This window comes from Pseudoalteromonas sp. KAN5, from assembly GCF_022846535.1.
In the GTDB taxonomy this organism is placed as follows: Bacteria; Pseudomonadota; Gammaproteobacteria; order Enterobacterales; family Alteromonadaceae; genus Pseudoalteromonas; species Pseudoalteromonas haloplanktis.
On record NZ_AP025589.1, the window covers coordinates 2,893,187 to 2,950,857 of the forward strand.

53 protein-coding genes, 1 pseudogene and 1 riboswitch (2 of these 55 running past the window's edge) are annotated in these 57,671 nt (G+C 40.5%); of the genes and pseudogenes, 22 read left to right on the plus strand and 32 right to left on the minus strand.

All coding sequences use genetic code 11. From position 1 onward, the window contains the following. The 8 genes from speD to KAN5_RS12885 all read right to left on the minus strand — a co-directional run. A protein-coding gene (gene speD / locus KAN5_RS12850; RefSeq protein WP_016709112.1) for an adenosylmethionine decarboxylase crosses the window boundary here: on the minus strand, positions 1-28 show its beginning. It extends 785 nt beyond the left edge of the window; the window shows 28 of its 813 coding nt (coding positions 1-28); the start codon lies at positions 26-28; its stop codon lies off the left edge, out of view. Positions 29-116: 88 nt separating this feature from the next. After that, positions 117-530, minus strand: coding sequence for an OsmC family protein (locus KAN5_RS12855; RefSeq protein WP_138555419.1), 414 nt, complete (start codon positions 528-530; stop codon positions 117-119). Positions 531-604: 74 nt separating this feature from the next. Then, positions 605-952: a DUF3802 family protein gene (locus KAN5_RS12860; protein ID WP_016709110.1), complete on the minus strand. Its 348-nt coding sequence runs from the start codon at positions 950-952 to the stop codon at positions 605-607. 146 nt (positions 953-1,098) lie between these two features. Further along, positions 1,099-2,568 (minus strand): succinylglutamate-semialdehyde dehydrogenase, encoded by a 1,470-nt coding sequence (gene astD, locus KAN5_RS12865; protein ID WP_244389857.1) that lies wholly within the window; start codon positions 2,566-2,568, stop codon positions 1,099-1,101. Positions 2,569-2,583: 15 nt separating this feature from the next. Beyond that, positions 2,584-3,600, minus strand: a complete 1,017-nt coding sequence (astA, locus tag KAN5_RS12870) for an arginine N-succinyltransferase (RefSeq protein ID WP_016709108.1) — start codon at positions 3,598-3,600, stop codon at positions 2,584-2,586. Positions 3,601-3,685: 85 nt separating this feature from the next. Beyond that, positions 3,686-4,891 (minus strand): aspartate aminotransferase family protein, encoded by a 1,206-nt coding sequence (locus KAN5_RS12875; protein WP_244389859.1) that lies wholly within the window; start codon positions 4,889-4,891, stop codon positions 3,686-3,688. Positions 4,892-5,274: 383 nt separating this feature from the next. Next, the gene (locus KAN5_RS12880; RefSeq protein ID WP_138555416.1) at positions 5,275-6,435 is read right to left on the minus strand and encodes an HDOD domain-containing protein; all 1,161 of its coding nucleotides are present in this window, start codon (positions 6,433-6,435) and stop codon (positions 5,275-5,277) included. Between the two features lie 56 nt (positions 6,436-6,491). Next, the gene (locus KAN5_RS12885; RefSeq protein ID WP_138555415.1) at positions 6,492-7,073 is read right to left on the minus strand and encodes an aminodeoxychorismate/anthranilate synthase component II; all 582 of its coding nucleotides are present in this window, start codon (positions 7,071-7,073) and stop codon (positions 6,492-6,494) included. A 411-nt stretch (positions 7,074-7,484) separates the two neighbouring features. Between KAN5_RS12885 and KAN5_RS12890 the strand changes: the two genes are divergently transcribed. The 3 genes from KAN5_RS12890 to KAN5_RS12900 are packed head-to-tail and all read left to right on the plus strand — an operon-like array spanning position 7,485 to position 8,933. After that, positions 7,485-7,781 (plus strand): hypothetical protein, encoded by a 297-nt coding sequence (locus tag KAN5_RS12890; RefSeq protein WP_244389860.1) that lies wholly within the window; start codon positions 7,485-7,487, stop codon positions 7,779-7,781. 34 nt (positions 7,782-7,815) lie between these two features. Continuing rightward, positions 7,816-8,712 (plus strand): TraB/GumN family protein, encoded by an 897-nt coding sequence (locus KAN5_RS12895; RefSeq protein ID WP_016709103.1) that lies wholly within the window; start codon positions 7,816-7,818, stop codon positions 8,710-8,712. After that, positions 8,712-8,933 carry a hypothetical protein gene (locus KAN5_RS12900; RefSeq protein ID WP_016709102.1) on the plus strand — a complete coding sequence of 74 codons (222 nt, stop codon included), beginning with the start codon at positions 8,712-8,714 and terminating at the stop codon, positions 8,931-8,933. The genes KAN5_RS12895 and KAN5_RS12900 overlap by 1 nt, the downstream gene beginning before the upstream one ends. A gap of 83 nt (positions 8,934-9,016) precedes the next feature. Here KAN5_RS12900 and KAN5_RS12905 read toward each other — a convergent pair whose 3' ends face one another. Further along, positions 9,017-9,421 carry a thioesterase family protein gene (locus KAN5_RS12905; protein ID WP_016709101.1) on the minus strand — a complete coding sequence of 135 codons (405 nt, stop codon included), beginning with the start codon at positions 9,419-9,421 and terminating at the stop codon, positions 9,017-9,019. 22 nt (positions 9,422-9,443) lie between these two features. Here KAN5_RS12905 and KAN5_RS12910 point away from each other — a divergent pair, with 22 nt between their 5' ends. Further along, the gene (locus tag KAN5_RS12910) at positions 9,444-10,148 is read left to right on the plus strand and encodes a 2OG-Fe(II) oxygenase (RefSeq protein WP_016709100.1); all 705 of its coding nucleotides are present in this window, start codon (positions 9,444-9,446) and stop codon (positions 10,146-10,148) included. A 177-nt stretch (positions 10,149-10,325) separates the two neighbouring features. On the opposite strand, the gene KAN5_RS12915 is transcribed toward KAN5_RS12910, so the two are convergent. From KAN5_RS12915 to KAN5_RS12960, 10 genes are all read right to left on the minus strand, one after another. Next, positions 10,326-11,558, minus strand: coding sequence for a cysteine desulfurase-like protein (locus KAN5_RS12915; protein ID WP_244389862.1), 1,233 nt, complete (start codon positions 11,556-11,558; stop codon positions 10,326-10,328). A gap of 9 nt (positions 11,559-11,567) precedes the next feature. Continuing rightward, complete coding sequence (locus tag KAN5_RS12920; RefSeq protein ID WP_138555018.1) at positions 11,568-12,200, minus strand: 2OG-Fe dioxygenase family protein; 633 nt, start codon at positions 12,198-12,200, stop codon at positions 11,568-11,570. A 212-nt stretch (positions 12,201-12,412) separates the two neighbouring features. Beyond that, entirely contained in the window at positions 12,413-18,160 is a 5,748-nt protein-coding gene (locus KAN5_RS12925) for a hypothetical protein (RefSeq protein ID WP_244389864.1), read from the minus strand. Positions 18,161-18,263: 103 nt separating this feature from the next. After that, on the minus strand, positions 18,264-19,262 hold the full coding sequence (locus tag KAN5_RS12930) for a hypothetical protein (RefSeq protein WP_016709095.1): 999 nt from the start codon (positions 19,260-19,262) through the stop codon (positions 18,264-18,266). After that, a complete protein-coding gene (locus tag KAN5_RS12935) occupies positions 19,262-20,209 on the minus strand; it encodes a hypothetical protein (RefSeq protein WP_016709094.1) in 948 nt (315 codons plus the stop codon). The genes KAN5_RS12930 and KAN5_RS12935 overlap by 1 nt, the downstream gene beginning before the upstream one ends. Before the next feature lie 209 nt (positions 20,210-20,418). Beyond that, complete coding sequence (gene acnB, locus KAN5_RS12940; RefSeq protein ID WP_244389865.1) at positions 20,419-23,016, minus strand: bifunctional aconitate hydratase 2/2-methylisocitrate dehydratase; 2,598 nt, start codon at positions 23,014-23,016, stop codon at positions 20,419-20,421. A 222-nt stretch (positions 23,017-23,238) separates the two neighbouring features. Beyond that, positions 23,239-24,297, minus strand: coding sequence for an OmpA family protein (locus KAN5_RS12945; protein ID WP_016709092.1), 1,059 nt, complete (start codon positions 24,295-24,297; stop codon positions 23,239-23,241). Positions 24,298-24,788: 491 nt separating this feature from the next. Next, positions 24,789-25,838, minus strand: coding sequence for an OmpA family protein (locus tag KAN5_RS12950; protein ID WP_016709091.1), 1,050 nt, complete (start codon positions 25,836-25,838; stop codon positions 24,789-24,791). A gap of 473 nt (positions 25,839-26,311) precedes the next feature. Further along, entirely contained in the window at positions 26,312-27,721 is a 1,410-nt protein-coding gene (locus KAN5_RS12955) for a protein adenylyltransferase SelO family protein (protein ID WP_016709090.1), read from the minus strand. An 8-nt stretch (positions 27,722-27,729) separates the two neighbouring features. Further along, a complete protein-coding gene (locus KAN5_RS12960) occupies positions 27,730-28,431 on the minus strand; it encodes a DNA-3-methyladenine glycosylase I (protein WP_016709089.1) in 702 nt (233 codons plus the stop codon). Between the two features lie 185 nt (positions 28,432-28,616). Next, a riboswitch (Lysine riboswitch) is annotated at positions 28,617-28,811 on the plus strand. A 133-nt stretch (positions 28,812-28,944) separates the two neighbouring features. On the opposite strand from KAN5_RS12960, the gene dapA reads away from it, so the two are divergent. From dapA to KAN5_RS12985, 5 genes are all read left to right on the plus strand, one after another. Further along, the gene (gene dapA / locus KAN5_RS12965) at positions 28,945-29,829 is read left to right on the plus strand and encodes a 4-hydroxy-tetrahydrodipicolinate synthase (RefSeq protein WP_016709087.1); all 885 of its coding nucleotides are present in this window, start codon (positions 28,945-28,947) and stop codon (positions 29,827-29,829) included. 15 nt (positions 29,830-29,844) lie between these two features. After that, complete coding sequence (locus KAN5_RS12970; protein ID WP_138555023.1) at positions 29,845-30,585, plus strand: 2,3,4,5-tetrahydropyridine-2,6-dicarboxylate N-succinyltransferase; 741 nt, start codon at positions 29,845-29,847, stop codon at positions 30,583-30,585. Further along, positions 30,585-31,790 (plus strand): PLP-dependent decarboxylase, encoded by a 1,206-nt coding sequence (locus tag KAN5_RS12975; RefSeq protein WP_244389867.1) that lies wholly within the window; start codon positions 30,585-30,587, stop codon positions 31,788-31,790. The genes KAN5_RS12970 and KAN5_RS12975 overlap by 1 nt, the downstream gene beginning before the upstream one ends. 5 nt (positions 31,791-31,795) lie before the next feature. Then, positions 31,796-32,917, plus strand: a complete 1,122-nt coding sequence (locus tag KAN5_RS12980) for a succinylglutamate desuccinylase/aspartoacylase family protein (protein ID WP_244389869.1) — start codon at positions 31,796-31,798, stop codon at positions 32,915-32,917. Between the two features lie 292 nt (positions 32,918-33,209). Further along, positions 33,210-34,250 (plus strand): phospholipase A, encoded by a 1,041-nt coding sequence (locus tag KAN5_RS12985; protein ID WP_138555026.1) that lies wholly within the window; start codon positions 33,210-33,212, stop codon positions 34,248-34,250. Between the two features lie 51 nt (positions 34,251-34,301). On the opposite strand, the gene KAN5_RS12990 is transcribed toward KAN5_RS12985, so the two are convergent. Beyond that, positions 34,302-35,195, minus strand: a complete 894-nt coding sequence (locus tag KAN5_RS12990) for a bifunctional GNAT family N-acetyltransferase/hotdog fold thioesterase (protein ID WP_016709082.1) — start codon at positions 35,193-35,195, stop codon at positions 34,302-34,304. A gap of 218 nt (positions 35,196-35,413) precedes the next feature. On the opposite strand from KAN5_RS12990, the gene KAN5_RS12995 reads away from it, so the two are divergent. Beyond that, the gene (locus KAN5_RS12995) at positions 35,414-36,103 is read left to right on the plus strand and encodes a fused MFS/spermidine synthase (RefSeq protein WP_244389871.1); all 690 of its coding nucleotides are present in this window, start codon (positions 35,414-35,416) and stop codon (positions 36,101-36,103) included. A gap of 21 nt (positions 36,104-36,124) precedes the next feature. Here the strand turns inward: KAN5_RS12995 and dtd are convergent, their stop codons facing one another. Genes dtd through KAN5_RS13010 form a run of 3 tightly spaced genes read right to left on the minus strand, consistent with a single transcriptional unit; the run spans position 36,125 to position 38,428 of the window. Beyond that, positions 36,125-36,562, minus strand: coding sequence for a D-aminoacyl-tRNA deacylase (gene dtd, locus KAN5_RS13000; protein WP_016709081.1), 438 nt, complete (start codon positions 36,560-36,562; stop codon positions 36,125-36,127). Further along, a complete protein-coding gene (locus KAN5_RS13005; RefSeq protein WP_244389872.1) occupies positions 36,550-37,503 on the minus strand; it encodes an alpha/beta fold hydrolase in 954 nt (317 codons plus the stop codon). Before KAN5_RS13005 ends, dtd begins: the two co-directional genes overlap by 13 nt. A 31-nt stretch (positions 37,504-37,534) precedes the next feature. Beyond that, the gene (locus KAN5_RS13010; RefSeq protein WP_138555028.1) at positions 37,535-38,428 is read right to left on the minus strand and encodes a virulence factor BrkB family protein; all 894 of its coding nucleotides are present in this window, start codon (positions 38,426-38,428) and stop codon (positions 37,535-37,537) included. 88 nt (positions 38,429-38,516) lie between these two features. Between KAN5_RS13010 and KAN5_RS13015 the strand changes: the two genes are divergently transcribed. Further along, the gene (locus tag KAN5_RS13015; RefSeq protein WP_016709078.1) at positions 38,517-39,173 is read left to right on the plus strand and encodes a DUF2959 domain-containing protein; all 657 of its coding nucleotides are present in this window, start codon (positions 38,517-38,519) and stop codon (positions 39,171-39,173) included. A gap of 145 nt (positions 39,174-39,318) precedes the next feature. Further along, positions 39,319-40,410 carry an MBL fold metallo-hydrolase gene (locus KAN5_RS13020; RefSeq protein WP_244389874.1) on the plus strand — a complete coding sequence of 364 codons (1,092 nt, stop codon included), beginning with the start codon at positions 39,319-39,321 and terminating at the stop codon, positions 40,408-40,410. Here the strand turns inward: KAN5_RS13020 and KAN5_RS13025 are convergent. Continuing rightward, a complete protein-coding gene (locus KAN5_RS13025) occupies positions 40,405-40,680 on the minus strand; it encodes a hypothetical protein (RefSeq protein ID WP_244389875.1) in 276 nt (91 codons plus the stop codon). The genes KAN5_RS13020 and KAN5_RS13025 overlap by 6 nt on opposite strands. Before the next feature lie 194 nt (positions 40,681-40,874). On the opposite strand from KAN5_RS13025, the gene KAN5_RS13030 reads away from it, so the two are divergent. After that, the gene (locus tag KAN5_RS13030) at positions 40,875-41,603 is read left to right on the plus strand and encodes a CBM9 family sugar-binding protein (protein WP_244389876.1); all 729 of its coding nucleotides are present in this window, start codon (positions 40,875-40,877) and stop codon (positions 41,601-41,603) included. Positions 41,604-42,011: 408 nt separating this feature from the next. Here the strand turns inward: KAN5_RS13030 and typA are convergent, their stop codons facing one another. Further along, positions 42,012-43,832 carry a translational GTPase TypA gene (typA, locus tag KAN5_RS13035; RefSeq protein WP_016709072.1) on the minus strand — a complete coding sequence of 607 codons (1,821 nt, stop codon included), beginning with the start codon at positions 43,830-43,832 and terminating at the stop codon, positions 42,012-42,014. A gap of 519 nt (positions 43,833-44,351) precedes the next feature. Here typA and glnA point away from each other — a divergent pair. The 5 genes and pseudogenes from glnA (at position 44,352) to KAN5_RS13060 (ending at position 49,454) form a co-directional block, all read left to right on the plus strand. Further along, positions 44,352-45,759, plus strand: a pseudogene (gene glnA, locus KAN5_RS13040) (glutamate--ammonia ligase). Positions 45,760-45,894: 135 nt separating this feature from the next. Further along, entirely contained in the window at positions 45,895-46,407 is a 513-nt protein-coding gene (locus tag KAN5_RS13045; RefSeq protein WP_029216170.1) for a DUF4124 domain-containing protein, read from the plus strand. A 90-nt stretch (positions 46,408-46,497) separates the two neighbouring features. Further along, on the plus strand, positions 46,498-47,568 hold the full coding sequence (gene glnL, locus KAN5_RS13050) for a nitrogen regulation protein NR(II) (protein WP_244389877.1): 1,071 nt from the start codon (positions 46,498-46,500) through the stop codon (positions 47,566-47,568). 18 nt (positions 47,569-47,586) lie between these two features. Further along, positions 47,587-48,972, plus strand: a complete 1,386-nt coding sequence (gene ntrC, locus KAN5_RS13055; protein WP_016709068.1) for a nitrogen regulation protein NR(I) — start codon at positions 47,587-47,589, stop codon at positions 48,970-48,972. 23 nt (positions 48,973-48,995) lie between these two features. Further along, the gene (locus KAN5_RS13060; RefSeq protein WP_016709067.1) at positions 48,996-49,454 is read left to right on the plus strand and encodes a cyclic nucleotide-binding domain-containing protein; all 459 of its coding nucleotides are present in this window, start codon (positions 48,996-48,998) and stop codon (positions 49,452-49,454) included. Between the two features lie 7 nt (positions 49,455-49,461). On the opposite strand, the gene KAN5_RS13065 is transcribed toward KAN5_RS13060, so the two are convergent. The 4 genes from KAN5_RS13065 to KAN5_RS13080 all read right to left on the minus strand — a co-directional run bounded on the left by KAN5_RS13065 (position 49,462) and on the right by KAN5_RS13080 (position 51,289). Then, positions 49,462-49,860, minus strand: coding sequence for a hypothetical protein (locus KAN5_RS13065; RefSeq protein ID WP_244389878.1), 399 nt, complete (start codon positions 49,858-49,860; stop codon positions 49,462-49,464). 1 nt (position 49,861) lies between these two features. Continuing rightward, the gene (locus tag KAN5_RS13070) at positions 49,862-50,179 is read right to left on the minus strand and encodes a hypothetical protein (protein ID WP_244389879.1); all 318 of its coding nucleotides are present in this window, start codon (positions 50,177-50,179) and stop codon (positions 49,862-49,864) included. A gap of 104 nt (positions 50,180-50,283) precedes the next feature. Further along, positions 50,284-50,946, minus strand: a complete 663-nt coding sequence (locus KAN5_RS13075; RefSeq protein WP_244389880.1) for a hypothetical protein — start codon at positions 50,944-50,946, stop codon at positions 50,284-50,286. A 55-nt stretch (positions 50,947-51,001) separates the two neighbouring features. Next, positions 51,002-51,289, minus strand: a complete 288-nt coding sequence (locus KAN5_RS13080) for a hypothetical protein (protein WP_016709065.1) — start codon at positions 51,287-51,289, stop codon at positions 51,002-51,004. Positions 51,290-51,552: 263 nt separating this feature from the next. Here KAN5_RS13080 and KAN5_RS13085 point away from each other — a divergent pair, with 263 nt between their 5' ends. The 4 genes from KAN5_RS13085 to KAN5_RS13100 all read left to right on the plus strand — a co-directional run bounded on the left by KAN5_RS13085 (position 51,553) and on the right by KAN5_RS13100 (position 55,778). Continuing rightward, on the plus strand, positions 51,553-51,936 hold the full coding sequence (locus tag KAN5_RS13085; RefSeq protein WP_016709064.1) for an RNA-binding S4 domain-containing protein: 384 nt from the start codon (positions 51,553-51,555) through the stop codon (positions 51,934-51,936). A 75-nt stretch (positions 51,937-52,011) separates the two neighbouring features. Next, positions 52,012-52,440: a hypothetical protein gene (locus KAN5_RS13090; protein WP_244389881.1), complete on the plus strand. Its 429-nt coding sequence runs from the start codon at positions 52,012-52,014 to the stop codon at positions 52,438-52,440. 196 nt (positions 52,441-52,636) lie between these two features. After that, positions 52,637-55,384, plus strand: a complete 2,748-nt coding sequence (gene acnA, locus KAN5_RS13095; RefSeq protein WP_244389882.1) for an aconitate hydratase AcnA — start codon at positions 52,637-52,639, stop codon at positions 55,382-55,384. A gap of 139 nt (positions 55,385-55,523) precedes the next feature. Continuing rightward, positions 55,524-55,778 carry a TMEM134 family protein gene (locus KAN5_RS13100; RefSeq protein ID WP_244389883.1) on the plus strand — a complete coding sequence of 85 codons (255 nt, stop codon included), beginning with the start codon at positions 55,524-55,526 and terminating at the stop codon, positions 55,776-55,778. Positions 55,779-55,806: 28 nt separating this feature from the next. Here KAN5_RS13100 and KAN5_RS13105 read toward each other — a convergent pair whose 3' ends face one another. From KAN5_RS13105 to KAN5_RS13115, 3 genes are all read right to left on the minus strand, one after another. Further along, positions 55,807-56,334 (minus strand): DUF4124 domain-containing protein, encoded by a 528-nt coding sequence (locus tag KAN5_RS13105; protein ID WP_244389884.1) that lies wholly within the window; start codon positions 56,332-56,334, stop codon positions 55,807-55,809. A 34-nt stretch (positions 56,335-56,368) separates the two neighbouring features. Further along, positions 56,369-57,106 carry a transporter substrate-binding domain-containing protein gene (locus KAN5_RS13110; protein WP_016709059.1) on the minus strand — a complete coding sequence of 246 codons (738 nt, stop codon included), beginning with the start codon at positions 57,104-57,106 and terminating at the stop codon, positions 56,369-56,371. Between the two features lie 99 nt (positions 57,107-57,205). Beyond that, a protein-coding gene (locus KAN5_RS13115; RefSeq protein WP_016709058.1) for a phosphoadenylyl-sulfate reductase crosses the window boundary here: on the minus strand, positions 57,206-57,671 show its 3' portion. It continues 275 nt past the right edge of the window; 466 of the gene's 741 nt are visible here — the last part of the coding sequence; its start codon lies off the right edge, out of view — the gene reads right to left on this strand; the stop codon is at positions 57,206-57,208.

A 57,671-nucleotide genomic window follows, 5' to 3' on the forward strand; every position in this document is an offset into this window, starting at 1 on the left:
GTTTAATTTTATCGAAGGGTTTGTTCATGATAAACCAACCTATAAACAAGTGAAATCTGCCAGAGCAGAATGAAAAGTTCGCGGATTTTATACGAATTTCACCGCAGGAAAAAGCGTTATTTTCCCTGTTCTTGTATAACTTCGTGTGTGTGAGTAATTTCTACTGTTTTATCAAGCATTAATGCTACTGAACAATACTTCTCAGCTGACAGTTGCACGGCGCGCGCAAGGTGTTTTTCAGAAACATTATCACCTGTCACAACAAAGTGTAAATTAATTTTAGTAAACACTCGAGGAGCAGATTCAGCACGTTCAGCGCTTAGTTGTACTTGTACGTCAGAAAAATTTTGTTTGGCTTTTTTTAAAATGCTTACTACATCAACCGATGAGCAACAACCAACAGACATTAACACCATTTCCATTGGGCTTGGTGCGGCGCTATCGCTACCAGCATCAAACACCACATTGTGCCCAGAATTAGAAAGACCAAGGAAGGTATCGCCTTCGACCCATTTTACATTCGCTTGCATTTTATGACTCTCAAAAAAATTAGTTACTTGATTGTAAGGAAGTCACACACAGTTGCAAATTAAAAACGATGTATTCAAGCGCTTTCTGCGACAGCGCTATCAAAGAGGTTTTTTACCAGGGCGGCAAATTCATCAATAAAGGCGTGCTGTTCAATGGTCACTTGATTACTGGTAACACTACTTAACACTTCTTGTAAATCGTATACGATACCATCCACCTCACGCACAATTTGACTACGTTGTTCGGTGGTCAGTTCTGTATGCTGCTGACATAACAACATGACATTTTCAGCAATGTCATCCTCTATCAGTTCCATAATAGTGGGGGAGCCTGGTTTAATTTCGCCGGGTTTCTCAAATAATGCTAAATTTTGAGTAAGATACATGATCAGATCATCATACCCTTGCCTATCTAAAACCATAATTAAAACACCCACTGTAAAATTATCACGACTGTAATGATTTAAGCAGAAAGCGCTTTTAATTGCTACCTTTGACCCTTAACCAATACAAAAAAAGCAGCCTAGGCTGCTTTTTTAGTTATTTATTACTATTTAACAAAACTCGATTAATCAATTTTTAAACCTGGGCTTAATGTTGCTGGCATGGCTACTTTATCAAGCTCTACAGAAGCAACTGGGTATGCACAGTAATCGGCAGCATAGTACGCGCTTGCACGATGATTACCCGAGGCACCAATACCACCAAATGGCGCAGCGCTTGATGCTCCTGTGATTGGACGATTCCAGTTAACTATACCGGCACGAATACGACGTAAAAAGTGATCGTAATCGGCGGCGTTATCACTCAATAAACCTGCTGATAAACCAAAGCTGGTGTCGTTGGCTTTATCAATTGCGCTGTCAAAATCACTAAAGCGGAATACTTTTAATAGTGGCCCAAAGTGCTCTTCATCTGGGAAGTTAGCAACATCAGTACATTCAATAATGCCCGGTGTAACAAAACCGGTATTCTCTGTGTGTTTAAGCTCAACTAACACCTGCGCGCCAAGCTCAACAAGTTGCTGCTGAGCTTTTACCATGCCCGCAGCGGCTGCTGATGAAATCATCGACCCCATAAATGGTTGCTCTGCATCATCGTAGTTGCCCACTTTAATCGCTTTAGTGGCAGTAACTAAACCGGCTAAAATTGCATCGCCCTGCTCACCTGCTGGTAAAAACAATTTACGTGCACACGTACAACGCTGGCCACTAGAGATAAACGCTGATTGAATAATATCGTGAATAGCTGCTTTAGTATCTGCCACATCAGTAATGATTAACGGGTTATTACCGCCCATTTCTAGTGCTAATATTTTACCCGGTTGACCGGCAAACTGTTCATGTAAAATATGCCCTGTGCGTGATGAACCAGTAAAGAATAAACCATCGATACCTTTATGAGCTGCAAGTGCTTTACCTGTTACCACTTCACCTTGCACTAGGTTAATGACACCAGCTGGTAAACCCGCTTTCTCCCATAGTTTAAGGGTTAATTCAGCAACCGCAGGCGTCAGCTCTGATGGTTTAAATACCACGGTATTACCCGCTAATAGCGCAGGCACGATATGACCGTTAGGTAAGTGACCAGGGAAGTTATATGGACCAAATACAGCCACTACCCCATGTGGCTTGTGGCGGATCATAGCGCGCCCTTGTGGCATTGGGTTTTCAACATCACCAGTGCGCTCTAAAAAAGCCTTTTCTGAAATGGCAATTTTGCCAACCATAGCACCGGCTTCAGTGCGAGTTTCCCATAATGGCTTACCCGTTTCTTGGGCAATCGCTACAGCGAGCTCCTCGCTGTGCTCTTTTAGGGTCTCAGCAAAGGTTTTTACTATCGCTAGGCGCTCTGCAAAGGATTTGTCTGCCCAGCTATAAAATGCTGTACGTGCAGAACTTACAGCCGTATCAACTTGTTCGCTGGTCGCTGAGTTTGCTTGCCAAATGATCTGATTATTAGCAGGGTTTACTGAATTAAATGCATCGCCTTGGCCCTGAACCCATTGACCATTAATAAATTGTGCAGGATGAGTCATGTACTTTCTCCTAAATTAAATGCGTGTTGCTGTAACGATATCGCCAGCTTGTAAATGAAGTGCTTCAGCCATTGCTTGAGGTAGAGTTAACTCTGCGCTTGATTCATCAAAATTTAGTTGTGCAACGGTTGCTCTAAAGTCATTGAGCTTTTCATTTGCAAGCATCACCGCGGTTTCACCGCTGTTGTTACCGATCTTAACGGTAAAGTTTTTCGCATTACGAATAGTGGCAATATTATCGACTTTTGCTTCAACCGTTGGACCTGCGTCAAAAATGTCTACATAGCCATTAAACGTAAAACCTTCGCTTTTTAGCAGCTCAATCGCAGGGCGGGTATTATCGTGTACTTTGCCGATCACCGCTTGCGCCTCTTTACTTAGTAAGTTGACGTAAATTGGGTACTTTGGCATTAGTTCAGCAATAAATACTTTTTGGCCAATACCTGTTAAGTAATCAGCGGTTGGAAAGTCCATCGAGAAGAAGTGCTCTTCTAACCACTGCCAAAATGGGCTGTTGCCTTGCTCGTTCGAAACGCCGCGCATTTCAGCAATAACGGTGTCGGCAAAACGTTCTTGATGCTGTTTAATAAACATAAAACGTGCTTTTGAAAGCAGCTTACCGTTATTATTTTTACGGTAACCATCTTTTAAAAACAGCGTACAAAGCTCTGTGGCACCGGTGTAGTCATTACACAAGGTGAGAATATCAACGGCTTTATAAACATTCAGTGTACGAGATGAATGAATGGCTTTACTAAGGTGGTAATGATAAAACGCGTCATCAAGGCCAACAGCAGCTTCAATGGCTGAGGTACCCACTACTTCACCTGTTTCGCTATCTTCAAGAACAAACAAGTAACCTTCATCACCCGGGTGAGATGCACTTTTTGCGAATGAGCTTATTGAATGATCTATTTTCTTTTGCAATAACGCTTCGTTATTCGGTAAAGATGTAAAACCATGCCCTGATTCATGGGCAATTTTCAATAAAGCTGGGTAATCACATTGCTGGATTGGGCGAAGGATCATCATGAGTCCGCTTGCTCCCTTATAAATAACGGTAAATTAAGAATAGTCGGGCAAGCTTGCTGCTTGCCCTTAGTATGAGAGGTGTTGATTAACCGTTCACAACCTTGGCGACAGCTTTCTCAAAGCGTGCCATGCCTTCGCGAATATCCGCTTCTGGTATTACAAGTGAAGGAGTGAAACGAACAACATCTGCACCTGCGACTAAAGACATTACACCTTCAGCGATACCAGCCACTAAAAACTCTTTAGCTCGGCCTTTAAATTGCTCAGTTACTACCGCACCAATTAATAAACCTTGACCACGAATCTCTGAGAATACCTGATGCTTATCATTAATCTCACACAGTAACTCATTGAATAATTGTGCTTTAGCTTTAACGCCAGCTAATACTTCTGGTGTATTTACGGTATCAAATGCTGCTTCACCAACAGCACATGCCAGTGGGTTACCGCCATAAGTAGAACCATGTGTACCGACTTTAAGATGCTTAGCAATTTCCGTAGTTGTGATCATCGCACCAATTGGGAAACCGCCACCAAGTGCTTTAGCTGTGGTTAAAATATCAGGAGTTACTCCTAAACCTTGGTATGCGTAAAGCTCACCAGTACGACCCACACCCGTTTGTACTTCATCAAAAATAAGTAATGCATTATGCTTTGTACATAATTCACGTACACCTTTTGCAAATTCGTCAGTCGCAGAGATAATACCGCCCTCACCTTGCAATGGCTCCATCATAACGGCACAAGTATTATCAGAAATAAGTGCTTCAAAAGCAGCCAAATCGTTATAATCACAATGCACAATATCACCAGGTTTTGGGCCAAAACCATCAGAATAAGCCGCTTGGCCACCGACCGTTACAGTAAAGAATGTACGACCATGGAAACCTTTGTTGAAAGCAATGATTTGCGATTTCTGCTCACCAAAATTCTCCAGTGCTACGCGACGCGCTAATTTTAGTGCACCTTCATTTGCTTCTGCGCCAGAGTTGGCAAAATAAACTTTTTCCGCAAATGTCGCATCTACTAGCTTTTTAGCTAAACGCAGTGCAGGTTCATTAGTCATAACATTAGACACATGCCAAATTTTCTCGCCTTGCTCTTTTAACGCTTTAACCAAGGCTGGATGACAGTGACCTAGACAGTTAACAGCGATACCACCTGCAAAATCGATATATTCTCGATCTTGCTGATCCCATACACGAGACCCTTCACCACGAACAGGAATTACACTTGAAGGTGCGTAGTTAGGAACCATTACTTGATCAAATAATTCGCGATTGACTGTCATTTTATATCCTCTTAATTGTTATCTCACAGAGAGTGTGAAAAGTTGGCTTGGTGATGGCCTGTATTACCATCTCCTTTGGTGCAAATCAGCATAGCTTAAATTGCCAAAAAATACTCTCTGGTTCAATTTTCAGACGGCCATTATTTCAGAGTTTTTAGTTGTTGTCTCTTAGAAAACTTTCATGCAGCCCTTGTTATTAAAGGGATTGAGATATTATTTCAGAGATAGTGAATAACTATCTGAATAATAAATTATAGGGTTGTTTATTTGATAAGGCTGCCCCACTACCGACTCAGCAGCGCTTTGACAAATAAAATATGATTAAGGGCCTGTATTAATGATGAATGAATAGTCGTAAAAAAATTAACAAAAAATTTATGAAACTAGTCAATTTTGATATGAAAGTGCCGTAAATTGGTTTTTTCGAGCTGCATTTGTTCCTGTTTTGATAAGCCTACATAATCAAACCAGAGTGATTTTTCATCACTTTCTACTAATTGATGAGCAGTTAAACTGACCACTTGGCTATAACATCGAGCTTTGCGTATTAGCGTAGTTAACGGTAATGCTGAATCCCCTTTTGCTACACCATTAACCAATTGCGAGAGCACCGCATTAAATGGCAAATACCGAAACGCCATTTTATCTATCACCTTTGCTGTGACTTTCAATGCGTGCTGGTTAAGCAAGGTACTTAAAAAAAGAGGGTCTGGTTTTAATTCTAATAATGCCGTATGTAAATCTTTATGCTGTTCTTCTCGAGCAAGGGTTACTTTTCGTTGCCAAACACGCTCAAAGGTACGTAAATAAAGCCTTGTCAAAGCTATTTTACCCACATCGAGTAACATCCCTAAAGTAAACGCATGCACTTCATTATTACCACTGTTCTTAGCCAACTCCTGCGCTGCAATTGCACAGGCCATTGAGTTATCGCGTAAGCGACGCTTCAATAATGGAAATGGCTCGGTACTATGTGGCATCCAATGACGCACTGCAAAAGTTGGCACCACAAATTGCAAGTTATCTAAACCAATATAGCGTAGCGCTAAAGAGGGGTTGTCAACCTTAACGGAAGTGTGTTTATTACGCTGCGCACGGTAATAAGGCAAGTTTACAAAAGTAACCAACTCCCGACCTAGCCAGGTTAAATCTTTAACTAGCGGCTCAAGGCGTCCTACCGATGCAGACTTTACCGCCAATATATCCAAAATTGCCGGAACATTATCTTCAATGCCAATTGTTTCATGTAATACAGTGTCTATATCCGCTAATTGCTTGTTCATCGCGGTATCAATCACTTGATGAAGTTGTTGGCTGGCTTGAGCGCGGTATTTATGATGGGCAGTACTCGATTGTTGACGTATTTTCTGCGCTGCGACTTCAACTTCCAGTAAAGTACGTTGTTCCATTGCTTCGCCGTAGTCAATTTCTAAGGTGTGAATATAACCAATTTGACGCTGCGCAAAACTATGCCCAAGTAACAAGTCATGGGCTCGTTGTTCTAATGCTTTTACAATCCTTTGTTGGCGTACTTCATCTGTCATTCATTATTATCTTTATGTAAAAGTTAAAGGAGCTATTACAGCTATTAACGTTAAGCCTAGAACCGAGTTAAAAAGTTAGCAAGTAATTCAAGCCCACGCTCAGTTAAAATTGCCTCTGGATGAAACTGTACCCCTTCTAATGCTAAGCCATTATGAACTAAGCCCATTATTTCATCCAACTGACCACTTTCTGTTTCAGTCCATGCAGTAAGCTGCAATTCGTCAGGCAAACTATTTTTATCAACAACTAATGAGTGATACCGGCAGACCGTTAGTGGGTTTGGTAAACCTGTAAATACCCCTTGATTCGTATGATAAACTGGCGAGGTTTTACCGTGCATCACTTGCTTAGCTTTAACAATATTTGCACCTAAGGCTTGTGCAATCGTTTGATGACCTAAGCAAATACCTAAGATTGGAAACCTGCCTTTTAGTTGCGCTACAACATCTAAAGAGATGCCAGCCTCGTTGGGCGTACATGGCCCGGGGGATATGACAATATGTTGAGGATTTAACTGCGCTATTTGACTAACCGTGATCTCATTATTGCGTTTTACTAACACCTCTTGGTCTAAGCGCTGAAAGTATTGCACTAAGTTATAGGTAAACGAATCGTAATTGTCGATCATTAACAACATCTGGTTAGTAGCTCATTGATAGTTAAAGGTTGCAAGGCAAGATAGTTCTGGGCGCATTCTAACTTAATAGCGCACAACTTGCAGTTAAATGTCGACTGAAAACGCTGCAGCCAATGTCTAACGTTTTTTACAGCAGCTCAAATCGACCCTCAAACATACTCCGACAGGGCAAAACCTTAAAAATAAAACCTTATAATAGAAATAAGGTTTTAAACTAAGTAATTGATTTTAAATTAATTATAAAAATTAAACCTTATAATTAAATTGCTCATACCTAGATAAGCGACTTTCTTACTACTGCCCTCTAATATTGACTCATCGCTACAGCCTAGCGAACAAAACGGTAAATATTACATTACACATCCGCATAAGTATGGATGACAAACAAGACTAAATATGAAGGAATAAATCATGAAACCATTAACTAAAGCTGTAACAAAAACTCTATTAGTAAGCACGGTGATAGCCACTTTATTTAGCGCAAATGCCATGGCTGAAGAGGTAGATAATACGAAGGTGCCAGCCGCTCCCAGTGTGTCGCAAGTACAGGACGTGGCCGCGGTCGATTACAGTTTTAGTCAAGACTTTAACACTTCATTTGAAAAACAATTAAATAAGATTGACGCTGCAATCAACTCTCAAATAGACGAATCGATCAAAATAGTGAACGAACAAGTTTCAGCACAATTAGCAAAATTATTTAACTAATTTGATATTCAAAATAATAAAAAAGGAATGAGGCATGATCAATTTTAGTAAAAACTTAATCAGTAAAAGTTTACTTATCGGCTGCTCATTATTGAGCTTATCTGTCGCAGCACAAACTTCGGTATGGCAAGTCAGTAAAGGGGACGACAAAGTGTATATTGGCGGCACCCTGCATATTTTACCTAGCAATCAAATGCCGCTGCCTGCTGAGTTTGAATTTGCCTATAAACAAAGCGACACGGTCATTCTAGAAGCTAAAATGCCCGACCCAGCTGATAGCCAAGCGCAAATGACGATGCTGCAAACTCTTTCTTATAAAAATGGTGAAACCTTAAGTGAAAAACTTTCGCCAGAAGTTAAAGCACAACTAGAAACAAAATTGGCACAATTTGGCGTTAGCTTAAACGAGCTAAACAGCTTTAGGCCCTTTATGGTGAGTGTTATCCTGATGTCAATGGAGCTGCAAAAACAACAACTCATTGGTGATGGTGTTGATGCTTATTTTGCCAACCGAGCAAGCAGTGACCAGAAAACACAACAATACCTTGAAACTCTGGAATTTCAGTTACAGCTTTTTAAAGAAATGGGAGAAAATAGCGAAGACAAATTTATTCAATCTAATTTAACTCAACTTGATGATTATGCTGAGCTATTTGATGGGATGATGAAAGCATGGCGCAGTGGTGATACTGAAAGCCTGAATGAGTTAGTAATATTACCTATGCGTAAAGAAGACCCAGCAACTTTTGATAAACTATTAAAAGCGCGCAATCACAATTGGTTACCTCAAGTTAAAGCCATGTTTGGTAATAATCAACAAGAATTAGTGTTAGTTGGCGCCGCTCATTTAGCTGGTGAACACAACCTACTCGCCTTATTAGCAGAAGAAGGCTATAGCATTACTCAACTTGACATTGCAGGTGAACAATAATGGAAAAAACAGACAAGCAAGCAATTAGTTTATTAATTATATTTGCGCTATTGATGTTAGCCAGTGTGACGATGCCAAGTAAAGCTGCAAATAACCCAATAAGCAATGAACAAGGCGTTTTTAAACTTGCGGTTAAACCAGCAAGAGAAGCCACCCACATATTTCCCATTGCACAGCAATGTTTGATTGGCAGTGATATTCACATGCATTTATCACAATAATAGCTATTAACGTAATGTATGCGCTGTAGCCCTAGTCTTACAGCGCAAACATTTCAAATAGGAATGAACTCTTTTTAACTCTTTCAAGTTGGGCTTTGACTATCTAAATGCGTTTGTAAGGCCTCCTTCTCTTGTGTTGATAAAGGAGTAGCACTTTTAGCCGAAAAATCATACCGAACCATGACCGTTTTGCCTATCGCACAACATCGCTCTTGCTGAAAAGCTTCTTGGCGTATTACAAAAGAGCTTGAGCCAATATGCTCAATGCTCGACTTTACTTGCACATCATGACCATAAAATAACTCAGCTAAAAAGCTTACTTCTACCTTGGCAATGATCAACTTCCAGTCATAAGGATTCAAATCCGGGGTAAAAAATCTAAAAATAGGCGCTCGTGCAGCTTCAAACCATACTGGGAGTACGGTATTGTTAATATGACCTAGTACATCGGTTTCGCTAAAGCGCGGTGTAATTTTTTCTATAAACATAATAATTCCAAAAAGGCAGCTCATGACGGACTTTATTCGCGTTTACGATAACGCCCTAAGCAAAGAATTTTGCGATAATTTTATCACTGAGTTTGAACAAAGCCCGCATCTAAAACAAGGCATTACCTCTGGCGGTGTCGATCTAGCAAAAAAAGATAGTCACGACCTCTACTTAAGCTCTTACCCTGAGTATGCAGAGCAATTAAAACATATTCAACAAACCACCGCGGGCTATATTTTTAAATACTTAGAAGAACATATTTTTATGATGATAGGTGCATTTGGTTTAAAGGTATATCACCCAAAAACAGGTGTTCCAACAGATTTAACCCAAGCAAACTTTGATGAGATAGGTAAGCCGCAACTCCCCTTATTAGTGCAACAAATTTTTAGACTTGGTAATATTCAAGCACAAAAATACCAAGTAAATAAAGGTGGCTATCCGTATTGGCATAGTGAGGTGTACCCGCAAGCAGGTCACAATGATGCACTACATCGCGTGCTGCTGTTTATGTTTTATTTAAATGACGTTGAAGAAGGTGGAGAAACCGAGTTTTACTACCAGCAGCGTAAAATTGCTCCAAAGCAAGGCACTATGGTTGTCGCTCCAGGTTACTTCACTCATACCCACCGTGGAAATAAACCCGTTTCAAACGATAAATATATTTTAACTTCGTGGGTGCTATTTAACCGCGCAGAGCAAATATATGGTCAACCACAAAGCTAAGCGGTAAGCGGTAAGCGGTAAGCGGTAAGCGGTAAGCGGTAAGCGGTAAGCGGTAAGCGGTAAGCGGTAAGCGGTAAGCGGTAAGCGGTAAGCCAAAATTTGAGCGTTGCAAATTATTATGTCAACACTTAAAAAGCACTCGATCCGCTTAAAACTTACAGCTTATGACTTATAGCTCTAAAATAATTGATCAAACAAATCAAACAGCTTATCGAGCTCTTCAATGGTGTTGTAATGCATACAACCGATACGCACAACGCCGCCTTTATCTAACACTCCTAATTGCTCACATAAGCCTTGGGCGTAAAAATTACCATCCCACACACAAATGTGTTGTTTACCTAAAAACTCAGAAACCTGACGCGGCTCCAGTCCTTCAAAGGTCAAAGCAAAGGTTGGGGTACGCTGTGATAGACGTTCTAAATCATCAATTCCAAATAACCTGATCTTAGGGTAGTTAACTAAGCGAGTTAGGAAGTGCTCACTTAAGGCCATTTCATGTTGCTTTGTTTTCGTAAATGCTGCGGCTAACTTATCACGTCGTGAATGGCTATCATCAAGTTCACTTATATCTGCGATATAGTCCACAGCCGCAATCAGACCTGCTAGTGCTTCAAAACTTTGCGTGCCCGTTTCCCAACGACCTGGGATTGCATCTTTTGCAGGTTCCACTTTATAAGGTGTAAATCCTTCAAGATGTTCACGCTTACCGTAAACCATGCCTAAGTGAGGGCCGAAGAACTTATAGGCAGAACATGCTAAGAAGTCACAATCTAACGCTTGTACATCCACCAGCTCATGAGGTGCGTAATGGACTGCGTCAACATAAACCAATGCACCCACTTCATGGGCCATGGCAACAATACGCTGAATATCGTTAATAGATCCTGTGGTGTTTGACGCATAAGTCACAGCAACAAGCTTGGTATTTTGATTAAGTAAGCTTGCAAAATGCGCTAAATCTAAGCTGCAATCAGCTTCGTTAATCAATACAGTATTAACCTTCACGCCTTTATCTTCAGCTGCTTGCTGCCAAGAGGATACATTTGAGTAGTGATCAGCATTAGTCACAATGATCTCATCACCCGCCTGCCAATTACGAGAAATCGCACGACTAAAGCTAAACGTAAGGCTGGTCATATTCGCGCCAAATACAATTTGATCGCGCGATGGAGCATTTAACAAGTCAGCTGCTGCTTGACGCGCATTTGCCATTAGCTCAACGGTTTTATCGCTTGAGAAAAACGCGCCACCTAAATTCGAATTGTAATAGCCTAAATAAGCCGACATTGCACTGAGTACTTGCTGCGGTACTTGCGAGCCACCCGGGCCATCTAAAAATATTGGCGATTTACCCGCAACTTGTTGCATTAATGCCGGAAATTGACGGCGAAGTTTAGTTAAATTCATTGCCATTCCTTAAGCCGTTAATACAAAGCAGTCTAGGTAACCGTCTTTACTTGCATCAATTTTATTCATCGGTGTGGCGTTATGCCATACTTCGCGGTCATTAATAAGTGCAAACATACCGTCTTTAATTTCCATTTTAAAACATGGCTCAGCTTGTTTGTTTTCATAAACCAACAGTTCACCGCCTTCTAAGTTTTCGTGAGATACACCACAAATACACACGTGATCAAAACCATCTTGGTGAATACCCTCTGGTGCAGGTGGTGTATCGCTGTCGATTGCGAGCATTCTAAATTGGTGAATTTCAATATCACGGTCTTCATCTATCCCTGTAATTGCACGAAATTCATTAACGATACTTTTCATCCCTTCACTTTGTAGTAAGCCTTGCTCTAAGTTTTCATACGTACGCTCAACATTACCTTGAAAGGTATTGATTGAATCATCTTGTACAAAGGCTTTAGTGGCTTGTAATTTTAGCTCGCCACCTTGTGCTTTGATCACTGAATAGCGGCGTTTACGAAATGCACCATCAGCGTACGGATTAGCCGGAAGATTGGCAAATGATGGCTTTACCGCCTCGATATGAGCTTGGTTTACAAAACGAAGTTGTAATAGGTTCTGGTTGTTTAATGCTGTCATAAAATATCACCTAAAAAATAAGAGACTAACTCATAAATATTGGTGGGATTTTAATGCAAATAGATAGAATTTTTTGCGTCTTTATTTGGTTAAAGGCAGCTAAATGTATAAAAATAAGATCTAAAAGTGAGTTTTATTGAATTTTTAATTTAAAAATGAAAACGACCACATAAGGTGGTCGTTTTCTCATCTATAAAAGGTATTCAATAAACTTAAGGTGTTGTCTCTACAAACTCAACATTTACTTCACACGACTCTGTGATTGGACCTACTTCATAATAGTCAGCTGAGTGCCAAGTACCATTACAACCTGAGGCAGAACCAACTTCATAACCTTCATCTGGATATAGACTCAGACCACGAGTTTCATTATCTCCTAGTGTAAAACTATTCTCACTTACCACACCATTACCCGAAACAACAACATTTACAGCATAAACTTGACTATAATAAATGTTGTAATAATCTTGGTTATTACGCAAATCTTCCAAATAGTTAACGGTTTCATTACTTAATGGATTATTATGAAACTCTAATATAGCTGATTTTTCAGCAATAAAATCAACCCCTGTAATCGTCGATAAATTCGAGTTACTGAGCCTTACCTCAGTTAAAGCTGTATTATTTGAAAAATCGATATTTGCTATATTCGTACTGTCCAAATATGCGGACTCTAAGTTTATAAACAAACTAGTGTCAAATGAACTTAATTGTTGGTTGTTGCCTAAACCCACTGATATCAGTTGTGATGGAGAGGCAATATTTATTTGCTCACTTAAAGTAAACTGATTACCTTGCAAGAATAACTCTCTTAAATTAATTAGACCACTTGTATCAAATGAAGTTAAATCCGCGTTGTTAAATTCTAACCTCCTAATATGTGGGAACTGTTCATTACTAATTAAGCTTGAGTCTAATCCGTCGATACGTAGAGTATATAGATCTTCAAGATGACTTAGATTTAGTCCAGCTAAGCCATAACTGTAACTAATGTCTAAAAATTCCAATTCAAGATTATTTGATAAATTTAACTCATGTAACTCTAAAGAGTTCGCATAAAGTCTCTGCAACTTGGTATTTTGAGTTAAATCTAATGAACTTAGCGGGTTGTTGTTAACCCAAAGAATTTCTAAATTAGCTTTATCACTAACATCTAAGATTGCTAAAGCATTACGCTCTACATCAAGATGAATCAAGTTATCGGTGCTGGCGAGAGATAATGTACTTATGTTATTAGCCCAAGCGCCAAGTTGAACCAATAAAGGCTGATTGCTAAGATCCAGCTCTATAAGTTCATTACTACTTACCCATAAATGAGCAATTAATGGGTTCGCGCTAACATCTAGCTGGGTAAGCTTGTTATTACTTAAATCAAGCTCTAGTAAATTAACATAACGACTAAGATCGAATGTTGTTAACCCAATTGCATTTAATTTCAACACTTCAATTAAAGCAGGATCTGCAACCTCAATTGTACTTACTTGGCTATCATTAATTGAAAGCTGACGTAGTAAAGGCAGATTGGTTAAATTGAGGTTTTCGCCTACATTTACATTACTAAGACCTATACTTTCTATGTTTGTAAATGCTTCCAGTCCAGCCAGCGCTGTAATTTCACCATAACCTTCATATTGGCAATTTAACTCTGTAACACTCTCTAAATTAGTTTTCCCAGAATTATCAACACACATAGCAAGCGCAGGATCGGTAACATTTGCCTGAATAGATAATGGGACAAACTCTTTAAACGTGACATCAATTTGACAACTTTCCGTAACGGATGAAACTCGATAGCCATCGCCTTCTATAAAACCATCACACCCAGAAATAGTATTAAGTACATAACCTGGGTTAGGGTCAATTGACGTCCACCACGATGAACCATGCCTTACAAAGCTCTCATCACCGACACCAAGCGAACCATTGCTATCACTATTAACTGTAATAGTATGTTGCGGAGCATCAAACGATAAGTAAACTTTATCTTCCTCAAGGCAACTATTGCCTTTTAAGTATTTACAGAAAGTAATATCACGACGGTTGTTATCAATTAATTCAATAACAGTATCTTGGCCATCAAGTATTAGCTCTAATTTACCGTCAATCAGCTCAACATTTACAGGCTCAGCATCATCAATTTGGAAAGTATAGTATTGTTTATCTAGGGCTTCATCGTAATCACCATAACTCACTGCCCAGCGAGCAATACCATTATTGTCATTTTGATATAAGGTAAAACCAAGATTATATTCATAAAACCGATCAACTTTGGATGAACCTGTAAAATCATGGATATATAAATGTGCCGTGGTGTCTCCTAAATTGGTTCCACCAACAGTACGCTCTATATAATATCGCTGACCATCTACAGCTACTAAAGTATATATAAACTCCCCTTCAAGAGTACACGTATCTAAAGCAACATCACACCAATCTACTCTTTGTGGGTAACCATCAACATACTCGGTATATAGGTCACGCTTTAAATGACCATCTTCAAACCCTCTTTGGTAAGAGCTTGTTCCAAAGGTAAAGAAAATCTCACCATCATCGTAAACTTGAATTTCAGACCAATGAGTATCAATATCATGGCCATCTCTAAATTGGTGACGGCCTGCAAAATTATCTGCTGTTATAGCTTGTTCACTTCGGCGCACCATGATGCCTGAATCGGTATAATGCTCACCTTCATACTCTCCTTGGGTTACAACCTGGTAACCGATGTTTAAATCTTTAGTAATATAAAATGATTCAGTTCCGTCATCTAGAGGGAAAGATAAAGCGATAGAATTATCAACAATCTGCCAAGTAAGTTCTTCTTCAAATAAATCGCTAATATTATGAGATATACCAGTACCATCATCATTAAACGTAACTTTGTATACCGTATCTTCACCTACAAGGTCGATTGACCACTCACCAACGATGTCATCTGCTGTAATAGCTAAACGCTGGTCTAGCGTTGTTTTGTCCACTTCATATGAACTTGTGTATTCGTCAACAAGCACATCATCTTGGTATTGCTCAATGTCTCGCGTTAATTCGAACCAATGACTACCTTTTTCAGGAAGTGGAGTTAATGTAAGTTTTGTTGCGATATCTTTAGTAACAACAAGCGTCCCTGTACTATTAGAGTAGCTTTCGTATTCTTGTAAAACAAAATCACTTAAAGGAGTAATTTCTATTACACCCTCAGTAGTTTCTGTCCACGTTACATCAACTTTACCGTTGTAGGTTAAAGAGCCAGTGTTATCTTCACGCAACTCAACTGTATAAGCACTTGCGTAATACAGATCTTGATTACCAATTATGAAGTTACCCGCTACTTGCTGTTGCTCTTTAAAGGTCGCTGTAATTTCACAATCAGTGTTACTTGCAAATGCAATGTAATGGTTACCTTCTATATAGCCTTCACACCCCGTAATGCTATCTACTACGTAGCCTTCTGCTGGCAGTATTTCAAAACCAACATTTTGATAAGTGAATGAGTCTTGAACTATCGGTGATAACTCACCGTTACCTGTGGAGTTTGCAGTAAGTGTTACTTTAGGGCGCTTAGGTAAATAGCTGATCTGTGTTGCTGCTGAACACTCACTACCTTGTTGGTAATGACAAACAACAATCGCATTCTCATCAGCTGAAACAAGTTCGAAATACCAGGTTGTGCCGTCCACCTCATAGCTTAATACACCATCATCGAATACAAGCCCAGTATATTGCTCACCATTAATTTCAAGTGTGTAATCAATACCTTGATCTGTATAGTTTGAGTATAACTGATCTGTATTACCATTTTGGCTATAAAACTGAGTGTAGTTTTCCAATAATTCTTCGGTGAACTCTGAATACGACAAGTCTTCACTGTATTCATAGATTAAAATAGCACGAACTTGCTCAGTAATATTACCTTGCTGATCATAAGAGGATTGCGTTCTTAATATATAAAACTGATTATCAACAATATTTATAAACTCATGAACCATATCATCCGCTAGGTAACAGCTACTATCAAAGCCTTCACAGCTAGTTACCAGCTGGTTGTTGTAAACAAAACGCTTACGTATAAACACGCCATCTTCTAGGTAACCTTGATAGCCTGTGTAACCCAGACCTATCATTACTGTGCCATCACTATGCAGATTAAGATCATAGTTTTGTGCTGTACCAACAAAGCCATGCCAACGACCTATAAGATCTTCATTGGTAGTCGTTACATCAGCCTGCTTAACAATTAAACCTGTTAGTGAGTTACCTGACTCATCAGAGCTGGTGTCTAAAGCAACCAGCTGGTAGCCTGCCGATAACGTCTTGGTAAACCAAAAATCAATTACACCAACTTCGCCATCTTCATCATAGCTAACAGATAATTTGGTGCCATCTAATACCCAGTTAAAACTTTCACTACTGTCATTGTTTACATCGCCTGTACCATCAGTATAAAAGCGTAACTCCTCTGGTTCTTCACGCTCGGTAGTACCATCAAAACTGCTGTCATCTGCTTGAAAGAGCCAAGTATTTGCTGTTAATTCTGTGGCAGTTAAAGCAATAGTTTTAAATTTGTTAATTAAATTAGTGGTATAAGTATACTCTTCTGCAGGGCTCGTTGTGACAATACCGGTCTGTTGATCAAGAGTCTCGATTTGTGTTGTACGTGTCACTTCTATGGTCTTAAACACATCATTTTCAGCTAAGATTTGGAAACTTATTGCTTTTAATTTCATCGTTTCTTCAGGATCAGAGCTGCTCATTCCTGCATGAGCTTTATAAATAATCACGTCATTAGCTAGTGCAAGATTGTAAATCCCCCCCTCTTGAGTCATCGTTACATTAGAGCTCGTATTGGAATGAAGTTGACCATTACCATCTGCTGATAGTGTTAAGTGAAATGCGCGATTATTATAATAACGGGGTGAGTTAATAATAAATTCACCCACTAATGCTTCCTTACTACCTGTTACAAGATCGTCGTCTTCTTTAATTTGTTTTTTAGTTTCTTCAATTAACTGTGGATCTTGTTCATTAACTTGCTCTTCAAACGTTTTAGCAACATTTTCATCAGCAACCAGTTCCAGGGTACTATTTACACCTTCAGGTAATTGATAAGCAGGGTTATCAACAACGATTTTAATTAAGGTCGCAAGTTGAATTTTTTCATCCGCATCAACATTTAAAAGAGCTGCGTCAAGCTCTTCAGTAGTGGTTGGTTCAGCACCGTTACGTGTTAAAAGTGCAAATTCAGCCGTTGTAACATTAGTGATGTTTACACCAAAGTTATCATTACTATCAAGTACGTTATCATCACCTGCTTGCTCAAGTAGCTTTTCTACCGAGCTTAATTGCGACACAAACTCAACACCTGGGTTTAATGAGTCTAAGCCTTTAGCTTTTACACGTACCAGTTTTTTGCCTGAACCTTCGTCGATAATTAACTCTTGGGTATAACGACCATTCGCATTTGCCTGTGTTGCAAAAGATTCATTCCCTACAACAATCTCAAGTTCAGCATTAGCGATTGGCTCATCTGTAACTACCCCTGTAATGGTAACGTTCGACACTTTACGCTTAATTACAACTTCTTGTGTTTTTGAAGCTGTAGCGCCATCATCATCTGTTACTGTAACTGTAAAATTAACTGTTATATCTTCTGTTATATCTGCAGAAGTGAACGTCGCATTTGCTGCTGACAGGCCATCGCTAGTCAACTCGATACTTGCATCATGACTCCAGCTATATGAAGCTATACTCCCATCGCTATCACTTGCAGCTGCATTGAGGGTAAATGCCTCTTGCTCTATCGTCTCTGCAGGCGCGGTTATGCTAACTGTTGGGCTCTGATTGACTGGATCAATTGGGGGAGGCGGTGTTGAGCCCCCGCTGTCATCACCGCCGCCTCCGCAGCCAGTTAAAAGTAGTGCACTCGTAAATAAACCAATGCGTAGTTTGCTGTTGCAAAAATCCATTTTCTTTCCCCTTTTAAATGGATAAAGTTCAGTAAATTAGTTCGCTCACCCGATAACTAAAAAAAACCATAGAGGTTCTATGGCTTGTATTCAAATCAAAACTTTATAATTTATTTTTAACTTCTTTTAATTGTTCTGAAAAGGTAAGGTTTCTTAAGTCTCCTAAACCTACCGCTTCGGTAAGTTCGGCTAGCTCGGCTTCAAATTTAAGCAGCTCACTCTCAATCTCTTTATTACCTAACGCTGTTTTTAACTCTGTATACTCACTAAACAGACTGTTTATACGATCGATTTGATGGGCAACAAGATCTGCGGCTACTTTTATATTGTCATAGTCTCGGTAATTTTTCTGAGCGTAAGCTTGCCCTTCCGCTAGCTGGCTCTTTACGTCACCATACACCACAGGAAACACACTGACTTTATCTGAATTAGCTAAGCTATAGATTTTATTAATATGTTCTGAAAAATAAAACTGCACCACTGCGTCTTTTTCTAATGCTGTTAACTGCTCTAAAAGCTGTGGGACATACTTTTCTACCTGCGCTTCTTTACCATCTATGAGGAGCTCTTTTAACTCTTGGTGCTGCTCATCTAATAAAGCGTAGCGCTTCTCAAAATGAATTTTGGCATCGATCTGAGTAAGTACAGCAAATTCATCTCTAACCGGTTTCAATACAGCCGTAATTCGCTCTTTAGATAAACTCGCAGCAGTAACTAAATTAATAACCTCTAAACTTTGCTCCATGACTTCATCTGCAACCGTATCCGATGAAAATAATGAAGCACTATCAAGTGCATGCTCTGGTGACAACCTTAATTCATCAAACTCACGATCAAGCACTTGCCAAATCTTTTTAGCTTCAGCGACTTTCTCTGCATCAAAATCAGCCAAAGATTCTGAATCTATTAAGTTATAAGCTGTTAACGCTTCTTGAAAAGCTTGCTCAGCCTTTTCATAAGCCAGTTGTAATTGCTCAGGTGTTGCTTGTTCACCAGTCAGTCCAGAGGTAATGCTGCCTAAATCTTTTTGTACTGACTCGATGGTTTTGCAACCCGTTAAGCCCACAGTTACGATAATTGTTGCTAGTAATATTTTCTTCATTAGTAGCTCCATTGCACACCGAATGTATACGCAATATTTGTGTACTCAACCTCAGGGACTCTTAAACGCTGACCATTCGCTAAGTTTTCGGTTACCACGTCTCTGGTTTTATAGTTTGCGTCTATACCTGCGATGATCGCAACATGCTGTAACACCTGATAACGCATTCCAGCTCTTGCAAAGACTCCCCAACCATTAAAGTTATCGGTCAAAGTTGTGGTTTCAAATTGGGTATTTTGAATTTGTGAATACATAGGTGAACTTACCTCACCTTCAACGTACCAACTATATTTGTTGAAGCTATCTTGTAAACGACTGTCAAAGCGAGCTCCTAAACTTAATAAGATGCCCATTTGATCTTCTGATACCGAAATAACGGGGCTTAAATTTGAAGTGTAATCTTGCTGAGCCCCAGTGTGCCCACCATCCATACCTGGCAAGGTATAACGAGCAGGATTATTTGGATCATCAGAGATTGCCATTAGAGCTTGATCAAACGCATCGGCGCCAGGTTGTACAAAAGAAAAGTTTGAACGAGTAAAGCTAGAAGTGAAAAATTTAATTCCAGCTGTTATCTGAACAGCTTGACTAAAGTTATACGCAGCTTTGGCACCGACTTCACTAGAACGAATTTTGAACGCATTTTCTTGTACCGCGCCAAACTCCCCCATACTCCAGGTTTCTGTTTCTATTTCGGGAATAAACGTGGTTGCGGAGTCAATATAATAGCCCCAATCATCATTAAGACCGCTATAAGAAACTTGGCGAATCGTTGTATTAGTTACATCTATTGACTGACTTAACTGACCAAAACCAGCAACATCCCCTAACGTTTCACTATAGCCAACACTTTCAAAGCCAACGCGTATTTCACTAAATGAGGGGTTTGGAGTTGCATAAATTGATGCGCTAAATAAAATTATTGATGGCAACAAGAAGGGTTTCATTTTCTCACCTTACACTACATTGATATTTATAAACATGCAGCAAGCAAGGAAGATAATCTGAAATCATGTACCATCCTTGGTTACAACAAATAACATTTGTTAATATTTATAGGCAAAGTTTAGCTTAAGTGAATAATCAGTCAAGTGAAAATGAATATAGACTTAACAAAAAACCCGTATAAAACGGGCTTTTTAACAAAGACAAGCGTTTAAACTGCCTGTTGAATAATCACTTTGTCTGCTTTTTTAGTGTAAACAGGCATGCGGTGGAAGTTTAAGTAACGGTATGTGTCAGCTGCTGTTGCATTAATTTTCGCAGCATATTCTTGATATTCAGCAGGTGTTGGTAACTTACCTAAAATAGCCGCGACAGCAGCAAGCTCAGCGGAGGCTAAAAATACATTCGCGCCATTACCTAAGCGATTTGGAAAGTTGCGGGTAGAAGTAGAAACCACCGTCGCCTTATCTGCAACACGCGCTTGGTTACCCATACACAATGAACACCCTGGCGTTTCAATGCGAGCGCCTACGCGACCAAATATACCGTAATAACCTTCATCGGTAAGCTGGTCTTTATCCATCTTAGTTGGTGGAGCAACCCACAATTGAGTTGGAATACGCCCAGTAAAACCATCAAGCAATTTACCTGCCGCGCGGAAGTGACCAATATTAGTCATACATGAACCAATAAATACTTCGTCGATTTTCTCGCCCGTAACATCAGATAGTAAACGTGCATCGTCAGGGTCATTTGGCGCACATAGAATGGGTTCATTGATATCGGCCAGGTCGATTTCTAGGACGTGTTTATATTCTGCATCTGCGTCAGCTTCCATCAACTCTGGATTTGCTAACCATTGTTGCATTGCTGTAATGCGACGCTCAATGGTACGTACATCACCGTAGCCTTCAGAGATCATCCACTTAAGCATCACAATATTTGATTCTAAATACTCAGCAATCGACTCTTTAGAGAGCTTCACAGTACAACCAGCAGCTGAACGCTCTGCAGATGCATCTGATAACTCAAAAGCTTGCTCAACCGTTAAATGCTCCACCCCTTCAATTTCTAGAATACGACCAGAGAACTCGTTGATCTTACCTTTCTTTTCAACCGTCAATAAACCTTCTTTTATAGCAAAGTAAGGGATTGCATGAACAAGGTCACGTAACGTAATACCCGCTTGCATTTTACCTTTAAATCGAACCAGAATTGATTCAGGCATATCAAGAGGCATAACGCCTGTTGCGGCTGCAAATGCAACAGCACCGGAACCTGCAGGAAATGAAATACCTAGAGGGAATCGGGTATGTGAATCACCACCAGTACCTACGGTATCTGGTAATAACATACGGTTTAGCCAGGAGTGAATTACACCATCTCCTGGACGCAGTGATACGCCACCACGGTTCATGATAAAATCGGGTAGTGTATGATGCGTGTTAACATCAATCGGTTTAGGGTAAGCTGATGTATGACAAAAAGACTGCATAGTTAAATCGGCTGAGAAGCCTAAACAGGCAAGATCTTTAAGCTCATCCCGTGTCATCGGGCCGGTAGTATCTTGCGAACCGACCGTGGTCATTTTTGGTTCGCAGTATTGGCCAGGACGAATGCCCGTTACGTTACATGCTTTACCCACCATTTTTTGTGCAAGTGTAAAGCCTTTATCAGACAGCTCAGTGATAGCGGGTACTTTAAATACATCCGTTGCACCTAAGCCAAGGGAGGTACGGGCTTTATCAGTTAAGCCACGACCAATGATCAGTGGGATCCGACCACCAGCACGAACCTCATCAAGAATGACATCTGATTTAAGTTCGAATGTGGAGATCACTTCATCTGTACCGTAGCGCTTCACAACACCTTCATATGGATAGATATCAATTTGTTCACCCATATTAAGTTCATCAACATTCAACTCAATTGGTAACGCACCAGAATCCTCCATCGTATTAAAGAAGATTGGCGCTATTTTATTGCCTAAACATACACCACCAACACGCTTGTTTGGTACAAACGGAATATCATCACCCATAAACCAAAGCACCGAGTTAGTGGCAGACTTACGGGAGGAGCCCGTCCCAACAACATCACCAACATACGCCAAGGGCAGGCCTTTTGCTTTTAATTCTTCTAGCTGCGTAATTGGCCCGACTTCACCGTCTTTATCTGGTTTGATACCATCGCGTTCAATTTTTAACATTGCTAAAGCATGTAGAGGGATATCTGGACGAGACCAAGCATCCGGTGCGGGTGATAAATCATCAGTGTTTGTCTCGCCGGTTACTTTAAAAACAGTCACAGAAATTTTTTCAGCAACAGCTGGCTTGCTAGTAAACCACTGTGCATCTGCCCATGATTCAATCACTTGCTTAGCAAAGCTATTACCTGCTTTGGCCTTCTCTTCAACATCATAAAATGCATCAAACATTAATAGGGTATTAGCAAGGCCTTTAGCGGCGATTGGCGCAAGCGACTCATCATCAAGTAAATCAATCAGAGGGGCGATATTGTAACCACCAAGCATTGTACCCAGTAGTTCTACGGCTTTTGCTTTTGAGATAAGCGGCGACGATGCACCCCCTTTAGCAATTGCGGCTAAAAAGCCAGCTTTAATATACGCTGCATCATCCACACCAGGTGGTACACGGTTCACCAGTAAATTTAGAATAAACTCTTCTTCACCAGCCGGGGGAGTTTTAACTAGCTCAATAAGATCAGCTGTTTGCTGAGCATCTAATGGCGCTGGTACGATACCTAATTCGGCACGTTCTTCTACGTGTTTACGATAATCCTGTAGCACAATATAGCCCTCTTTGGTGACGTGAAAGTATTTTGACGATTTATAATAAAGCTTTTAAGTATAGATTAAAATCCATCCTGTAAAGCAAAACATAATACTCACTATAAATTATGTGAATGTTAATTAAGGAAAATACCAATCACATGAATATTAATTACAACCCAGTTATTATCAGGCATAAAAAAACCCAGCATTGCTGGGTTTTTTTAATTTAAGATAGTATTAACGCTCTACTTTTACGCGTTCAATAACAGTTACATGCGCTTCAACACGACGGTTCTCAGCATGCGCTTCAGCCGTGTTTGCAGGGTTTTTAAGACGCTCTTCGCCTAAACCAACAGTAATGATACGTTTTTTATCAATACCATCTTCAATAAGACGAGCTGCAACAGCGTCAGCACGTTTTTTAGATAACCATTTGTTATAGTCAGCTTTACCCACTGAAGAAGTGTGACCTTCTAAAAGAACTTCAGTTCCTGGGTACTCTTTTAAGAATGCAACCGCTGCATCAATATCATCTAAGTATTTTTGCGATACTTTAGAAGTATTATTAGGGAAAGTAATTAATAAGCTCTTAGTTACTTCACGATCTTCATATAATGTACAACCAGTGCCATCTACAGCGTCAGTCATTGGTGTGTTTGCACATTGGTCGTCTGCATCTGGGATGTTATCGCCATCACTGTCAACTGGAGCAACAGCTACTGGAACAACAGCTGCTGTAGGAGCTGCTTCAACTGGAGCTGATGAACCTTGCTCACCAAAAATATAGCTAAGACCAAGCTTACCAGCAACATCAGTGTAACCACGGTCAAGTCCTTGGTACATTGTAGCTTCAGCGTTGAATGCAAAGTTATCTGTGAAATAGTGTTGATAACCAGCACCTAAGTTAGCAAACATTAAATTTTCAGTAATGTCTAATTGCTTAAGACCAAAAATACCATAGAAAGGGCCGCCGTTAATGTGGTAAAGACCATCAATACCTAAACGATCGCCGTCCATGCTCGTTGCAGTCATAGCTGGGTTTGAACTTGAGATATCAAAATCCATATCTGCATATTCTAAACGTGCGCTCCAGTAATCGTTAAAACGATAACCTAGCTCAGCACCCCAACCCGTTGAATCATCAACATTAGTACCAGCACTACCACGAACATTTTCCCATGATGCATCATAGTAATCGCCAAAAGCACCGATAAAGAAGCCTTCTTTTTCAGCCGCGAAGCTTGAAGCGCTAGTTGCAGCTAGTGCTAAAGCAATAGTAAGAGATTTAAGTTTCATGTTTCATTCCTTTCCATTAAAAATACCTAAAGGCCATTTGGCCAAACTCGCTCTAAGATAGATGATGACCAATTAATCCAAACTTAATAAGCCTATAGAAACTGAAATTTATAGTGAAGTCCAATAGGTTGGAACAACACAAAATACGACAATACCTATATCAATTCTTAACTCGCTAGATATTTCGCGAGCTCTCAAAATTATTTAACTCATTTCAAACTTCGACAAATTAATTGATTAACAATAAGAATACTACAATTATTTACGGCTTTATTACTTTAAATCAAGTTTAAATTCACTTTAATTAAAAGCGAAAAATGATTAAGTAGTCAAGAGTAACATCATACAGTGTTAGCCCGTTTACTCAAAAAGTAAATATTGGTAGGTATTTTAAAAGCAAAAAAAGTCGACTTGAGTTAATCAAGTCAACTTTCTAAAAGCTAAAGTTGCTGAGTTAAAATGTTAAAGCAACTTTAGCTCAGTAAATAAAATTATTTGCGAAGAACTTTAACTCGTTCAACACTCTTAACCTGAGCTTCTACTCGGCGATTTTGTGCGTGAGCTTTAAGTGTGTTTGCTGTATTCAACAAACGCTCCTCACCATAACCAATAGTAGATACTCTTTCAGATGAGATGCCATCTTTAATTAGCACATCTGCTACATCTTGTGCACGTTTTTTAGATAATTGCATATTGTAATCAGCATCACCTACAGCTGAAGCATGACCTTCTAATAAAACTGATGTTCCATCGTTTTCTTTCATAAACGCGGCTAAATCAGCAATATCATCAAAATAGCCATTTGGTACTTCGGCAACATCGTGCGGGAATGTAACTAACAATGCCATTGTTACTTCTTTATCTTCATACAATGTGCAACCGTTATCATCAACGGCATCAGTCGTCGGTGTATTAGCACATTGGTCATCAGCATCGATAACACCATCATTATCACTGTCCATAGGACCCGCCACTACTGGCGCTGGCTCTACTGGCGCAGGTGCTGGACTTTGGTCACCAAAGATATAACTAAGACCTAATTTAGCACCAACATCTGTGTAGCCACGGTCAAGACCTTGATATAGAGAAGTTTCAGCATTAAAAGCAAAATTATCTGTAAAATAATGTTGGTAACCTGCACCCAGATTAGCAAACATTAAATCTTCATCTACAACATCAAGATTTTTCAAACCAAAGATCCCGTAGAAAGGGCCGCCATTGATATGGTATAGGCCATCAATACCGTAACGTTTTCCGTCCATACTTGTTGCAGTCATCGCAGGGTTTGAGCTTGAGATATCAAAATCCATATCAGCGTATTCTAAACGTGCGCTCCAGTAGTCGTTAAAACGATAACCGATTTCCGCCCCCCAACCTGTTGAATCATCAACGTTAGTGCCTGCACTGCCTCGGACATTTTCCCATGATGCATCATAATAGTCGCCGAATGCACCTATATAAAAGCCTTCTTTATCGGCTGCGAAACTTGAAGCGCTAGTTGCAGCTAGTGCTACAGCAATAGTAAGTGATTTTAATTTCATTGTTTCCTTCCCATTTTCACAATTAAAATTGTAGCTAAGTGACCCTAGCTCTTAACATTTAACCTGAGTACAAAGAGATTTGTTAATCATTACTTAACGAAAACGCTTGAATTGTGTTTTTGTCAACTAAAGTGGTTTTAATACAAACAGTAATAAGTATAGACGAGATAAAAGACTTTACCTAACCTACAGCTAAATCACCCAAACATAACACTAAAAAAACCTCCCATAGTCAGTATTTACAGTGATAAGCGCACTTTAGTACGCGTGTAAATTTTAAAACTCTCACGTGTATTATATTGGTTAATTTTAAATCAACAAGTAGGAAGCGTATTTATTTCTTATGAAAGATTAATGAATAACAGTTAATAATCAGCCTAAAGTAAGCAAAGTAAATATCTCCTCACAATAATGACTTACTTTCAGTGAGGAGCGATATAAATAGGAATATACTAACTCAGCGTGGTGCGTCATCAGGTACCACAAAATGTCTGATAATTTAGTTCATTTTTAGGGGCTAAAGTCCATGACTCTTTTACTTGGGATTGATATGGCTGTTGCAATGCATGCAAATATTCGTTCAATATGGGACTGTGCTGCTGCCGCGTAAAATCTTGTAAGATATCTTCAATAATATGATTGCGCGGGATCAATTTTGGATTCACTTTACTCATTATAAAGTAGCTGTCGGCAGATGTTCTTTGTAACCAACTCTGTGACCACGTAGTTAACTCTTGAGGTATATCACTATTACCTTGCAATGATTGCGTCAACGCATTAAAAGTATTGGTGTAATCAAGTTGGTGCGTTTTCAACAACGTTAGTAGCTCGGAAACTAATTCTTTATCCCCTACTTGCTCACCATCAAGTCCCAGCTTCTGCGCCCACATTTGGCTAAATGCATGATTAAACTGCTCAGCAAAGCCATTAATAATTGGGCTTAATAAGGCTACCGCTTGCTCATCATCGCTACTGATCAAAGGCATTAAACTTTCGGCTAAACGGGCACAGTTCCAATTTGCAATATTTGGCTGATGACCAAAAGCATAACGCCCTTGACGGTCTATAGAGCTAAATACGGTATCAAAATCAAACTTATTCATCATCGCACAAGGGCCGTAATCAATGGTTTCACCGCTAACTAGCGTATTATCGGTATTCATCACGCCATGAATAAAACCAACTCGCATCCAACTCACCACAAGGGCTATTTGTTTTTCAACAACCTTAGCTAAAAATGCTAAATAGCGCTCAGCGCCAGAAGTCGTTATTTCAGGATAATGTCGCTCAATGGCTAAATCAGCCAAGGCCCGTAAACCTGCAACATCTCCTTGTGTGGCTAAATACTGGAATGAGCCAACTCGAATGTGACTGCTGGCAACGCGGGTTACAATTGCTCCCGGCTGAGGTGGTTGTCGGTAGACGGTTTCGCCGCTGGCAACAACCGCCAAACAACGTGTAGTGGGTACGCCGAGCGCATGCATGGCTTCACTCATTATATACTCACGTACAGCAGGACCGATTGCACAACGGCCATCACCACCGCGTGAAAATGGCGTAGCGCCCGAACCTTTCAACTGAATGTCCCATAGCTGTTGCTCTTGATCTGTCACCGCCCCTAGTAAGTGTGCGCGACCATCTCCCAATCGCGGTGAGAAATGACCAAACTGATGCCCAGAATAACCCAGTGCAACAGGTTCTATGTTACTGTTACTTTGATTACCAGCAAAAATGTCTGCACGTTCAGCGCAGGCCACATCAATATTAAGCTGTTGAGCTAAAACATCGTTCCACAACAATAATGTGGGTGCTGCAACGACACTAGGAAAATCTGGTACTGCAAAATCATCTGCAATCTGGGTATAGCGCGCAACGAGTTTCATGGTATTCCTTAAGCTTGGGTTGTTTGTATGCCAACGCGGTTATCACCCACGCTGTACGCGAGAATTAAGCTTAGCTCTTGTAAACTTAAACCGCTTTGCTGTTGTAACTCATTAAAAAATGCTTGCGCCGCAGCTAGTGACTTTTTAGTTTGTAGGCCACCATCAATTATTTTATGCGCCCGCAAATAACTTTCTACGTCACGAGATAATAAAAAGGTATCTTTACCAAGAGCACGTAATGCATAAGGTCCTGTGTTACCCCCTAAACGTGCACCGTGCTTTTTTAAATATCCCCACAAACCAATTATGTCGTCTGTTGGCCAATCGGCAATAAATTGACTAAAACTACCATGTTCTGTGGCAACATCATGGATCATATAAGCGTTATGTGGAATGGTTTGTACTTTTTTAAAGTTACGCACAATTCGCTCATCACTGGCTTTTTGCTCGAGCATATCCGGTGGCATCATGAGTAACTTTTCGACACTGAAGTCCCAAAAAACGTCACGAAAGCCAGCCCATTTATTGTTGATCACCGACCAATAAAAACCACTTTGAAAAACCTTGCGGGTAAATTCTTCAAGCCATACATCATCAGGTAGAGTCCGTAATTGTATTGCTGTTTTTGGAGCCACAAGCAATTGCTGTAACATCGCTTCGCCACCTTTTCTCTGTGCCGCTCGTTGATATATATCTTGAAACTTTTCCATCATTCACTACCACTACTGTTATTAAGCTTACTGTAACGTTATTTACGTTGTAAAAAAATGTCAGGAGCACATTGCAGGGTAAATTAACTTAAAAATATCCATCCTTGACACCTAGACGGCTAAAATGCTTTAATCTCCGTCATTACCCCTATTTAAGGTGTGAGTTTTTCTTAAAACTTGCGCTGTGGGCTAGAAGAGGTGCGTTATTCAGGTAGCGTATGTGAGGAGCACAAAACTCCAATGATCATACGTGAGGGGAATTAACGCCGAGAAGTAACACTTTTTGTGAAGGGTTATTTCGGGCGACTGGGTTGAATCCCAGCGACTGTCACCAATAACAGCAACGCTGTTAATTTGTTTGGTGGAGAGCTTCTGGTCTTAGCATAATAAGGCCATTGCGCCCTATTGTATTAAGCCCATTCGCTCTTCGAATTATTAGTTCGAACGACGTTAATGCGGCTCCAATCATAAAAGCTTCCTTAACTCTTCGAATAATTTATAAGTTCGTGAGAGATGATCAACAACTTTAATTTAAACAACTACCCATTATGGACCGCGCTTGTCACCCCTTTTACAGATGCAGGCGACGTCGACTATGGCGTACTTAACCAGTTAGTTGCACAACAACAAGCAGCTAACAATGGTATATTATTACTTGGCAGCACCGGAGAAGGTCTTGCCTTAACATTAAAAGAGCAGCAAGCGATTGTTGAGCACGTATGCCAATTAGCACCAACCGTGCCACTGATGGTTGCCGTTGGCGGTATGAACCTAAAGCAACAAATTGCGTGGGTTGAATACTGCAATCAACTTCCTATTCACGGCTATTTACTTGGCTCTCCTGTGTATGCAAAACCAGGTGTAGTTGGTCAAACTCATTGGTTTGAAAGCCTGCTCAATGCCAGTAAGCACCCTTGTATGCTTTATAACGTGCCAGGGCGTAGCGCCGTTGCGATCCCTCCTGAGGTCATCAGTAATTTAAAAGATCATAAAAATTTATGGGCACTGAAAGAAGCCAGTGGCGACATAGCCAAATTTGAAGGCTTTAGAAAAGTAGCCCCTGATTTAGCAATCTTTAGTGGTGATGACGCGCTAATGCCTTACTTTGCACAAGCAGGCGCGAAAGGCTTAGTGTCAGTTGCTGCCAATGCATGGCCTGAGCAAACCCATGAATTTGTGAGACGTAGCCTTAGCGGTCAACACCCCAATTTATTTGCCGACTGGTCTCAAGCGATTCAAAGCTTGTTTGCCGTGGCAAACCCTATTCCCGTTAAAGTATTGATGCATTTACAAGGGCGTATTCGTAGCCCGTATTTACGTCCGCCTTTAACGCATCTTGAGTTAACGCAAACTGATTGCATCAGTCATGCAAACAACACCATTTTATCTTGGCATTAAACACAGGTTTTTATAATGAGCTGGTTAGAACTATTAAATAATTTAGAATCGGGCGCAGTACGCGCAGCAACACAAGACGAAAGCGGCCAATGGCATGCAAATGTTGACGTTAAACAGGGCATTTTAGAAGCGTTTAAAAACGGCACTAATACTGAATTCCCAGGTGGATTTGTTGATAAACACAATTTAGCACCACAAGGTTTTACAGCCGATGCTGGCGTTCGTATGGTACCTGGTGGCTCAAGTGTACGCCGTGGTGCGCACGTAGCTAAAGGTACGATCATTATGCCACCAGCGTACGTGAATATTGGTGCATTTATTGACGAAGGCACTATGGTTGATAGCCACGCCTTAGTAGGTTCGTGCGCGCAAGTAGGTAAAAATGTGCATTTAAGTGCAGCGGTACAATTAGGCGGCGTACTTGAGCCAATTGGTGCAAGCCCAGTTGTGGTAGAAGACGATGCATTCATTGGTGCAGGCTGTGTGATTGTTGAAGGCGTAGTCGTTAAAAAAGGCGCTGTACTTGCACCGGGCGTGCGTTTATCAGCGACTATTCCTGTTTATGACTGTGTTAACGAGCGTCAACTAGATAAAGGCGAGCCAATTCCAGAATACGCGATTGTTATTCCTGGCTCTCGTCCTGCATCTAACGCCTGGGCGCGCGAACAAGGCTTGAGCATGTCATGCGCATTAATCGTAAAATACCGTGATGAACAAAGTGATGCGTCATTACTTCTTGAAGAGGTTTTACGTTAATGACCTTTTTGAGCACGCCAGTTAAAACCGCCATTGATGAGTTATCAACTCAGCTTGATACACCATTTTTTGTTTACGATCTTGATACCCTAAACACGCACTTAGCGCGTTTAGTGGCACAAACTGAAGTAAAACTTTGGTATGCCGTAAAAGCTAACCCGTTATCTAAAGTGATACAGAGCTTAGATAGCGCAGGTTTTAATTTTGATGTGGCAAGCAAAGGCGAACTTGAGCAAGTACTAGCACAAGGTATTAACAGCGAGCGCGTGCTCAACACTGGGCCTGCAAAGAGCCCAAAACAAATTAAACACTTTATTGAGCGTGGCGTACGTATTTTTGTGGCCGAAAGTCTCAATCAAGTTCGCTGGCTAAATGAGCAGGCGCTAGCTCAACAATGCCAGCTTCAGGTTTTACTACGCGTACAATTACGCTGGCCTGAGGGCGAAAAAAACCCACTGGGTGGCGATAGCCTAACGCCATTTGGCTTAGGTTGTGATGAATGGCAAGCACTCAACATTCATGACTACCCTGCACTTAACTTTGACGGCCTGCATATTTTCCAATGGGGTAATATGCTTAGCAGTGACAAACTCGCCGAGCTTTGGTCACAAATGGTCGCGCCATTACAACAACTCGCAGCTGATTTAAATATCAATTTAAAAGTACTCGATTTAGGTGGTGGTTTAGGTATTCCTTATACATTAGATGCCCCCACTCTAAGCTGGGATGCATTAATAGCAGCGCTTGCAAAAATTAAGCGTGATGCAGGTGTTGAACAATTATGGATGGAGCTAGGCCGCTATGCTGTTGGTGAATGTGGTCATTACGCAACCCCAGTGGTTGAAAGCAAGCTTAATTATGATCAACAGCAAGTGATTTTAAGTGGCGGAATAAACCACTTATTGCGCCCTGCGGTCACAAGCCAAGATTTCCCCGCACGTTTATTACGTGAATCAAACGCAACAACGCAAGCGATGAGTTTGTATGGCCCACTGTGCACAGCACTTGATTGTTTGGGTGAACACCAATTACCCAATGATTTAAACGAGCACGACTGGCTGGTGTTTAGTCAATGTGGTGCGTACGGCTTTACCGAAAGCATGCCGTACTTTTTATGCCATGAACTTGCCGCCGAGTACGTTTTACAAAACGGTGAGCTTCACTGTATTCGTCAAGCAGAAGATGCCAGCTACTATTTAAGGTAATTGATATGAGTATTACAACAGCTATCAGCCAAGAAAACATCGTAGTTGGTGAAGTTGCAAACGGCCTGCCACTCACTATTCCAGTTTATCGCTTAAAAGGCGATGGCAGCGGACCAAATGTGTATGTGCAAGCCAACATGCATGGAGCAGAAGTACAGGGTAATGCGGTTATTTACCAGTTACTCGAACAACTTAAACACCATAAACTTAAAGGCGATATTACCTTAGTCCCGTATGCTAACCCCATTGGTTGTAATCAAAAATCAGGGGAGTTTACCCTTGGTCGCTTTGATCCAATTACCGGCACTAATTGGAATCGCATGTATCACTGCAATAGCAAGCTTGCAACTGAGTTTGCCGAGCAATACGCGGATGCCGATGAGCAGACTTTAAAAAGCGCCTTTAAAGCAGCACTTATCGATGAAATAGATCAGCTATTAACGGGCCCAGCTTACCGTTTAACCACTGGTAAACGTATTGCCCTGAATTTGCAAAAATTAGCTCATAAGGCTGATATCGTTTTGGATTTACACACCGGCCCAATCTCAAGTCAGCATTTGTATTGCCCAGATTACGCCAAGGACAGCGCCCGCTATTTTAATATTCCCCACATATTGTTTATTCCAAACGACTTTGATGGTGCAATGGATGAAGCCAGTTTTTGCCCGTGGTGGCAGTTAACTGAAGAATTAGCAAAGCAAGGCCGTAAGTTTAATGTGCAGGTTGAAGCGTTTACCGTTGAGCTTGGCAGCCAAGAAAAAATTGATTTGAGTGCCGCTCTCGATGACGCAAATAGCATTTTAAGTTATCTAAATTATAAACAAGCATTCGTCGATGCACCGTATCAACCAAAAATGATGAAGCGCTACGGCTGTAATTTAAATGATTACCTTGCTTACTATGCGCCTATGGGCGGCATGGTTGAGTATATAGCGCCACTAGGCGGGCATATTAAAGCCGGTGAGCCAATTGCAAAGGTACTGCGCATGGAGCGCTATTTAAGTGAACAACCTTTGCAAACACTAACACTTGATTGCGATGCCATCGCAATTTTGCACTTTGCTTCAGCAAGCGTAAATCAAGGCACTGAGCTATATAAGTTTTTTACCAACGTATTTGAGCTTTAAGTTACTTCTATTGAAAGCTCAACCCTTCTCATTGCGTGAGAGCACGATTATCCAATTGGAAAACGTGCATTGAACAGGCGGCTTCGGCCGCTTTTTCTTTGTATTTATGATCGAAAAGCGCCACAATCACGTAAGTTCAGTAGCAATTCACTGATATTCAGTTACAGTCAATAGTGGATAAATTGTAAAAATCGCAATTTTCAATATTTCTATGACACTGAAATTAGTTAACTTTAATTTATTCGAAATACACAATAGCGACTCTCTATTTGATTTTATCAAAGGAATAATAATGACTTGGCACTATGGGATCTTATTCACTGCACTATTATCAAGCACCGCATTTGCGCAATCAGAACCGGCAACAAAAACCAACGAACAAGATGATGAGCTTGAGCTGGTAAAACAATGTATTTTAAACGAGGCAATTGGCGGCTCTGACGAAATGACACTAGCGCAATTACGCGAAAAATGCTCATCATTAGAGGAAAGTAAGCAAGTAACAGCACTGGATAAACGCAAAGCGCGTGAAGAAGTCAGCCAAAAAAATCGCAATGTGATCACCCCACATAAACGCAATTACATTTTACCGCTGTCGTATGTTTCTAATCCTAATACTAGGCCATTTAGTAGCTTAAATGAACTATCTGAGGACAGCGATGGCGAGCCACTCGATAACTTAGAAATAAAATATCAATTGTCGATTAAAGTCCCTTTATACAATGACTTTGCAGATAAAGATCAAGCCATTTACTTTGGCTTTACTCTACAATCATTTTGGCAATTCTATAATGATGATATTTCATCGCCATTTCGTGAAACCAATTATGAACCTGAGATTTTTTGGGTTAACTACCTAGACCCGGAAAATGTACTGTGGGGCGATGAAATGGCCATTGCAATCGGTTTAGTTCACCAATCTAATGGTCGTAGCCAACCTAACTCTCGCTCATGGAATCGTATTTATGCCGATTTTATTTGGGAGAATGAAGGATTTGTTTTTAGCTTTAAGCCTTGGTATCGCATTCCTGAAGATGAAAAAGAAAATCCACTGCAGGCTAAAGGTGACGATAATCCAGATATCTATAAATATATGGGTTACTTTGAATTTTCTGGCGCATACCGCTACGAAGACCATGAGTTTAGCTTTATGACACGCAATAACTTAAATTCGGATAACCGCGGCGCAATTCAATTAGATTGGTCATTTCCTTTATGGGGCCGATTACGCGGCTATGCACAATACTTTAATGGTTACGGTGAAAGTTTAATTGATTATAACGCTGATATTGAACGTATTGGTGTGGGTATATTGTTAACTGATTTACTTTAAAAATAAGTTACTGTAAAAAACAAGGCCAAGCTAATGCTTGGCCTTGTTTTATCACTTAATAACTTTAAACGTACCTTCAAATTCAGCGACTAACACATTGCCATCAAAGATTTCTACTGGCACTAAATAGCTTGCCTTACCTTCCGACTCTAACTCGGCTAATTTACCTTTACAGCCGCTTAAATCAACACTGCCACGCGGTTCATTATTCAGCGGTTTTAAATACTTAATATTTGCATCAGCCAATACGATATTGCCTTCAAGGCCTGCTTCTTTAAGTGCTAAGTATGTTGCCCCCCAGCCAGTTAGCGTCGCTAAACTATAAATAGAGCCTGCAAACATGGTGTTATGCAAGTTTAAATTCGCATTAAGATCAGCACTGGTGGTAAATTGCCAATCGGTGTAGCTTTCAACTTTAATACCCATCGCATCACTAATTGGAATCGATTCGCGCCACGTATTCTGTAGCACTTGAGTCCAATTAGGATGGCGGAACCAACCCGGCTCAGACGGTTTTTGTTTCACCATCTTCCAATGTTGAACATCGTTATAAGCTAGATGCGCTTTTTCTTTAAGCTCATAACCATGGCGCTTATAAAACTCCAGCGCACGCTCACGAGCAAATAAAACGAGTTCATCGGCATCTTGGGTCCAAGCTATTTTCTCAAGCTCATGTAGTAGACGACTACCAATATGCTGGTTACGATTCCCTTCAGCAACTGCCATATAACGTACTTGGGCTTGTTGTTGATTATTAAAATGCAGTCGTGCAACACCTAGTACAACACCTTCTTTATTTTTAATAAAGCGGTGCTCAGCATCTTGCTCTAAATCGTCCTGCTCCGAGCCACGCGGCTCATTCCATGGCGCACGTAGTACTTGCCAACGTAATTGATAATAAGCTTGCCAATCTTCGCTACTTTGTGGTGTTGTCACCTGAAACATAATCACTCCTGTTGTGCTAATACCGTACTATAAAACGCTGTCGCTTACTGCTAAAAATAATATCAACAGAATACGGTAATTTGTTATTGCGACCTACCATACTCCATCTGATAAAAACTTGGAATACGACTTTGGTGAGCAAAGTAAAATACCTGTATATCACAAAAAGTGATATGCAGACTGGCGCTTTAAATTGACTCAGCTATGCTGATGTAACTATGGAACATTTTTTTGAAGACAACGGGGCAGTAAAGCACAGCTTTATCGAAGATTGTCACCGTCTCGGACAACTACTCTATTGGCACAAATATGGCGCCGATTGCATTCAAGTGCGTCAACATAAGCAATTACGTTGGCTATTGATCAACGAAACCTTACAATCCGTGGTTGAAAAAAGCCGACCGAGCCACTTGCTGTTCCCTCATCTACAGTTTTTAGCACAACTATGGCAACCTCTTACAGCACCAAAATCAGTGCTTGAACTCGGACTTGGCGGGGGGGCTATTCGTAATTACTTACAACACACTTACCCTGACTGCCAACTGATGTCGGTAGAAAAAAACCCCAATATCATTCACTGTTATAAACGTTTCTTTGGCGGTGACCATGCCTTAAACTTGCGCTGTTTTGATGCGGAAGCGGTGCTTGAGCAAGGGCAAGAGTATGATTGGATCATCCTTGACTTGTTTAGCCAACTCGATGCGCCACTGTTTTTATACAAACATCGCTTTTATGAAAAATTACGTAGTGTCTTAGCTAAAAACGGCTACCTGTTTATTAATTTTTTATCACAACATGATTCACAACTGAAACAATTAGAACACTTACTGATCACCACGTTTGGTAAAATTCCGAGTATTGAGAAAATCCCAGGTTACGCAAACCATATAGTAATGATCAAAAAATAACGTTTATTTAAATAGTGTGCGTTACACGGCTAAATTAAATGTCACAGGCCCATCATTACATAAACTCACCTGCATATCCGCAGCAAACTGCCCCGTTGCAACAACCACCCCAGCCGCTTTTGCTTGGCTAACAAAATACTCATAAAGCTCATTTGCTTGAGTAGGGGTTGCTGCAGAAGAAAAACTTGGCCGCATGCCTTTTTTAGTATCTGCTGCTAAGGTAAATTGCGATACCACTAATAATTCACCTTGAATATCTTTTAGGCTTAAGTTCATTTTGTCGCTTTCATCGCTAAAAATACGGTAGTTACTTACCTTATGTAGCAGCTTATCAGCAGTGCTATTGTCATCGTGTTTTTCAACTCCCAATAATAGCAAGATCCCCTGCCCAATTTGACCAATAACTTGGCCTTCCACTTCAACTTTTGCGTGTTTAACCCGCTGAATTAGTCCTTGCATTTATGCCTCGATAATTTAATACACATTAGATCAGCTGCGCGCCGTACAGCCGCTAAATATACATTATTATCAACACCATGCCCAACACCATCTAATATCAGTAACTGTGCATTGAGTTGCTCTGCTAATTGCTGCACCGCATTAAATCGACATACTAAATCATGGCGGCCATGTATAAACCAAACAGGAACCTTACTAATTTTTTTATAATGCTCGCTAATGAAGTTATCAGTAATAAAACACCGTGCAGCAAAGTAATGAACCATCAAGCGCGCCATATTGAGGCCCAATTGCGGTGAACTCAACCCCCATTGGTGGTGCTGTTTTCCATGGCTCAGTACACTTTCCCACTGGCACCATAACTTAGCAAAGTGATTAGCATTTATTTGATTATCATCATTTAATTGCTGTTGATAAAACGCAAGAATACTCGTCACATCTGGTAGATTTTGAGAAAAGCGTGCATACAACTCAGGGTAAAAGTGTGCAGCCCCGCCAGCACGGCTATATAACCAGTCAAAATCGGCTGCAGTAGCTAAAAATGTACCCCGTAAAATAAGCCCCTGCACATGCTGTGTATGCTCAATTGCATACAGTAAAGATAAGGTTGCCCCCCAAGAGCCACCGCTAAGCACCCATTTTTCAAGCCCAAGATAAGTACGTAAGTAATCAAGATCTGCCACAAGCTCTGCGGTAGTGTTTGCATTAATTAAATGAGGAGTAGATTGCCCGCAGCCACGTTGGCTATACAAAATTATACGATAACGCGTAGGATCAAAAAAACGGCAATCATCCGCATGTAAGCCCGCTCCAGGGCCGCCATGACAAATTACTACCGGCAAGCCACAAGGCTCACCGTATTCTTGTATATGAAGCTGATGGCCATCACCAACGCTTAAATGAAAATCATGGTATGGAGTAATTGACGGATATAACTGCATAATGCTGCTCTCCTATGAGCGATGCAGTTAGTTAATTAGCATCGCCCTCTTCATCAAGAATAATCTCAGGGGTATCGGCAATATCTTTAGGGCTAATACAAACCGTAAATTCAGCCCCTAACAACACAACCACCCACGATAAATAAATCCATACAAACAAAATAGGGATCGTTGCTACTGCGCCGTAAATCACCTCATACGATGGAAAATGACTAATATAAAGCGCAAAGCCTTTCTTAGTTAATTCAAATAATAACGCCGCAAATAATGCTCCAGGTATTGCAGCTCGAAATGAAACCCGAGTATTTGGTACTAGAGTATAGAGCAAAATAAAGCCCGCCATGGAAATTAAATACGGCAAAAGCTTTAGTAAAAAGCCACTAAAACCAGGGATCCCTTGATCTGCAAACGACACTAAAGACACGATATACGAGGTAACACCAATACTGGCTCCCAATAACAACGGCCCCAAGCTCAATACCATCCAGTAAACAGCGAAAGAAATCATCATCGGGCGCTTGGCTTTAATACGCCAAATACGGTTTAACGTTGCATCAACATTACGGATAAGCAACAGGGCAACAGCAGCTAAAAAACCAATACCTACAGCAGTCATTTGATTCGCATTACCAGCAAAAGAGGTAATATGCTCTTTTATTACATCTGATGAGGTAGGTATAAAATTAGCAAACAAAAAGTTTTCAATCGCTATTCGGGTATCCTCAAAGCCCGGAAAAGCCGAGAAAATTGCCACACCTACAGCGATTAAAGGCACTAACGAAAGTAACGTCACATAGGCTAAATAACCCGCATTTACAGTTATTTGATCATCGATACAACGATTCACATACTGCATCCACCAACCAGGCTGCTGGCGTAAAAATGACATGGCTTGTTGCTTATAATGCGCGACTTTCTCATTCATAAATTTAACTTTCTGCTAAAATTGTTTTGATTATCATAGCAATCAACCACATAATTTACAGCTATAACGGATTTAAAAAGGGATCTCCATGAAAAAACTTACTTTGCTAGGCGCACCAATTATCGCTTTAACTCTTGCCTTAACGGGTTGCCAATCTGCATATTACTCAGCCATGGAATCGGTTGGTGTACACAAACGCGATATTTTAGTCGACCGTGTTGAAGCAACTAAAGAATCTCAAGAAGAATCACAAGAAGAGTTTCAATCTGCTTTAGAGCGCTTAACTACACTAATAAACTTTGATGGTGGTGATTTACAAGCAGCTTATGAGCAACTCAACGATGACTACGAATCGAGCCTTGCAGCTGCGAGCGACGTGACAAACAACATCAACAAAGTTGAAGATGTCGCAGAAGCGTTGTTTGAAGAATGGGGTGACGAATTAGAGCAATACACCAACGCCTCACTTAAACGTGAAAGCAGTAAAAAACTCACGGCAACCAAACGTGACTTTGACAAACTGTTACGCTCAATGCGTAATGCCGAAAGTAAAATGGAACCGGTACTGTCATCACTGCATGACAATGTCTTATATTTAAAGCATAACCTTAACGCACAAGCTGTATCGGCCATTCAAGGTGAATTCACTAACCTTAAACGCGATATCAAAGTGTTAATGGATGACATGAACAAGTCGATTGCTGATTCAAATAAATTTATTGAGCAAATGAATAAAGCAGGGTAAACCAACTCAGAGTTGGCGAGCAAAGAATACATTAAGCCTGTATTTTGCAGGCTTTTTATTGTTATTTTTTGTTACTTTTTAAGTGTTTTTTAATCCGCTATTTTTGGTACACTTTTATTAATTCAAATAATAAAAACAGTTAATAATGAAAATACCTACTCTTTCTTTAATCTTCACTTCAACTCTCTTAACCGCGTGCAGCGCAGCGAATAATGTACAAATCATTGCCGGTACAGATACTATTGTGCCACTGCACCAAGATGGTGAACGAGCGGGTCGCTATCACAACCTCTACCCTGGCGAAAAAACTTACCCAGTTAGTTGTGAGAATGATTGCTACCCAAAAAATGCCAGCTTAATCTGTGAAACAGAAACTGAAAACTGTCAATATCAAGGCCAACAAGAAAACCCACAGCTTAATACTGGTTTCACTGTTCGCTGGCTCGGCCATGCCGGATTTATGATCAAAACCCCCAATGGTCAACAAGTCGTATTTGATCCTGTAAAAGAGCAATTTGACTCCCCTGTCGACTTAGCCTTTCGTCTTGCCTCTGGGTTCTATCGCAAACCTGGCGACTGGCTTACTGACAGTGAACTTAAAAATCTGGACGCCGTCATGTATTCTCATATTCACTACGATCATTTCAATAAAGCCGACATTGAGGAAATTGGCAATCAGCCACGCTATTTAACGCCACTTGGCATGGCTGATAACTTCCCAACTGGTGGGTTTAACATTAGTGAAATGGCTTGGTATGCAAAAACTAACATTGACGATTTAACGATTCATGCCCTGCCTGCACATCATTTTAGTAGCCGAGTGTTAGTGCCATTTATTTACGAAGATCACGACAAAGACTTATGGAACGGCTGGTTGCTTGAGCAAAATGGTAAAACATTATTCTTTGCTGGCGACACTGGCTACTCACAGCACTTTAGCGATATTCAACAAAAATATGGCGACATTGATATTTGCTTAATGCCGATAGCGTCTTATTATCATGAAGAAAACGGTAAATGGTATCGCTATGTACACACTACGCCAGAAGACGCCCTAATGGGTGCACAAGAGCTTAACTGCAACGTTATGATACCTTGGGGCTATGGCAATTCAAGTTGGAAGATGGGCGATCACAGCAGCCACTCGGCACTGCTACGCTTGTTGCATATGTACACTGAAATGGACTCGCAGATACCACTTTATATTCTAAATGAAGGGGAAAGTATCGCGTTATAAAGGGATACTTGGGTATTCCGACGATGGCTCCTCGGCTTTGCACTCATCATCGCCGAGTGAACGGTTTATTGGCCCAAGTATCATACTAAAAACGCCATTAATTATATTCGCTGCTTGGTTTGTATCTGAACTATCAAGCGAGTGGTTCTGTACTTGCCTTTGCTGACTTTGCACACTGCCAGCAACAAAATCACACCCCGAGCTCATTACTTGCGATGAAGTGCAACCAGATAACAAAACAACCATAATCAATAAAAATACTTTAGCCAAAATTATTCCTTTAATATGCATGAACTCTGATCGTGCTATCACTTTACCTGTTAATTACGCTAAGCAATGTAAAAAATTGTATTCAGCAACGACCTATTTTCTCGGCAATTTAATATTGGAAATGATGTCTGTTGTTTTCAATTTTTGTTTCAGTCACTATTAAGCAATAAACAAAGTAAAAATTTGAGAATACCATGAAAATAGTCGCGTTAACTTTAAGCCTATTAATGAGTAATGCCGCCATAGCAATTGATGTAGAACATACAACAACCCCCATAATTATTGATGGTGTCGCAGAAAATGCATGGGATAAAGCTACTTGGCACGACATGCCACATTTAATGGATGGTACACAGCCTGACTCCGATAGCGATTTTAAAGGCCGCTATCGCCTACTGTGGGATGAAAACACCCTCTATTTACAAGCCGATATTGTTGATGATGTACTCATTGATACACACCCAGATCCCACCGATAAATACTGGGACGATGATGCTCTCGAAGTATTCATCGATAGCGACGCATCGGGTGGTAACCATCAATTTAATCATACTGCGTTTGCCTATCACATTGGCCTTGATAACCAAGCCGCCGATTTTGGGCCTGATAAAAAACCCCATTTATATACAGATCATTTAGTTAGCCGCTGGCAACGCAACACCACCGCGCCTTATAACATTACTTGGGAAGTGGCCATTAAGCTCTACCCAAATGATTATCAAGAAGGTGCTAAAAACACCCCACTTAAATTAACGGCAAAACAAGTAATCGGCTTTATGCTAGCCTACTGCGATAACGACGGCAGTGAAACTCGCGAACACTTTATGGGCTCACACGAAGTACAGCCAGTTAATGGCGATAGAAACCGTGGCTTTATCGACGCAGACGTATTTGGCAAAATCACCTTACTACCGAAAAAGTGAAGAAAGAGACAAGTTGGCCGCGTAGGTTGGGTTGAGCGCAGCGAAACCCAACGAAAATACCCAGCCAACAAAAAAGAAACAGTGGCTTTGCATTATCAGCTGCTTTAAACCCTCCCTCTTTTACTTCTCATTCTCTTCTCCTTTTGCAAAAAATATTTAAGTGAATTATTCACAAAGAGGATAAGAGGCGCTGCGCTTTTAGAGAAAAGAGATTAGGTTGCATAGTTTATAAAATCTAGCGACTTTTACCTACTAGCTATACTAACACCAACCTACCCAACTACACTGTTCTATGATCTGACCGCTGACCGCTTATAGCTTACAGCTCTTTTGTTTTCACCCACAAAAAAGCCGCTGTATTTTGCAATACCGCGGCTTTTCAATGCGTTTATCTAAAAAGATTACGCTTTATTTTGCTGCACGACCCGCACGTTTACGCTCACTTTCAGTTAAGTGACGCTTACGAATACGGATATTTAGCGGTGTTACTTCTACTAACTCGTCATCAGCAATAAACTCAAGCGCTTGCTCAAGTGTATAGTTAAGTGCTGGTGTTAATGTTTGTGCTTCATCAGTTCCAGATGCACGAACGTTTGTTAGTTGCTTACCTTTAAGCGCATTAACTGTAAGGTCGTTATCACGGCTATGAATACCGATAACCATACCTTCGTAAACTTCAACACCGTGACCGATGAATAAACGGCCGCGCTCTTGTAAGTTAAACAATGCGTTAGTAAGAGCTTTACCTGTTGCGTTTGCAATCATTACGCCGTTCTTACGAACACCTAGCTCGCCACCTTTGTGCGGACCGTAGTGATCGAACGTGTGGTAAAGTAAACCAGAACCTGACGTTAAGGTCATGAATTCAGTTTGGAAACCGATTAAACCACGACTTGGGATCATAAAGTCCATACGCATACGGCCTTTACCATCTGGTGCCATATCAGTAAGCTCACCTTTACGAAGACCAATTTGCTCCATGATAGAACCTTGATGCTCTTCTTGACAGTCAATTGTTAGTGTTTCATACGGTTCTTCTAACACACCATCAACAGTACGTAAGATTACTTCTGGACGAGATACTGCTAACTCGTAACCTTCACGACGCATGTTCTCGATTAAGATACCTAAGTGTAATTCACCACGACCCGATACGCGGAAGCTATCTGGGTTATCAGTATCTTGAACACGAAGTGCTACGTTGTGAACTAATTCTTTGTCTAAACGCTCACGAATATTACGTGATGTTACAAACTTACCTTCTTTACCACAGAAAGGAGAGTTATTAACAGAGAACGTCATTGTTACTGTCGGCTCATCAACACTTAATGGTGGTAATGCTTCAACGTTGTTAGGACAACAAACAGTATCAGAAATCTTAAGCTCGCCAATACCCGTTACTGTAACGATATTACCAGCATAAGCCTTGTCTGTTTCAACGCGCTCTAAACCTAAGTAACTTTGTACTGAACCAATTTTACCATTACGCTTAGTGCCATCAGCACTAATAATAGTCACTTGTTGGTTAGGAGATACAGAACCACGTTTGATACGACCAACACCGATTACACCAACATAAGAGTTGTAATCAAGTTGAGAGATCTGCATTTGGAAAGCACCTTCAGGATCTGCATCCGGTGGTGATACTTCATCAACGATCATCTTGAACATAGGTTCCATGTTGTCTGATGGCTCGTCTAAATCTAGTGTTGCCCAACCGTTGATAGCTGACGCATAGATTACTTTAAAGTCTAGTTGTTCATCGGTTGCACCTAGATTGTCGAATAAATCAAAGATTTGATCCATAACCCAATCAGGACGTGCACCTGGCTTATCAATTTTGTTGATCACGACAATTGGCTTTAAGCCTTGCGCGAATGCCTTTTGCGTTACGAAACGCGTTTGTGGCATTGGACCTTCTTGAGCATCAACAAGTAATAATACTGAGTCAGCCATCGAAAGTACGCGTTCAACTTCACCACCGAAGTCGGCGTGTCCAGGGGTATCTACGATATTGATATGGTAGTCATTCCATGAGATAGCGGTGTTTTTCGCCAAAATGGTAATACCACGTTCTTTCTCAATGTCGTTTGAGTCCATCACACGCTCTTCGTTACCGCCGCGTGTTTCTAATGTACCTGATTGCTCAAGTAGTTTGTCAACCAGTGTTGTTTTACCATGGTCAACGTGCGCGATAATCGCTATATTTCTTAACTTTTCGATGCTCATATTTTTACTCAGAGAAATTAATTCTCATTGATCCTGCAAGATCTACGCACTCACCTGCGTTTTCACGAGATGTCCCAGCATAGGATTTAAAAGGGCGCATATTATCCCTTATTAATGAGATGGATGAAAGTTTATCCAATATATATTTCACAACTTTCTTTATAGTTCTAATAAGTATCTGTTTTATATATGACATTTTCATTAACTTAATTTTTTAATTTAGCACTATTTAGCTCATTCCTAGCTATTGTTGTCATAATTTGGCAGTATTTGATGGATAAGTTAACTAAATAGCAGTGCCTATTAAATGTACTAATCAATAGTGAATAGCGTTCCACATTAGTAATGCACCAAAATAACTCAAAACATGTCCATATTGGTGCAAAAACATATAAGCGAAGCAAACACTGTTATTTTTTAACCATTAAAAACAATGGATTACAAATGTGGCATGGAAGCCGCTTACTAGAAGCAAAAGCAATTATGCAGCAATAATAAAACCCAACAGTTGGAGGACACATGTCACAATCGGTTTTAGATTTTATTAAAGAAAATGACGTTAAGTTCGTTGATTTACGCTTTACTGACACAAAAGGTAAAGAACAACATGTTTCTATTCCTCATCATCAAGTAGATGAAGACTTCTTTGAAGACGGCAAAAATGTTCGATGGTTCTTCAATTGCTGGTTGGAAAGGCATTAACGAATCAGACATGGTACTTCTACCAGTTGCTGAATCAGCTAAGTTAGACCCTTTTACAGAAGAAGCTACTTTAATCTTACGTTGTGACGTGGTTGAGCCTAGCACACTACAAGGTTATGAGCGTGACCCACGTTCAGTTGCTAAACGCGCTGAAGAATATATGCGTTCTACAGGTATCGCTGACACCGTTTTATTTGGCCCTGAGCCAGAGTTTTTCGTATTTGATGACATTAAATACAAAACTGACATGTCAGGTTCTATGTATAAAATTGATTCTAAGCAAGCTGCTTGGAACTCAGATAAAGAATATGAAGGCGGTAACACTGGCCATCGTCCAGGTGTTAAAGGCGGTTATTTCCCAGTTGCTCCAGTTGATGATTTCCAAGATTGGCGTTCAGCTACGTGTTTAGTTCTTGAAGAGCTAGGTCAAGTTGTTGAAGCACACCACCACGAAGTGGCAACTGCAGGTCAAAACGAAATCGCTACTCGCTTCAATACTATGGTATTAAAGGCAGATGAAATCCAAGAAATGAAATATGTTATTCATAACATGGCTCACTTATATGGTAAAACTGCAACCTTCATGCCTAAGCCTGTTGTTGGTGATAACGGTTCAGGTATGCACTGTCACCAGTCTTTAGCTAAAGACGGTGTTAACTTATTCGCAGGTGACAAGTACGGCGGTCTTTCTGAAGAAGCGCTTTACTACATTGGTGGTATCATCAAGCACGCTAAAGCAATCAACGCTTTCGCAAATGCGTCAACTAACTCTTATAAGCGTTTAGTACCGGGCTTTGAAGCGCCTGTTATGCTTGCATATTCTGCACGTAACCGTTCAGCTTCTATCCGTATCCCAGTGGTTCCGTCTGCAAAAGGTCGTCGTATCGAAGTACGCTTCCCTGATCCAACAGCTAACCCATACCTTGCATTCTCTGCAATGCTTATGGCTGGCCTTGACGGTATCAAAAACAAGATCCACCCTGGCGATGCAATGGATAAAGATTTATACGACTTACCGGCAGAAGAAGCAGCAGAGATTCCAACAGTTGCATCTTCATTAGGTGAAGCCCTAGCTGCACTAGATGCAGACCGTGAGTTCTTAAATCAAGGTGGTGTATTCACTAACGATTTAATTGATGCTTACATTGCACTTAAATCTAAAGAAGTTGAAAAGCTTAACATGACAACTCACCCAGTTGAGTTCGAAATGTACTACAGCTGTTAATCACCTGTAGTTAAAGTTACCTCGTTGTAGGTAATTAATGTGTTCTCGAAAAGCCCGTTCAACGGGCTTTTTTTATGGCAAATGTCCTCATTTTCTACTAGAGTTTTATTAGTGCAAAAAATGCAAGGTGACAGAGTGAAAACAACGCTTTTATTACTAGTAATGCTGATTTTAACCAGCTTTTATAGTTACTGTGGTGATAAGAAAATTTATTCTTGGAAAGACAAGAATGGCGTTTTAGTATTTTCTGATACACCTAAAGTCGGTGCGACTGAGGTAAAGCTCACCAGCCAAACTTTATCTATGCCAACCATTGATACGAGTATCTTAGATGAGCAACAACCTGTTGCTGCAAAGAGCTATAAAGTAGCGATTTCTTCACCTGCTGACCAAGACACTGTGCGTGAGAATAGCGGTTCCGTGTATGTAACGAGCCGGATCACACCGCGCTTTGAAAATGGTTTTAAAATTCAGCTACTCGTTGATGGCGCAGTATTTGCGGAACCCAGTAATACCAGTACTTTTGCCCTTCGTGATGTAAATCGCGGCGAACACACCTTACAAGTAAAGCTATTTGATCCGCAAGGCTCGGTAGTTTCTGTTAGCCCCATAAGTACATTTTATATGCATAGAGCTTCATCTTTGTAAATAACTCAGCTTTATTACAAAGACAATAATTTGCTTAATAATTATGTGCTAAGCTGCTAACTATCATCAACGCACTAAAGTGGTGCAACCATGCCCAATAATAAAAGTTTTAACCCTGAATTACTCACCAGCATTTGGCAAAATCTCTCAACTGCAGTGATCTTACTGGACCAAAAATTCACGCTTATTTATGCTAATAATAGTGCCAGTGAGCTCTTAGGATTAGGCTCTAAGCGTATTCTAAACCAACCCTTCGATAGTCTGTTTAACTACCATTCGATTGACTTAAAACGCATTGCGCAATACTCTTTAATGGATGGTGTAGATTGCCACCAGCATAGAGCTGACGTGGTGTTCATCGATTCTCGCCATGCTAAGTTAGCGATCAGTTCGCGCCGAGTTAAACTACAAGACGAGTATTACATCCTATTTGAATGCCGCCAAACTGACGACGAAATTCGTCACGACCAAGCTTCAAATCAAATGCATCAATATCAAGCTGCCCGTAACTTAATAAGGGGACTTGCCCATGAAATTAAAAATCCTTTAGGCGGAATTCGCGGAGCGGCGCAATTATTGCAGTATGAGGTTGATCAGCATGAACGGGATGAATGTGCAGAACTGATCATTGAGCAAGCCGACCGCTTAAGAGAGCTGGTTGACAGATTGTTAGGACCGAATCAATTACCACAAAAATCATACGGTAATATTCATCAAACCTTAGAGTCTGTAATTAAGTTAAGTACTTTAGATAATTGCGCCAATATTAGTTTGGAGAAAGATTATGATCCAAGTATTCCAGATGTATTTATTGACCAAGGTAAAATTCAGCAAGTGGTACTTAATATTGTTCGTAATGCACAACAAGCGTTAATTGATGGTGGCGTGATAAAAATTAAAACGCGAATAAATCATCAACAACGTCGCCCGGGTAAAGCCCCTAAAAAAGCTTTGCTGATCCAAATATCAGATGACGGACCCGGTATCGATCCTAGCATCAAAGAGACCTTGTTTTACCCAATGATCACTAATAAAGAAGGTGGTTCAGGACTTGGCCTTTCGATTGCACAAACCTTGATCGATCAACATAATGGCCATATCGAATGCGATAGTTGGCCGGGTCATACAGAATTTAATATATATCTGCCTTTTGTGGATTAATCGGTTTTTGGAGTTCGCATGAAAACAGTTTGGCTTGTTGATGATGATGCATCGATTCGCTTTGTGCTTGAAAAAGCACTTGCACGCGCAGGTTTCAATGTTGAAAGTTTTGCTAATGCCCAAGATGTGCTCAGTGCATTAAAGTTTAGTCAGCCCACCGTGCTGGTATCAGATGTTAGAATGCCAGGTATGGATGGGATGGCTCTACTAGAACTAATTGCGGAACAAAACCCAGGGCTTCCCGTGATCATTATGACTGCGCATTCTGATTTAGACTCTGCAGTTAACGCCTTTCAAAAAGGTGCATTTGAGTACCTCGCCAAACCGTTTGATTTAAATGAAGCGGTGTCTTTAGTTGAGAGTGCGTGTCGTGCTAATTCAACGAAAAAAACCAAGCGTAAACAAGCACCGCCAAAAAGTGCTCATATCATTGGTGAAGCACCCGCCATGCAAGAAGTGTTTCGTGCCATTGGTAAACTCTCAGCGTCGAGCATGAGTGTGTTGATCAATGGTGAATCTGGTACCGGTAAAGAATTGGTAGCCAGTGCCTTGCACAATCACAGCCCACGTAAAGACAACCAGTTTATTGCCCTCAATATGGCAGCTATCCCTAAAGAGTTAGTTGAGTCAGAATTGTTCGGCCATGAAAAAGGCGCCTTTACTGGCGCTGATAGTGTACGTAAAGGCCGTTTTGAACAAGCTAATGGCGGTACATTATTTTTAGATGAAATTGGTGATATGCCGCTTGATGTACAAACCCGGCTATTACGCGTATTGGCAGATGGCGAGTTTTACCGTGTTGGTGGTCATCAAAGTATTAAGGTCGATGTGCGGATCATTGCTGCAACCCACCAAAATTTAGAAGACTTGGTCAAACAAGGGAAATTTAGGGACGACTTATTCCACCGCTTAAACGTGGTAAGGCTACGTTTGCCTGCTCTGCGTGAGCGCACCGAAGATATTGAACGGTTAGCACAACACTTTTTGCATAAAAGCGCAAAAGATTTACAAGTTGAAAGTAAAGTACTCAGCTCTAAAGCCACGGATTTACTACGCCTATTTAACTGGCCAGGTAATGTTCGTCAACTCGAAAACACCTGCCGCTGGCTTACTGTCATGGCCCCAGGTGAACTGATCAGTGAACAAGACTTACCCCCTGAGATTTTAGAGATTGATGAAGCTCAACAAGAAGGTGACTGGCTTGATTCATTCCAGCAGTGGCTTAATCAGGAGCTAAAGCAAGGTAAAGAAAATATTTGGCCAAATATTCAAGCGCAGCTAGAAACTCGCTTAATAAAAACGGCGTTGGCTAACTGTGCTGGTCACAAACAAGAAGCCGCCGTTAAAATTGGTTGGGGACGCAATACATTGACCCGTAAATTAAAAGAGCGCAATATTAACTAATTAGATCTTACTATTGGCTCTTAATGAAGTTAATCGAACATATTCCACTGATAAAACAGATGGAAATTATTAATCGGCTGAATTTTTTTAAAGAATTTACCCTCAATGAGCGGCAAGTTTTACTTGAGTCATTCAGCCATTTATATTTAATTAATAAAGATCGTTTTTTATTCAAACAATTTGATAATGATAAGCACCTTTATATCATTTTAAGTGGCGCTATTACGGTTTTCAAACACAGTCACCTAGTTGATCTCGGTACTATTGAGCCTGGTGAGTTTATTGGTGAAGGTGCATTTATTAACAACCGTGAGCGTAGCACCAGCGCTCGAGCTAAAAGCGACACCATCGTATTAGCTATTACCCCAGAATCACTCACCCGTTTACCCAATGTGATCCGCGAAAAGATTAAAGACCGTATTATCGAAGGTATGAGCGAGCGTATAGCCAAACTTAATCACTACCTAGAATCACGCGGCTGATCAACAATCAGGTAACTTTATTTAAATCTTTAATATGCTTAATAGTAGGTATCACTAATATAAAGCTGAAACATAAATAAAAGGCCGCCATAGTAATCATATCGTACACTTCATAGCCTACGTGGTTACTAACAAGCTCATAAATTAAAGCAGTGCAATTCACAATAAAAAAGAATGTAATTGCAAATACCCAAAAGACTTTGGAACGAATTATGAATTTATTAAATGCGTAACTGTATGCACCTAACAGTATCAACAGATCAGCAATTAGTATTAAAATGCTTACAAAAAGAGGGTGTGTTGGTGCAACAATATCTGCAACTGTAAATGCATCATAAATTGCATATGTAACAAAACAAGCAAGAACGAAAAAAACAATCTGCCAATGTCTTTTATTGTTACTCATATCACCACCAATGCCCATATGGAATTTCTGCAGGCTCGTTTGGTAATTTTTTCCATCCCTCTTTGTCATCTATATACCTACGTTTGAAGTTTCTACGCTTTGCCCCTACCGGAGTTAGTGACAGAAAAACATTTAATAGGTTAATAAACTCACTAGAGTCGCGACCTGATTGCCCATAAGTAATCTTTAGCAGAGGATGTAAGTTTCTGTATTGCTGCTCCGCATCTTCACGCTTCTTAAAAAACTCTTTATAGAGAAGATCGCCTACTGTATATATCTTTCCCAAAATTCCTGCATTTTTAAATGCTTTATTCACCATTATTTACATCCCTGTTATATTCACTATTCTTGAACCTAAAATGACAACAAAACAAGTAACCTGATTCAATTATAACCAAAACAGTGATACAAACTAAATTATTCCTAATCCATATACACAACTTGCAGCGAGCAGTTTAACCATTGTGGGCTCTCAACATGCGCAGTATAACGATATGTATCTGAGGGTTTTTCACCAAATGGTGTTGCAACCAAAGGAGTTGAATGCGTGTAGGACTGCGAAATATCTCTATAATTGATGACCAAATAATTTTCATAAAACTGCCACTCTAAGTGGGCACGCGCACCATTAAGTAATGTAAACGCAACCACGTTTTCATTAAATGTAACCCGTAAGTTGTTATATCTGTCTTCTGAGCAGTTGGTTGTGCGCATTAGCTTGGGCATATTAAAGCCCGGCTCAATATGCTCACCGCGCAAGTAAAAGCCAATATTGCCATCGCTATAATGATGATTAGCCGCCGATACATAGTTTATCTGCGGCTGATAACCCATTGCTTGCATAATACCAGTAAGCTGCTCGGTTTCGGCTGTAAGTAGCTTATCTTCAGAAGTTAATAGAGTCGCAGCGGCAAACTCTTTGGGGATTGGTAATTGAATAAACTGATACGGTAATGATTGTTGCTGCAAGCGTATTGTTAGCTGTTGTGTTTGTATGTCTGTTAACGCTTGTGTATATACATATACTGTTGGTTGCTGGCACGCAGTTAGTAATAACAACATGCAAATTAAAATTCCATTTCGCATAGCACCTCCAAATGATTACAAGTGTAGTCTATTAGAGGTGCCCTATTATAGCAACTTAATTTATTTGGCTATTTAGCCAAGCATCAACGCTTTTCCTGGTGTAAAGCACATCTTTAAATAAACGATGACGTTGAAATTCCAGTAAACGCTCTCGGTTGCTATCGCCACTGAGCAACTGGCTGTGGTTATCATTAAACTTTGAAATTACCGAAAAGCCTTTTTGCGTATTATGTGGCTGTTGTTTTACCTGTTCGGTTAGGTGCGCTCTGACATCATCAGCAGTTAACATATCTGAGTTATTCAAACCCATTAACTCTTTTCTCATTGCTAATCTTACGCCCATCTTCTACTCCATTGTCAGTGCCTTAGCACTTAAGTTACTGTATCTAGCGGTTATTGATTTTCATCACTTATGGCAAATAACAAGCCAGATTTCACGGGGGCAGCTTACACTGCAATTACTGCAGTTTTTTTAAAGGCAGCGAGAAATACAAAAATGTGCCTGATTAAATTTATTTAATCCCTAGTAGACTTTATAGTGCTTGATGCAAAATTCGCGCTAAGCCTTTATACTACAGGCTATGCCCTACCTTAATGAGATCAAACATGAACGACGAATACATTGAAATTGAATTAGAAGAAGAACCGATTGAGTTATGTAAACTTTTAAAAGTTCTTGATTTAGTTGAAGGTGGCGGCCAAGCAAAAAACCTCATCACTGAAGGTTATGTCGGTGTTAACCATGAAATTTGTACAATCAAACGGAAAAAATTATACAGTGGTGATGTGCTTGAATTTGATGGTGAGTTATTTCAATTAACGCTAAGTGAAGATGCAACACCGGCACAGCGCCCTGTGGAAAATACTCAATCTGAAAGTGCAAAAAGCCCTGTGCAAGAAACACCAGCGGCACCTAAAAACAAACGTAAACGAACTAAAAAGCCGAAAGTAGATGAAAAAACGGGCCGTCGTCCGATTTCATTTGGTTAATCACCAACCTAACTTGTAAAACGTATTAAGGTCGTCTTTAATTACTTTCTGAACAATAACAATTAGAAAATATTTATGACGACTTCAACAGCTCCTAGCTGGCTTAAAAGCGTTGCTTGGGCCGCATTAGTTTGGAATTTACTTGGGGTGATTGCGTTTATTATGCAGCTGCTTATGACCCCAGAGATGATTAGTAAACTTCCTGCAGATCAACAAGCTGCCTATTCAAATACCCCTCTGTGGGCAACTTTGGCATTTGCTGTAGCCGTTTTTAGTGGCACATTAGGCTGTATTTTTTTGTTACTTAAAAAAGCCGTTGCACGAACCTGTTTTACGCTGTCTTTAATCGCAATTTTGATCCAACAATTTTATAATTTCATCATTATTAACAGTATCGAACTACTCGGTGCAAGTGCTGTCTTTATGCCACTGCTGGTGATAATCATCGCGATTTTATTATTGCACCTTAGCCATCGAGGCAAGCTGCAACACTGGTTAAATTAATTCATACTTGGGCCAATATTAGTTTTGGCCCAATAAAAACTTCCCCTTGATTTTTTACCTTTAAATCGCATCTCTACTACAATAACTGTATAAAAAAAGCACATCACTTTTAAATATTCGACCTTGGTATGCAGTTTGCAAACCTATAAACATTAGAGGTTTTTCCACTCATTTTAATTTAGTAAAGGGGCACATAATGAATAATAGTTTTGATACCCAAAAACAGCTCACAATTAATGGCGAGCAGTTTCATATTCATTCACTACAAGGGTTAGGCGATAAAGCCAAACGATTGCCGTTCTCGTTGAAAATTCTACTTGAAAACCTATTGCGCAATGAAGATGGCGTTAACATTAAAGCACAAGATATCGATGCATTATTAGAGTGGGATCCGCAAGCCAAACCTACCGCCGAAGTAGCATTTACGCCAGCGCGTGTAGTTATGCAAGACTTTACAGGTGTACCCGCAATCGTTGATTTAGCCGCAATGCGCGACGCTATGGAAAAACTCGGTGGCGATCCCGCAAAAATAAATCCACTCTCGCCTGCTGAGCTAGTCATTGACCATTCTGTTCAAGTAGATGGCTATGGTAATGATGGCTCGTTTGATTTAAATGCTAAGTTAGAATATGAGCGCAATAAAGAGCGCTACGAGTTTTTACGTTGGGGTCAAACCGCTTTTGATAATTTAAAAGTAGTCCCCCCCGCTACCGGTATTGTTCACCAAGTTAACTTAGAGTATTTAGCCCGCGTAGTATTTAATGAAGAGCGCAACGGCCAAAAATTTGCTTACCCAGATACATTGGTCGGTACTGACTCTCATACTACTATGATCAATGGCCTGGGCGTACTTGGTTGGGGTGTCGGTGGCATTGAAGCCGAAGCTGCAATGCTGGGTCAGCCTATTAGCTTACTGATCCCACAGGTTGTGGGTATGAAGCTCAGTGGCCGTTTAGCTGAAGGCACTACTGCGACCGATTTAGTACTTACAGTAACAGAGATACTGCGCAAACATGGTGTAGTGGGTAAGTTTGTTGAATTTTATGGTGATGGCCTTGCTGATTTACCATTAGCCGATCGGGCAACCATAGCAAACATGGCCCCCGAATATGGTGCAACCTGTGGTATTTTCCCTATCGATGATGAAACCATTAGTTACCTGCGCTTAACTAATCGTGATGAAGAGCAGCTAAAACTGATTGGAGACTACGCCAAACATCAAGGGCTATGGCGTAACGATGGTGATGAGGCTAATTACACCGATAAACTTGAGTTAAACCTCAGCGATGTGGTGCCAAGCCTAGCGGGGCCAAAACGCCCACAAGACAGAATTGCATTAGATCAAGCTGGCGACATCATTACCAAGCATTTAAAAACCTTTCAAGATGAGCGCTTAGCTAAACGTGATAACAGTGACGAACAACAAGCACGCATTGAAAGCGAAGGTCCTGCCACGAACCCAGACGAACCAGTCAACGAAGCGCAATTTATGGGCGCTGCAAAGGTTAATTTTAAAGACCAAGAATTTGAGCTTAAAGATGGCGCGTGTGTGATTGCAGCTATTACTAGCTGTACTAACACCTCCAACCCTAGCGTGGTTTTAGCCGCAGGTTTAGTAGCGCAAAAAGCGCGTCAGTTAGGAATTAGCGTAAAACCTTGGGTAAAAACATCACTGGCGCCAGGCTCACAAGTGGTCACTGACTACTTAGAAAGAGCAGGCCTAATGGATGATTTAGATGCTCTTGGCTTTAACTTGGTAGGTTATGGTTGCACAACCTGTATCGGTAACTCAGGCCCACTTGCGGATGAAATATCTGATGCGATCCAAAAGCATAAACTGGTAGTCAGTTCTATCTTATCAGGTAACCGTAATTTTGAAGGACGTATTCACCAAGATGTAAAAATGAACTTTTTAGCCTCACCGCCATTGGTTGTTGCGTACGCAATTGCTGGACGCACTGATATAGATGTTTATAACGAGCCATTGGCGCAAGATGCTAACGGCAACGATATTTACCTAAAAAACATCTGGCCTACAGTAAGTGAAGTAAATGAACTAGTGAAAAAAACCGTCACTAAAGAAATGTTTGCTTCAAGTTATGGCAATGTCTACAAGGGTGATGATCGCTGGCAACAAATTAAAATTCCCGATGGCAAACTGTATGATTGGAATGACGCTTCCACTTATATCAAAAAAGCGCCCTTTTTTGATGGTATGACAGTAGAGCCACCTGGGATCCCCGCAATTAACGGCGCACGCTGTTTAGCAAAACTTGGCGACTCTGTTACTACTGACCATATCTCCCCAGCAGGAGCTATAAAAGCTGATGCCCCCGCCGGTCTCTACTTGCAAGAACATGGTGTCGAGAAGGCACAATTCAACTCTTACGGTTCACGTCGTGGTAATCACGAAGTCATGATGCGCGGTACATTCGCTAACGTAAGATTGAAAAACTTATTAGCCCCTGGCACTGAAGGTGGTGTAACTCGCACACAACCTGAGGATGAACTTGCTAGTATTTATGATGCGGCGATGGCTTATCAACAACAAGGCACGCCATTAGTTATACTTGCAGGTGCTGAATATGGTACTGGCTCTTCTCGCGACTGGGCAGCAAAAGGCTCGCTATTACTTGGTGTTAAAGCTGTCATCGCACAAAGCTATGAACGCATTCACCGCTCTAATCTAATTGGTATGGGTGTATTACCGCTACAATTTAAAGATGGTGAAAGTCATGAATCCCTTGGTTTGACTGGTCAAGAGCAATTTGACATTGATGGCTTGTATGACAAAACCGCAGAAGTGAGCGTGATTGCTACCAACAGCGAAGGTAAACAAGTTAACTTTAGCGCCGATGTTCGAATCGATACCCCTAAAGAGTGGGATTACTACAAGCACGGCGGCATTTTACAATACGTCTTGCGTAATATGCTCAGTAACTAATAACGAGTTAGGGCTTTGCAGATTTAATTTGCTTAGCCCTCTTTTTTTGATGTAAAACAATTCTACCCCGCCACTTATTACCTATACTTAATGTTGTTAATTAACTTCAGTTCAGCTTAACCACTAATAGGTGCATTCTATGACTGAGCAAAGTATGACAGAGCAAAAAATCATAAGAGTTTTAAAAATTTTTATAGCTCTCGGTATTACACTGATTTTAACAGGGCATTATTTGCTAGTTTCAGATATTTTTGCTCAACAAAATAGTATCCATAGCATTATGATCGGTGCAGTTTTTATTGCTGTTGGAATTTTATGTTCATTACCGACTAAAATTTATCTCACGATTTTGCTGATGAAAATGGAAGCCGAACACGATCAGCATACACAATAAAACGCTCATAAAGCTGTAAAAAGGTTTATTACTGAGCCGCTTCCAACGCCTTTGTGCGCTGCTCTAACGCACTCTTTGCCTGCTCTGCATCTTCAAATAGCTTTTTTATCACTAAAGGGTCATATACCCCACTTGGCGTAAGCGGCATATCAGGTGCTGCTTTAGCACTACCTTTGAGAATCGCGGTATCTTCGGCTGCAACAACCGTAATATCGTTCGGGTCGAGTAACATTTGCTGGCTGTTGCCATCAGGGTTAGGGTTATCTGAATAATGCCACTGTCCTTGTTTATCTTGCCATTTATAAATGACAATAGCCTCAGATGAACTATTCGAAGTGATTGACGCGGCGACTTTTTTGCTGGTATCACTGACGGTCTTAACAGCGTGAGCAAAGGTGTCAGTAGATAATCCAACGACTTGCTCTTTTATCTCACGAGATTGACGAGTTATTTCATCACTCGTTAACCATGGTTGACCATCAGGGCGTTGTAAATAAAATAATGCTGTAACACTAATTAGCAATATCATAATTACTAAATACGAAAAGTACTTCATTTTCAATCCTTTGAGTTAAAAATCTCCATCACTATCATTGATAGCGAGCTATGATTCTAGCTAGCTCGCCACTATCTTTCAACCTCTGTAAAAAATCATTAAATTCTTTTGCGTATTTCTTACCCCGAGAATTATAAGAAAACTGTAGTTGTAGTGGCGCCTTACCTACGTTTTCATTACTGACAACCAAAGCAGATAATTCTGGATACTGGCGTACATACCAATCGATTTGTGATCTCGACATCACAGCAAAGCGCCTACCAGCATGTGTATCTCTATACAAACTTTGCAACATAGCTAGATCTGAATAATAGTTTTCACGATGTAGTACTTTATTCTTTACTAGCAACTCAAATGTTGGATAAACATAACCAAAACGGCCAAGTAAAACACCACTTTTTAGGTTATCCAGTTGCTGAAGGTCAATAAGTTTAGCACCTTGTGCAACAACCATTACATCTTCGATTCGCACAATTTCTTGACTCCAATAATATGGCTCATGACTAGACAGCCACACTTCAGATTCCATCCGAGCATCAACCTCACCTCGTTGCACCATTTTTGCTGATCGCATTTCAGGTACGAAGGTATAGTCAATCTGAGTGCCCGTTGTTGTCGAAAATAATGTAATGACGTCATTTAAAATACCTTTATGTTGCGCATCCACAAAATGATAAGGGGGATAATCTTCATCGGGTAACGCAATGCGAAGGCTATCGGCAAAAAGGCTGCTAGAAAAAAGCCAAAAGAAAATTGCACAAAACGGTTTCATAAAATACGTGAGCATGAATTTATAATGATTAATTGTAGTCAAAAATAGAAAACGCAGCTAGGCTGCGTTTCGATAATCGTTATAGAGCTGTGCTTGAGGCTAAATGCCATCACCATCAATATGCAAGCCACACTCGCGGTTTAAGCCAAAAAAGCGGGTTTCTTCTTCGGTCATGCCCGGCTCTAATTTACGCGTGGTATGAACATCCCCCATAGACACATAGCCTTGCTCCCAAAGCGGATGATACGGTAAATCATGCTTAGTTAAATATTGATATACATCACGATTAGTCCATTCAATAATTGGATAAACTTTAACTGTACCACGGCTGATCTCAACAATTTGTTTGTCAGCACGCGTAGACGCTTGATCGCGGCGTAAACCACTAAACCAAGTTCCTGCATCAATCTCTTTTAAAGCACGGGTCATAGGCTCAACTTTATTAAGCTGATTATATTGCTTTATACCCGCCTCACCTTGCTCCCACAATTTACCAAACTTAGCTTCTTGCCATGCTGGACTAAGGTGCGATTTATACACTTTTAAATTAAGTGATAAACGTTCG

Excerpts from the sequence above, each read along its gene's own strand:
- KAN5_RS12855 (WP_138555419.1), bottom strand. The coding sequence starts at position 530 with ATGCAAGCGAATGTAAAATGGGTCGAAGGCGATACCTTCCTTGGTCTT.
- KAN5_RS12860 (WP_016709110.1), bottom strand. The coding sequence starts at position 952 with ATGGTTTTAGATAGGCAAGGGTATGATGATCTGATCATGTATCTTACT.
- astD (WP_244389857.1), bottom strand. The coding sequence starts at position 2,568 with ATGACTCATCCTGCACAATTTATTAATGGTCAATGGGTTCAGGGCCAA.
- astA (WP_016709108.1), bottom strand. The coding sequence starts at position 3,600 with ATGATGATCCTTCGCCCAATCCAGCAATGTGATTACCCAGCTTTATTG.
- KAN5_RS12875 (WP_244389859.1), bottom strand. The coding sequence starts at position 4,891 with ATGACAGTCAATCGCGAATTATTTGATCAAGTAATGGTTCCTAACTAC.
- KAN5_RS12880 (WP_138555416.1), bottom strand. The coding sequence starts at position 6,435 with ATGACAGATGAAGTACGCCAACAAAGGATTGTAAAAGCATTAGAACAA.
- KAN5_RS12885 (WP_138555415.1), bottom strand. The coding sequence starts at position 7,073 with ATGTTGTTAATGATCGACAATTACGATTCGTTTACCTATAACTTAGTG.
- KAN5_RS12890 (WP_244389860.1), top strand. The coding sequence starts at position 7,485 with ATGAAACCATTAACTAAAGCTGTAACAAAAACTCTATTAGTAAGCACG.
- KAN5_RS12895 (WP_016709103.1), top strand. The coding sequence starts at position 7,816 with ATGATCAATTTTAGTAAAAACTTAATCAGTAAAAGTTTACTTATCGGC.
- KAN5_RS12900 (WP_016709102.1), top strand. The coding sequence starts at position 8,712 with ATGGAAAAAACAGACAAGCAAGCAATTAGTTTATTAATTATATTTGCG.
- KAN5_RS12905 (WP_016709101.1), bottom strand. The coding sequence starts at position 9,421 with ATGTTTATAGAAAAAATTACACCGCGCTTTAGCGAAACCGATGTACTA.
- KAN5_RS12910 (WP_016709100.1), top strand. The coding sequence starts at position 9,444 with ATGACGGACTTTATTCGCGTTTACGATAACGCCCTAAGCAAAGAATTT.
- KAN5_RS12915 (WP_244389862.1), bottom strand. The coding sequence starts at position 11,558 with ATGAATTTAACTAAACTTCGCCGTCAATTTCCGGCATTAATGCAACAA.
- KAN5_RS12920 (WP_138555018.1), bottom strand. The coding sequence starts at position 12,200 with ATGACAGCATTAAACAACCAGAACCTATTACAACTTCGTTTTGTAAAC.
- KAN5_RS12925 (WP_244389864.1), bottom strand. The coding sequence starts at position 18,160 with ATGGATTTTTGCAACAGCAAACTACGCATTGGTTTATTTACGAGTGCA.
- KAN5_RS12930 (WP_016709095.1), bottom strand. The coding sequence starts at position 19,262 with ATGAAGAAAATATTACTAGCAACAATTATCGTAACTGTGGGCTTAACG.
- KAN5_RS12935 (WP_016709094.1), bottom strand. The coding sequence starts at position 20,209 with ATGAAACCCTTCTTGTTGCCATCAATAATTTTATTTAGCGCATCAATT.
- KAN5_RS12945 (WP_016709092.1), bottom strand. The coding sequence starts at position 24,297 with ATGAAACTTAAATCTCTTACTATTGCTTTAGCACTAGCTGCAACTAGC.
- KAN5_RS12950 (WP_016709091.1), bottom strand. The coding sequence starts at position 25,838 with ATGAAATTAAAATCACTTACTATTGCTGTAGCACTAGCTGCAACTAGC.
- KAN5_RS12955 (WP_016709090.1), bottom strand. The coding sequence starts at position 27,721 with ATGAAACTCGTTGCGCGCTATACCCAGATTGCAGATGATTTTGCAGTA.
- KAN5_RS12960 (WP_016709089.1), bottom strand. The coding sequence starts at position 28,431 with ATGGAAAAGTTTCAAGATATATATCAACGAGCGGCACAGAGAAAAGGT.
- dapA (WP_016709087.1), top strand. The coding sequence starts at position 28,945 with ATGATCAACAACTTTAATTTAAACAACTACCCATTATGGACCGCGCTT.
- KAN5_RS12970 (WP_138555023.1), top strand. The coding sequence starts at position 29,845 with ATGAGCTGGTTAGAACTATTAAATAATTTAGAATCGGGCGCAGTACGC.
- KAN5_RS12975 (WP_244389867.1), top strand. The coding sequence starts at position 30,585 with ATGACCTTTTTGAGCACGCCAGTTAAAACCGCCATTGATGAGTTATCA.
- KAN5_RS12980 (WP_244389869.1), top strand. The coding sequence starts at position 31,796 with ATGAGTATTACAACAGCTATCAGCCAAGAAAACATCGTAGTTGGTGAA.
- KAN5_RS12985 (WP_138555026.1), top strand. The coding sequence starts at position 33,210 with ATGACTTGGCACTATGGGATCTTATTCACTGCACTATTATCAAGCACC.
- KAN5_RS12990 (WP_016709082.1), bottom strand. The coding sequence starts at position 35,195 with ATGTTTCAGGTGACAACACCACAAAGTAGCGAAGATTGGCAAGCTTAT.
- KAN5_RS12995 (WP_244389871.1), top strand. The coding sequence starts at position 35,414 with ATGGAACATTTTTTTGAAGACAACGGGGCAGTAAAGCACAGCTTTATC.
- dtd (WP_016709081.1), bottom strand. The coding sequence starts at position 36,562 with ATGCAAGGACTAATTCAGCGGGTTAAACACGCAAAAGTTGAAGTGGAA.
- KAN5_RS13005 (WP_244389872.1), bottom strand. The coding sequence starts at position 37,503 with ATGCAGTTATATCCGTCAATTACTCCATACCATGATTTTCATTTAAGC.
- KAN5_RS13010 (WP_138555028.1), bottom strand. The coding sequence starts at position 38,428 with ATGAATGAGAAAGTCGCGCATTATAAGCAACAAGCCATGTCATTTTTA.
- KAN5_RS13015 (WP_016709078.1), top strand. The coding sequence starts at position 38,517 with ATGAAAAAACTTACTTTGCTAGGCGCACCAATTATCGCTTTAACTCTT.
- KAN5_RS13020 (WP_244389874.1), top strand. The coding sequence starts at position 39,319 with ATGAAAATACCTACTCTTTCTTTAATCTTCACTTCAACTCTCTTAACC.
- KAN5_RS13030 (WP_244389876.1), top strand. The coding sequence starts at position 40,875 with ATGAAAATAGTCGCGTTAACTTTAAGCCTATTAATGAGTAATGCCGCC.
- typA (WP_016709072.1), bottom strand. The coding sequence starts at position 43,832 with ATGAGCATCGAAAAGTTAAGAAATATAGCGATTATCGCGCACGTTGAC.
- glnL (WP_244389877.1), top strand. The coding sequence starts at position 46,498 with ATGCCCAATAATAAAAGTTTTAACCCTGAATTACTCACCAGCATTTGG.
- ntrC (WP_016709068.1), top strand. The coding sequence starts at position 47,587 with ATGAAAACAGTTTGGCTTGTTGATGATGATGCATCGATTCGCTTTGTG.
- KAN5_RS13060 (WP_016709067.1), top strand. The coding sequence starts at position 48,996 with ATGAAGTTAATCGAACATATTCCACTGATAAAACAGATGGAAATTATT.
- KAN5_RS13065 (WP_244389878.1), bottom strand. The coding sequence starts at position 49,860 with ATGAGTAACAATAAAAGACATTGGCAGATTGTTTTTTTCGTTCTTGCT.
- KAN5_RS13070 (WP_244389879.1), bottom strand. The coding sequence starts at position 50,179 with ATGGTGAATAAAGCATTTAAAAATGCAGGAATTTTGGGAAAGATATAT.
- KAN5_RS13075 (WP_244389880.1), bottom strand. The coding sequence starts at position 50,946 with ATGCGAAATGGAATTTTAATTTGCATGTTGTTATTACTAACTGCGTGC.
- KAN5_RS13080 (WP_016709065.1), bottom strand. The coding sequence starts at position 51,289 with ATGGGCGTAAGATTAGCAATGAGAAAAGAGTTAATGGGTTTGAATAAC.
- KAN5_RS13085 (WP_016709064.1), top strand. The coding sequence starts at position 51,553 with ATGAACGACGAATACATTGAAATTGAATTAGAAGAAGAACCGATTGAG.
- KAN5_RS13090 (WP_244389881.1), top strand. The coding sequence starts at position 52,012 with ATGACGACTTCAACAGCTCCTAGCTGGCTTAAAAGCGTTGCTTGGGCC.
- acnA (WP_244389882.1), top strand. The coding sequence starts at position 52,637 with ATGAATAATAGTTTTGATACCCAAAAACAGCTCACAATTAATGGCGAG.
- KAN5_RS13100 (WP_244389883.1), top strand. The coding sequence starts at position 55,524 with ATGACTGAGCAAAGTATGACAGAGCAAAAAATCATAAGAGTTTTAAAA.
- KAN5_RS13105 (WP_244389884.1), bottom strand. The coding sequence starts at position 56,334 with ATGAAGTACTTTTCGTATTTAGTAATTATGATATTGCTAATTAGTGTT.
- KAN5_RS13110 (WP_016709059.1), bottom strand. The coding sequence starts at position 57,106 with ATGAAACCGTTTTGTGCAATTTTCTTTTGGCTTTTTTCTAGCAGCCTT.